The 56466-nt window shown below is 74.3% G+C and carries 41 protein-coding genes (1 of these 41 cut by a window edge); 26 read left to right on the top strand and 15 right to left on the bottom strand.

What is annotated here, in order from left to right; all coding sequences use genetic code 11:
* A partial coding sequence (locus tag B086_RS0121380) for a superoxide dismutase (RefSeq protein WP_018568468.1) occupies positions 1-407 on the top strand: 407 nt, incomplete at its 5' end.
* A 126-nt stretch (positions 408-533) separates the two neighbouring features.
* Here the strand turns inward: B086_RS0121380 and B086_RS0121375 are convergent.
* Positions 534-1205: a DsbA family protein gene (locus B086_RS0121375; RefSeq protein ID WP_018568467.1), complete on the bottom strand. Its 672-nt coding sequence runs from the start codon at positions 1203-1205 to the stop codon at positions 534-536.
* Between the two features lie 165 nt (positions 1206-1370).
* Between B086_RS0121375 and pepN (B086_RS0121370) the strand changes: the two genes are divergently transcribed.
* Positions 1371-3953, top strand: coding sequence for an aminopeptidase N (pepN, locus tag B086_RS0121370; protein WP_018568466.1), 2583 nt, complete (start codon positions 1371-1373; stop codon positions 3951-3953).
* 217 nt (positions 3954-4170) lie between these two features.
* Positions 4171-5229 carry a hypothetical protein gene (locus B086_RS0121365; protein WP_018568465.1) on the top strand — a complete coding sequence of 353 codons (1059 nt, stop codon included), beginning with the start codon at positions 4171-4173 and terminating at the stop codon, positions 5227-5229.
* Between the two features lie 55 nt (positions 5230-5284).
* On the opposite strand, the gene B086_RS0121360 is transcribed toward B086_RS0121365, so the two are convergent.
* Together B086_RS0121360 and B086_RS0121355 are read right to left on the bottom strand one after the other, a co-directional pair.
* Positions 5285-6433: a serine hydrolase domain-containing protein gene (locus B086_RS0121360; RefSeq protein WP_078531154.1), complete on the bottom strand. Its 1149-nt coding sequence runs from the start codon at positions 6431-6433 to the stop codon at positions 5285-5287.
* A 100-nt stretch (positions 6434-6533) separates the two neighbouring features.
* Positions 6534-7001, bottom strand: a complete 468-nt coding sequence (locus tag B086_RS0121355) for an NUDIX hydrolase (protein WP_026252634.1) — start codon at positions 6999-7001, stop codon at positions 6534-6536.
* A gap of 392 nt (positions 7002-7393) precedes the next feature.
* Between B086_RS0121355 and B086_RS0121350 the strand changes: the two genes are divergently transcribed.
* Together B086_RS0121350 and B086_RS0121345 are read left to right on the top strand one after the other, a co-directional pair.
* Complete coding sequence (locus B086_RS0121350; RefSeq protein WP_018568462.1) at positions 7394-10708, top strand: S8 family serine peptidase; 3315 nt, start codon at positions 7394-7396, stop codon at positions 10706-10708.
* 374 nt (positions 10709-11082) lie between these two features.
* The gene (locus tag B086_RS0121345) at positions 11083-12099 is read left to right on the top strand and encodes an aspartate-semialdehyde dehydrogenase (RefSeq protein ID WP_018568461.1); all 1017 of its coding nucleotides are present in this window, start codon (positions 11083-11085) and stop codon (positions 12097-12099) included.
* A gap of 51 nt (positions 12100-12150) precedes the next feature.
* Here the strand turns inward: B086_RS0121345 and B086_RS0121340 are convergent, their stop codons facing one another.
* Positions 12151-12651: a DUF1203 domain-containing protein gene (locus B086_RS0121340; RefSeq protein ID WP_026252633.1), complete on the bottom strand. Its 501-nt coding sequence runs from the start codon at positions 12649-12651 to the stop codon at positions 12151-12153.
* Between the two features lie 112 nt (positions 12652-12763).
* On the opposite strand from B086_RS0121340, the gene pepN (B086_RS0121335) reads away from it, so the two are divergent.
* Positions 12764-15382 (top strand): aminopeptidase N, encoded by a 2619-nt coding sequence (gene pepN, locus B086_RS0121335; RefSeq protein WP_026252632.1) that lies wholly within the window; start codon positions 12764-12766, stop codon positions 15380-15382.
* A 94-nt stretch (positions 15383-15476) separates the two neighbouring features.
* Here the strand turns inward: pepN (B086_RS0121335) and B086_RS0121330 are convergent, their stop codons facing one another.
* The 3 genes from B086_RS0121330 to B086_RS0121320 all read right to left on the bottom strand — a co-directional run bounded on the left by B086_RS0121330 (position 15477) and on the right by B086_RS0121320 (position 19039).
* Positions 15477-16415: a LysR family transcriptional regulator gene (locus B086_RS0121330; protein ID WP_037873764.1), complete on the bottom strand. Its 939-nt coding sequence runs from the start codon at positions 16413-16415 to the stop codon at positions 15477-15479.
* Positions 16416-16477: 62 nt separating this feature from the next.
* Positions 16478-17380 carry a DMT family transporter gene (locus B086_RS0121325; protein ID WP_018568457.1) on the bottom strand — a complete coding sequence of 301 codons (903 nt, stop codon included), beginning with the start codon at positions 17378-17380 and terminating at the stop codon, positions 16478-16480.
* Between the two features lie 222 nt (positions 17381-17602).
* Positions 17603-19039, bottom strand: a complete 1437-nt coding sequence (locus tag B086_RS0121320) for an FAD-dependent monooxygenase (protein ID WP_018568456.1) — start codon at positions 19037-19039, stop codon at positions 17603-17605.
* Positions 19040-19253: 214 nt separating this feature from the next.
* Between B086_RS0121320 and B086_RS40480 the strand changes: the two genes are divergently transcribed.
* Entirely contained in the window at positions 19254-19931 is a 678-nt protein-coding gene (locus tag B086_RS40480) for a TetR family transcriptional regulator (RefSeq protein ID WP_078531153.1), read from the top strand.
* 197 nt (positions 19932-20128) lie between these two features.
* On the opposite strand, the gene B086_RS0121310 is transcribed toward B086_RS40480, so the two are convergent.
* The 4 genes from B086_RS0121310 to B086_RS0121295 form a co-directional block, all read right to left on the bottom strand.
* Positions 20129-20389, bottom strand: a complete 261-nt coding sequence (locus tag B086_RS0121310) for a hypothetical protein (protein ID WP_026252631.1) — start codon at positions 20387-20389, stop codon at positions 20129-20131.
* An 83-nt stretch (positions 20390-20472) separates the two neighbouring features.
* On the bottom strand, positions 20473-22713 hold the full coding sequence (malQ, locus tag B086_RS0121305) for a 4-alpha-glucanotransferase (RefSeq protein WP_018568453.1): 2241 nt from the start codon (positions 22711-22713) through the stop codon (positions 20473-20475).
* Positions 22714-22977 (bottom strand): hypothetical protein, encoded by a 264-nt coding sequence (locus B086_RS45535; protein ID WP_420712559.1) that lies wholly within the window; start codon positions 22975-22977, stop codon positions 22714-22716.
* Between the two features lie 341 nt (positions 22978-23318).
* Positions 23319-23855, bottom strand: a complete 537-nt coding sequence (locus B086_RS0121295) for an HNH endonuclease (RefSeq protein WP_018568451.1) — start codon at positions 23853-23855, stop codon at positions 23319-23321.
* A 347-nt stretch (positions 23856-24202) separates the two neighbouring features.
* Here B086_RS0121295 and B086_RS0121290 point away from each other — a divergent pair, with 347 nt between their 5' ends.
* From B086_RS0121290 to B086_RS0121220, 14 genes are all read left to right on the top strand, one after another.
* Positions 24203-25291, top strand: a complete 1089-nt coding sequence (locus tag B086_RS0121290; RefSeq protein WP_018568450.1) for a mechanosensitive ion channel family protein — start codon at positions 24203-24205, stop codon at positions 25289-25291.
* Positions 25292-25532: 241 nt separating this feature from the next.
* Positions 25533-26744: an ROK family transcriptional regulator gene (locus tag B086_RS0121285; RefSeq protein WP_018568449.1), complete on the top strand. Its 1212-nt coding sequence runs from the start codon at positions 25533-25535 to the stop codon at positions 26742-26744.
* A gap of 102 nt (positions 26745-26846) precedes the next feature.
* Positions 26847-28184, top strand: a complete 1338-nt coding sequence (locus tag B086_RS0121280; protein ID WP_018568448.1) for an ABC transporter substrate-binding protein — start codon at positions 26847-26849, stop codon at positions 28182-28184.
* Positions 28185-28191: 7 nt separating this feature from the next.
* Positions 28192-29133 carry a carbohydrate ABC transporter permease gene (locus tag B086_RS0121275; RefSeq protein WP_018568447.1) on the top strand — a complete coding sequence of 314 codons (942 nt, stop codon included), beginning with the start codon at positions 28192-28194 and terminating at the stop codon, positions 29131-29133.
* Between the two features lie 2 nt (positions 29134-29135).
* Positions 29136-30029: a carbohydrate ABC transporter permease gene (locus B086_RS0121270; protein ID WP_018568446.1), complete on the top strand. Its 894-nt coding sequence runs from the start codon at positions 29136-29138 to the stop codon at positions 30027-30029.
* A gap of 5 nt (positions 30030-30034) precedes the next feature.
* Positions 30035-31300, top strand: a complete 1266-nt coding sequence (locus B086_RS0121265) for a 6-phospho-beta-glucosidase (RefSeq protein ID WP_018568445.1) — start codon at positions 30035-30037, stop codon at positions 31298-31300.
* Positions 31291-32262 carry an N-acetylglucosamine kinase gene (locus B086_RS0121260; RefSeq protein WP_018568444.1) on the top strand — a complete coding sequence of 324 codons (972 nt, stop codon included), beginning with the start codon at positions 31291-31293 and terminating at the stop codon, positions 32260-32262. The genes B086_RS0121265 and B086_RS0121260 overlap by 10 nt, the downstream gene beginning before the upstream one ends.
* Before the next feature lie 233 nt (positions 32263-32495).
* Entirely contained in the window at positions 32496-33986 is a 1491-nt protein-coding gene (locus B086_RS0121255; protein ID WP_026252629.1) for a hypothetical protein, read from the top strand.
* Positions 33987-34027: 41 nt separating this feature from the next.
* A complete protein-coding gene (locus B086_RS0121250; RefSeq protein WP_018568442.1) occupies positions 34028-35044 on the top strand; it encodes a glutamate ABC transporter substrate-binding protein in 1017 nt (338 codons plus the stop codon).
* An 83-nt stretch (positions 35045-35127) separates the two neighbouring features.
* Complete coding sequence (locus tag B086_RS0121245; RefSeq protein ID WP_018568441.1) at positions 35128-36453, top strand: hypothetical protein; 1326 nt, start codon at positions 35128-35130, stop codon at positions 36451-36453.
* Complete coding sequence (locus tag B086_RS0121235) at positions 36450-39017, top strand: serine/threonine-protein kinase (RefSeq protein WP_051115883.1); 2568 nt, start codon at positions 36450-36452, stop codon at positions 39015-39017. The genes B086_RS0121245 and B086_RS0121235 overlap by 4 nt, the downstream gene beginning before the upstream one ends.
* A gap of 3 nt (positions 39018-39020) precedes the next feature.
* A complete protein-coding gene (locus tag B086_RS0121230) occupies positions 39021-40406 on the top strand; it encodes a PP2C family serine/threonine-protein phosphatase (protein WP_018568438.1) in 1386 nt (461 codons plus the stop codon).
* Between the two features lie 123 nt (positions 40407-40529).
* Positions 40530-41876, top strand: a complete 1347-nt coding sequence (locus B086_RS0121225) for a vWA domain-containing protein (RefSeq protein ID WP_018568437.1) — start codon at positions 40530-40532, stop codon at positions 41874-41876.
* Between the two features lie 81 nt (positions 41877-41957).
* Positions 41958-43829 carry an FHA domain-containing protein gene (locus B086_RS0121220; protein WP_018568436.1) on the top strand — a complete coding sequence of 624 codons (1872 nt, stop codon included), beginning with the start codon at positions 41958-41960 and terminating at the stop codon, positions 43827-43829.
* Between the two features lie 18 nt (positions 43830-43847).
* Here the strand turns inward: B086_RS0121220 and B086_RS0121215 are convergent, their stop codons facing one another.
* On the bottom strand, positions 43848-44846 hold the full coding sequence (locus tag B086_RS0121215; protein WP_026252627.1) for a methyltransferase domain-containing protein: 999 nt from the start codon (positions 44844-44846) through the stop codon (positions 43848-43850).
* A 362-nt stretch (positions 44847-45208) separates the two neighbouring features.
* On the opposite strand from B086_RS0121215, the gene B086_RS0121210 reads away from it, so the two are divergent.
* The 4 genes from B086_RS0121210 to B086_RS0121195 all read left to right on the top strand — a co-directional run bounded on the left by B086_RS0121210 (position 45209) and on the right by B086_RS0121195 (position 52996).
* Positions 45209-45613, top strand: coding sequence for a globin (locus B086_RS0121210; protein ID WP_018568434.1), 405 nt, complete (start codon positions 45209-45211; stop codon positions 45611-45613).
* Between the two features lie 223 nt (positions 45614-45836).
* Positions 45837-49121: an ABC transporter permease gene (locus tag B086_RS0121205; protein ID WP_018568433.1), complete on the top strand. Its 3285-nt coding sequence runs from the start codon at positions 45837-45839 to the stop codon at positions 49119-49121.
* Position 49122: 1 nt separating this feature from the next.
* Positions 49123-51858 carry an FtsX-like permease family protein gene (locus B086_RS0121200; RefSeq protein ID WP_018568432.1) on the top strand — a complete coding sequence of 912 codons (2736 nt, stop codon included), beginning with the start codon at positions 49123-49125 and terminating at the stop codon, positions 51856-51858.
* 172 nt (positions 51859-52030) lie between these two features.
* Positions 52031-52996, top strand: coding sequence for an ABC transporter ATP-binding protein (locus B086_RS0121195; RefSeq protein WP_018568431.1), 966 nt, complete (start codon positions 52031-52033; stop codon positions 52994-52996).
* 54 nt (positions 52997-53050) lie between these two features.
* Here the strand turns inward: B086_RS0121195 and B086_RS0121190 are convergent, their stop codons facing one another.
* From B086_RS0121190 to ettA, 3 genes are read right to left on the bottom strand one after another with little or no spacing between them, the layout of a single operon-like run.
* Positions 53051-53887 carry a hypothetical protein gene (locus B086_RS0121190; protein ID WP_018568430.1) on the bottom strand — a complete coding sequence of 279 codons (837 nt, stop codon included), beginning with the start codon at positions 53885-53887 and terminating at the stop codon, positions 53051-53053.
* Positions 53884-54300, bottom strand: coding sequence for an acyl-CoA thioesterase (locus B086_RS0121185; protein ID WP_018568429.1), 417 nt, complete (start codon positions 54298-54300; stop codon positions 53884-53886). The genes B086_RS0121190 and B086_RS0121185 overlap by 4 nt, the downstream gene beginning before the upstream one ends.
* Positions 54301-54309: 9 nt before the next feature.
* A complete protein-coding gene (gene ettA / locus B086_RS0121180; RefSeq protein WP_026252626.1) occupies positions 54310-55974 on the bottom strand; it encodes an energy-dependent translational throttle protein EttA in 1665 nt (554 codons plus the stop codon).
* A gap of 207 nt (positions 55975-56181) precedes the next feature.
* Here ettA and B086_RS0121175 point away from each other — a divergent pair, with 207 nt between their 5' ends.
* Positions 56182-56466, top strand: the 5' portion of a protein-coding gene (locus tag B086_RS0121175) for a hypothetical protein (protein WP_018568427.1). 165 nt of this gene lie beyond the right edge of the window; only the first 285 of its 450 coding nucleotides appear in the window; it begins with the start codon at positions 56182-56184; its stop codon lies off the right edge, out of view.

Below are 56466 nucleotides of genomic sequence, written 5' to 3'. Positions count from 1 at the left end.
ACTGGCAGAACATGACGGGCGACGGCGGCGGCGAGCCGCTGGCCCAGGACGGCGTGGGCGAGCTGGCCGACGCGATCACCGAGTCCTTCGGCTCCTTCGCCGGGTTCAAGGCCCAGCTCACCAAGGCCGCGGCCACCACCCAGGGCTCCGGCTGGGGCNTCCTGGCCTACGAACCCCTCAGCGGCCGCCTCGTCGTCGAACAGGTCTACGACCACCAGGGCAACGTCGGACAGGGCTCCACCCCCGTCCTCGTCTTCGACGCCTGGGAGCACGCCTTCTACCTCCAGTACAAGAACCAGAAGGTCGACTTCATCGACGCCATGTGGGCCGTCGTCAACTGGCAGGACGTCGCCAGGCGCTACGCCGCCGCCAAGGAACGCACCAACGTCCTGCTCCTCGCGCCCTGACCGCGCACCCCCCGATCGTCCCCCCTCGTGATCGTCTTCTCACCTTTCGCGCGGGCGGGCGGAATGAAGGAAACCCCCGCGAGGACATGACTCGCGGGGGTTCTCCCGTTGTACGGCGGGCCCTGACTACAGGTTGCTGAAGTCCGGCCCCTCGGTGCGGGTCCGCTTGATCTCGTAGAAGCCGGGCACCGAGGCGACCGCGATGGTGCCGTCCCACAGGCGCAGCGCGTCCTCGCCCTTCGGGGCCGGGGTGACGACCGGGCCGAAGAAGGCGAGCTGCCGGCCGTCCGGGCCGGGCAGCGCGATGACCGGGGTGCCGACCTCCTGGCCGACCTTGTCGATGCCCTCCTTGTGGGAGGCGCGCAGCTCGGCGTCGAACTCGAAGTCCTCCTGGTCGGCGTAGTCGATCAGGTCGGCGGGCAGGCCCGCGTCCGCCAGCGCGCCCGCGATGGCCTCGCGGGTCGGGCCCTCGCCCCGGTTGTGGAAGCGGGTGCCGAGCGCGGTGTAGAGCGGGCCGAGGACGTCCTCGCCGTGCTTCTGCCAGGCCGCCGTCACCACCTTGACCGGTGCCCACGCCTGGGTGGTGAGCAGCTCGCGGTACTCCTCGGGCAGCTCGTCGATCCGGGGCTCGTTGAGCACGGCCAGGCTCATGATGTGCCAGCGGACCTCGATGTCGCGCTGCTTCTGCACCTCCAGCACCCACCGCGAGGTCATCCAGGCCCACGGGCACAGCGGGTCGAACCAGAAGTCGACGGGGGTCCTGCCGGAGGGGGTCGCCTCGGGGGCGGTCTGGGACATGGCTCTCCTCGGTACGGGGTGTGCGCGTACGGGGCGGGCCCGGCGGGGCCCTCGCCTCGGGCAACATCGATCGTCACGCAGGGCATTCCCCAATGTCGCGCAACAGGACCGCATGGCAGGATCGGTGCTGTCCGCATCTTGAACACATCCGAGGGAGTGCCGTCAGTGCCCGGTGAGAATCTGTCCCGCGACGAGGCCCGGGAGCGGGCCGCCCTGCTGTCCGTCGACGGGTACGAGGTGTCCCTCGACGTGCGGTCGGCGGTCGGCGACACAGAGGGCGAGGGGCCGCTGACGTTCCGGTCCGTCACCACGATCCGGTTCCGCTGCAACGAGCCCGGCGCGTCCAGCTTCGCGGACCTGATCGCGCCGAGCGTCACCGCCGTCTCCCTCAACGGCAAGGACCTCGACCCCGGCGAGGTCTTCGACGGCGCCCGGATCGCCCTGGAGGACCTGGCCGCCGACAACGAACTGGTCGTCGACGCGCAGTGCGCCTACTCGCGCACCGGCGAGGGCCTGCACCGCTTCGTCGACCCGGAGGACGGCGAGGTCTACCTCTACACCCAGTACGAGCCGGCCGACGCGCGCCGCGTCTTCGCCAACTTCGAGCAGCCCGACCTCAAGGCGCCCTACCGCTTCGAGGTGCGGGCGCCCGAGGAGTGGACGGTGTGGAGCAACGGCGCCGGCACGGAGCAGGAGGGGGTGTGGCGGTTCGCGGAGACCAAGCCGGTCTCCACGTACATCACCTGCGTGGTCGCGGGCCCGTACCACTACGTCACCGACTCCTACGAGCGGGAGCTGCCGGACGGGACGCGGCTGGAGATCCCGCTGGGCGCGCTGTGCCGCAAGGGGCTCGCCAAGCACTTCGACGCCGACGACGTCTTCCTGGTCACCAAGCAGGGCCTGGACTTCTTCCACGAGCACTTCGACTACCCGTACCCGTTCGGCAAGTACGACCAGGCGTTCGTGCCCGAGTACAACCTCGGCGCGATGGAGAACCCGGGCCTGGTGACCTTCCGCGAGGAGTACATCTTCCGCGGCAAGGTGACACAGGCGTCCTACGAGGCGCGGGCCAACGTCATCCTGCACGAGATGGCGCACATGTGGTTCGGCGACCTGGTCACCATGGAGTGGTGGGACGACCTGTGGCTGAAGGAGTCCTTCGCGGACTTCATGGGCTCCTTCTCGCTGGTCGGCGCGACCCGCTTCACCGACGGCTGGATCACCTTCGCCAACCGGCGCAAGGCGTGGGCGTACCGCGCCGACCAGCTGCCGTCCACGCACCCGGTCACCGCGGACATCCGCGACCTCCAGGACGCCAAGCTGAACTTCGACGGCATCACCTACGCCAAGGGCGCCAGCGTCCTCAAGCAGCTGGTGGCGTACGTGGGCCGGGACGCCTTCCTGGAGGGCGCCCGCCGCTACTTCAAGCGGCACGCCTACGGCAACACCCGCCTGGGCGACCTGCTGGCGGTGCTGGAGGAGACCAGCGGCCGGGACATGGGCGCCTGGGCGCGGTCCTGGCTCCAGACGGCGGGCGTCAACACGCTGACCCCGCAGGTGATCCTGGACGCCGAGGGGCGGATCGCCGAGCTGGCGGTGGTGCAGGAGGCCGTGGAGGCGTATCCCGAGCTGCGTCCGCACCGGGTGGCCGTCGGCCTGTACCGGCGCTCGGAGGTCGGCGCGCTGGAGCGGTACGCGCGCGCCGAGGTGGACGTGGACGGCCCCCGCACGCTGGTGGCGGAGCTGGCCGGGCAGGACGCGCCCGAGCTGGTGCTGGTCAACGACGACGACCTCACCTACTGCAAGATCCGTTTCGACGAGACCTCGCTGGCCACGCTGCGCGAGCACCTGGCCGCGCTGACCGATCCGCTGGCCCGCGCGCTGTGCTGGTCGGCGCTGTGGAACCTGACCCGGGACGCGCTGCTGCCGGCCCGTGACTTCGTGGACCTGGTGCTGCGCTTCGCGGGCCGCGAGACGGACATCGGCGTGCTCCAGATGCTGCACGCCTGGGCGGAGTCGGCGCTGGTGCACTACGCGGCGCCCGCGTGGCGTCCGAGCGGTGCGCGGGCGCTGGCCGAGGGCGCGCTGGCCGAGCTGCGGCAGGCCGAGCCGGGCAGCGAGCACCAGCTCGCCTGGGCGCGGTTCTTCGCCTCGCTGGCGTCGGACCCGGGCGACCTCGACCTGCTGGCGGGCCTGCTGGACGGCACCGAGGAGATCCCCGGTCTCGCCGTGGACCAGGAGCTGCGCTGGGCGTTCCTGGAGCCGCTGGCCACCCACAGGGCGGCCGGTGAGCAGCGCCTCGACGAGGAGCTGGCCCGGGACGACACCGCCTCCGGCGAGCGGCACCATGTGCGCTGCCTGGCCGCGCGCCCCTCGGCCGCGGTGAAGGAGGCCGCGTGGGAGCGGGTCGTGGAGTCGGACACGCTGTCCAACGCGCTGGTGGAGGCGACCATCGCGGGCTTCGTCCGGCCCTCGCAGCGCGAGCTGCTGGCGCCGTACACCGAGAAGTACTTCGCCGAGATCGAGCGGGTGTGGCGGGAGCGGTCGATCCAGATCGGCGTGGTCGTGGTGCGCGGTCTCTTCCCCGCGCTGCGCGACTCGCGGCAGACGCTGGAGGCCGCGGACGCGTGGCTCGCCGCGCACGAGCAGGCCGCGCCCGCGCTGCGCCGGCTGGTCCTGGAGGAGCGCGACGACCTGGCGCGGGCGCTCGACGGACAGGCGTGCGACGCGGCGGCCGGTGCACGCTGAGCCCTCACCCGTCCGGCCGCAGCTCTGGCCAGAGCTGCGGCGCGCGGTAACCGTTACAGAACGCGTGCCCCGGAGGCCGTAACCCCTGGTCCGTGCCCGGCGGACCAGGGGTTTCCGGCACCCGAACGCCTGTGCATACGGGCGGTGTTGTCCGTATTGCGCCACGCTCTTGTAACAGCGGTTAGCGCGGGGCTCGGGTGCGGGAACGTCCCGTGGCATGAACCACGACACCCCGCTCTCCCCCCGCCCGCTGAGCCATCTGGCCGAGGCGCACCACCGGGTCCTGACCACCGCCCAGTTGCGCGCGCACGGTGTGTCGGCGGCCGAGACGTCGGCGCAGTGCCGGCCCGGCGGTCCCTGGCAGCAGTTCCTGCCGGGCGTCTATCTGCTGCACCCGGGGCCGCCGACCGGGGAGGAGCGGCTGCGCGCGGTGCTCGCGTACGCCACGCGCGGGCCGGTGCCGCGCCGCAGGGACGGGGTCCCGGCCCAGCCGACCGCCCGGGAGCCGCACCGCCCGGCCCGCGCCGAGGTGATGATCACCGGTCTGGCGGCGCTCGCCCTGCACGGATTCGCGGCGGCGCCCGCGCTGCTCGCGCTGGACGTGATCGACGTGCTGGTGCCGCGGCTGCGCCGACTGCGCTCGACGGGCTGCGCCCGGATCGTCAAGGCGGCCGAGCCGCCCGCGCCCGAGACGGCCGGCGGAGTGCCGGTGGCCCCGGTACCGCGCGCGCTGGCGGACGCGGTGGCCCAGTTGTCCGACGCGTTCGCCGTGCAGCGGCTGCTGACGGAGGCGGTGCGCGACGGGCACTGCGAACCGGCCGCTGTGGTGCGGGCGCTGACCGGTGCGCGGCTGCTGACCCGGCCGCACGTGGTGGACGCGGTGGACTCGCTGCTCGCCGAGGGCCGTTCGGTCGCGGAGGACCGGCTGTACCGGATGGTCGCGGAGCACGGTCTGCCCGACCCGGTGTGGAACGTGGACCTGCGGCTGCCGGGCGGCCCGCACCTGGGCGGTCTGGACGCCTACTGGCCCGACCACGCGGTCGCCCTGGAACTGGACACCCGCGCCCCGCTGCCGGGCCGTCCGGGCGACGAGACCCTCGGCGTGGAGTACACCCGCAAGCGCGAGCACCTGGAGCGGCTGGGCATCACGGTCGTCCATCTCACGCCCCGCAAGCTGCGCGACGCGATGGACCAGCAGGCCACGGTCGTCCGCACGGCCCTGATGGCGGCGGCCGACCGCGACCCGGCCGCGTACGTGGTGGTGCTGCCCCGCTAGGGCCTGTCGCGCGCCCCGGCGCCGGGGCTCGCGACAGGCGCCGCAGGTCAGCCGGTCACCGGCCGCAGAACTCCGCCTCCAGCACCGTCTCCGGGTCGCCCGTCCAGTCGGCGTTGAGGTTGAGGGCCAGTGCGTGGCGGCCGTCGGCGGTGGTCGCGGCCAGTGAGGACGAGCCGTGGATGCCGCCGTCGTGGCCCCACACGTGCACGCCGCAGGAGAGCCGGCGGTCCATCAGACCGAGGCCGTAGGCGATGTGCGGGTCGCCGGTGTCCCGGACCGTGGTCTTCATCTCCTCCAGCTGCTCCGGCGGCAGCAGCCGCCCTCGCAGCAGGGCGGTGTAGAAGCGGGTCAGGTCGGCGGAGTCGGAGATCATCTCGCCCGCCGAGGAGGCGATGGAGGGGTTGAGTGCGGTGACGTCGTACGTCGGGCCCGTCGCCTTGTCGGCCAGCTTGGAGTAGGCGCGGCCGCTCGGGTGCGGCACGGTGGTGCGGGTGCCGGGCAGCGAGGTGGCGTTCAGGTGCAGGGGCCGCAGGACGCGGTCGCGGATCTCGTCGGCGTAGGAACGGCCCGTGACGCGTCCGATCACCAGGCCGGCCAGCACATAGTTGGTGTTGGAGTACTGCCAGGAGGTGCCGGGGGCGAAGTCCGGCGCGTGGGAGACCGCGATCCGCACCAGGTCCTCGGCGGGCACCGTGTCGTAGCGGTGTTCCAGGAAGCCGTCCTTCTCGAAGTAGGTGCGGTCGAACGTGTCGTCGGCCGTGTAGTTGTAGAGGCCGCTCGTGTGGTCGAGCAGCTGCCGCAGGGTGATGCGGCTGCCGTCGTTGCCGTGGCCGCGCACCACGCCGGGCAGCCAGTGCTCGACCGTGTCGTCCAGCGACAGCCGCCCCTCCGCCTCCAGTTGGAGCAGCACCGTGGCCGTGAAGGTCTTGGTGATGCTGCCCACCCGGTAGCGGTCGTGCGCCCCGCGCGGGGCGCCGGTGCGCAGGTCGCCCGTGCCCGCCGTGGTGCTCCAGGTGCCCGCCCGCTCGCGCACGGTCGCCGTCACGCCGGGCACCCCGTCCGCGACGAGTGCCCGGACCGCCGCCCGGGTCGCCTCGTGACGGCCGTGGCCGCCCTGCGCGGACGGTGCCGCCGCCGCGGGTCCCGCCGCCGCCACCGCCATGACCAGGGCCGTCGCGCCCACCCAACTCGCCCGTACCGACATCGTCTTTCCCCTCGTCGCCGTCCGCTGCTGTCGGGCGCAAGGACCCGGGGGCGGTGCGGACGGTTGCCGGGCGGCGGCCCGGTTGAGCCGGATCCGGCCGTTACGTCTCCTCGGCCCGCTCCGGCGCCGCACGGCCCGCCGCCGGGCGCTCCCGCCACAGCCGCAGCCCCACGTCGACCAGTCCGACCCGCTCCAGTCCGCTCACCGCGGCCAGGTCGTGCCAGGCCGCCATGTCGGTGGAACCGCCCGTCTCGTGGCGCAGTTCGCCGCCGGTGACCCGGCCCTCGTAGACGATGCGCAGGCCCTGGAAGTCGGCGTGGCTGCCCAGGGGCCGCGGATAGGTGCGGCGGATGGAGTCCACGCCGAGCAGGGTGACCGGTTCGACCGCGTAGCCGGTCTCCTCCTCGGCCTCGCGGACCACGGTGTCGTAGGGGTCCTCGCCGTGCTCCATGCCGCCACCGGGCAGGGTCCACCGGCGTGCGCCGTCCCGCGCGACCCAGCGGGCCAGCAGTACCTGTCCGTCCCGCACACACACGGCGTAGGCCGCCACCCGCAACTCCTCACGCATGGGGAGACGTTACGGCAGCACGGCGGCGGGCGGGGGCCGTTCGGGCGCCGAGGGGCGCGCGGGCGGCCCGCGGGCGCCGTCCCCCGGGGGCGGTCAAGAGGCGGTACGGGCCGGGCAAGGGCGGGCCTCCGGCGGCGGCCACCCTGCGGACCCGGGCCGCCACGATGCGCGTTCATCCGCCCGCAACATACGGCGGAACAAGGGGGTTTGAGGGTATGCGTCCACCGTGGCGTATGGCGGGATCCCGCCATGTGTCCATCCCGGCCCGACCAACTCTCCCCAAACTTCTGTCGCTTGAGTAAAGCTGAGCGATCGTCCGGCACCGAATTCCGGACGACCGCGATCACATCCGGTCGCACCTCGCCTGGTTCCTTCATTGACAGAGGATGCCGATGACCCCCGACTCCCCCCGCGCCCCGGGCGCGAGACGCCTGGCCCGCCTCGCCGCGGCCACCGGCGTGGCCGCCGCGCTCTGCGCCGCCGGACCGCTCCCCCTGGCCTTCGCCCAGGACGGCCCGCTCCCCGCCGACCCGCCCGTCCGGTCCGCGAGCGCCAAGCTCGGCGCGGACGACGCCGATCTGCTGGCCACCGCCAAGGCCGACGGCGACAAGAACGTCACGATGATGATCGCGACCGCGCCCGGCCGCACCGACCAGGTCGCGCGCCAGCTCGACGCGGTCAAGGGCGGCTCGGTCGGCCGCACGCACGACAAGCTCGGCTACGTCCGGGCCACCGTGCCGACCGCCCAGGCGGACGCGGTGATCGCCGCCGCCGAGAAGCTGTCCACGGTGCACGCCATCGACCTGCGCCAGGAGATATCCCTGGACGACCCGCGCCCGGACGCCGACCCGGCCGGGACCGCGCACGGCAAGGACGGCAAGGACGGCAAGGGAAGCGGCGCCTCCTACTCCGCCCCGGGGAAGAACACGCCCGCCGTCAACCCGTACAACCCGTCCTTCGAGACCGGTGCCGTCGACTTCGTGCGGCAGAACCCGAAGGCGGACGGCCGGGGCGTCACCATCGGCATCCTCGACTCCGGTGTGGACCTCTCCCACCCGGCGCTCCAGCGCACCACCACCGGCGAGCGCAAGATCGTCGACTGGGTGACCGCGACCGACCCGATCGTCGACGGCGACGCCACCTGGCGCCCCATGGTCGACGCGGTGTCCGGACCGGCCTTCGCCTACGGCGGCCAGACCTGGAAGGCCCCGGCCGGTTCGTACCGGATCAGCACCTTCAAGGAGTCCGCCACCACGGGCGGCGACGCGGCCGGCGACGTCAACCGCGACGGCGACACCACCGACTCCTGGGGCGTCCTCTACGACGCGGCCGCCGGCACGGTCCGCGTCGACCTGAACAACAACCACGACTTCACCGACGACACCCCGATGAAGCCGTACAAGGACGGCTACCAGGTCGGCTGGTTCGGCACCGACGACCCGAAGACGGACGTCGCCGAGCGCCAGCCGTTCGTCGTGCAGATCCGCAAGGACGTCCCGATGGACCCCTACGGCGGGTCCTGGACCGGCAAGAAGTCCGACTTCGTCAACATCGGCCTCATCGAGTCCGAGCACGGCACCCACGTCGCCGGGATCACCGCCGCCAACGGCCTGTTCGGCGGGAAGATGAACGGCGCGGCGCCCGGCGCGAAGATCGTCTCCTCGCGCGCCTGCACCTGGACGGGCAGCTGCACCAACGTGGCGCTCACCGAGGGCATGATCGACCTCGTCGCCGAGCGCGGCGTGGACATCGTCAACATGTCCATCGGCGGACTGCCCGCCCTCAACGACGGCAACAACGCCCGCGCCGAGCTGTACACCCGCCTGATCGACACCTACGGCGTCCAGCTCGTCATCTCCGCGGGCAACTCCGGCCCCGGTGCCAACACCATCGGCGACCCCGGCCTCGCCGACAAGGTCATCTCGGTCGGCGCGGGCGTCTCCAAGGAGACCTGGGCCGCGAACTACGGCTCCGCGGTGCGCACCCCGTACGCGATGATGCCGTTCTCCTCGCGCGGCCCGCGGGAGGACGGCGGCTTCACGCCGACCCTGGTCGCGCCCGGCGCCGCCATCAACACCACGCAGACCTGGCTGCCCGGCGGCCCGGTCGCCGAGGCGGGCTACACGCTGCCGGCCGGCTACTCGATGCTCCAGGGCACCTCGATGGCCTCCCCACAGGCCACCGGCGCCGCCGCCCTGCTGCTGAGCGCCGCCGCGCAGCACCGCATCGGGCTGACCCCGGCCCGGCTGCGCACCGCCCTCACCTCCAGCGCCCACCACATCCCCGGCGCCCAGGCCTACGAGGAGGGCGCGGGCCGCATCGACATCGTGGACGCCTGGAAGCTGATCCGGCTGGGCGCGGGCGCGCACGACTACACGGTCGACGCCCCGGTCGACACCGCGATCGACGAGGCGCTGAAGACCCCGGGCCACGGCACCGGCCTCTACGACCGCGAGGGCGGCCTGAAGGCCGGCCAGAAGAAGACGTACGACATCACCGTCACCCGCACCTCGGGCTCGCCCGCCGCCGTGTGGCACACGCTGCGCCTGGCGAACAACGCCGAGCAGACGTTCCGCCTCGTCGGCTCGCCGCTGGTGCGGCTGCCGCTGAACCGGCCGGTGACCGTCAAGGTGCAGGCCGCGCCGCGCTCAGCGGGCCTCAAGAGCGCGATCCTGGAGGTCGACGACCCGTTCACCACCGGCGTCGACCGGCAGATCCTCACCACCGTCGTGGTCGCGGACCCGGTCGCGTACACCTACACCGCCAAGGCGTCGGTGCAGCGCAACGCGACCCGGTCCTACTTCCTGACCGTGCCCGCGGGCGCGAAGTCGCTGGAGGTGGCCATCGGCGGCCTGGCCGACAAGAGCCAGACCCGGTTCATCGCCATCCACCCGTACGGCGTCCCGGTCGACAACACCTCGACCCCGTACTGCTACAACAACTACCTCGACGGCAACGGCTGCAAGCCGGACGTGCGCTCCTACGCCGACCCGCAGCCGGGCGTGTGGGAGGTCGAGGTCGAGGCGCGCCGCACCTCGCCGCAGCTCGACAACCCCTACCGGCTCGACGTCACCGTGCTGGGCGCGGCCTTCGACCCGCAGACCGTGACCGTGCCCGAGGCGAAGACCGGCACGCCGGTGACCGCCTCCTGGAAGGTGACGAACAAGTACGCCGCGCTGGACGGCCGGCTCACCGGCGGCCCGCTCGGCTCGGCCAAGTCCGCCCGGCCGACCGTGGCCAACGGCGAGAAGCAGACCACGACGGTGACGGTGCCCGCGGGCGCCGCCTCGCTGGACGTCGCCATCGGCGGGGTCTCCGACAAGTCGGCGGACCTGGACCTCGTGGTCTACGACGCGAGCGGCAAGCAGGTCGCCAAGTCCGCCGACGGCGACTCGGAGGAGTCGGTGTCGATCGCCTCCCCGGCCGCCGGGACGTACACCGTCGAGGTCGCCGCGTACTCGGTGCCGTCCGGTTCGACGGAGTACGACTACCGCGACGTGTTCTTCTCCACCACGCTCGGCACCGTCTCCGTGGACGGCGCGCCGGTGAAGCTGGGCACGGGCGCCTCGGCGACCGTGACCGGCCAGGTCACCGCCGCCGCCCAGGCACCCGAGGGACGCGAGTTCTTCGGGCAGGTGCGGCTGGTGAACGCGCGGGGCACCGTCGCGGGCACCGGCAGCGTGCGCATCGGGACCGTCCTGCCGTAGCTCTCGCGCGGGACCGCCGTGACGGCTGAGGGGCGGGCGTCCACCGGGGCGCCCGCCCTTTCCCGTGCCCCGGACGGCCGCCCGCTCCCGTTGCGTACGTCACATCGTCGGATACGCCCGTGCGGGATGGGCAGGCACCCAGCAGCACAGCTTGCGGCGCACGGCCGAGGACGGGCGAATTTCTCCAGCTCACACCGGGTGCGCGCCGCAGAACCGCAACCGCGGGGCGGTCCGAGTCGTCCCCTTTTCCGCAGGGCCGCCGGGCACGCGGCGCAAAGAACTGGACACCCGGGCCCGGGTCGGCCGCATGATGGAAAGGCCGCGGCCGGGCGACACGCGCGGCAGACGCACGCACAGCACACAGAGGAGACACCGTGAGGGTCGGAATCGTCGGAGCCACCGGTCAGGTCGGCACGGTCATGCGCAGGATCCTCACGGAGCGCGACTTCCCCGTCACCGAGCTGCGCCTGTTCGCCTCGGCCCGCTCGGCGGGGCGGGTGCTGGACGGGGTGACGGTGGAGGACGCGGCGAGCGCCGACTACACCGGCCTGGACATCGTGCTGTTCTCGGCGGGCGGCGCGACCTCGAAGGCGCTGGCCGAGAAGGTCGCCGGGCAGGGCGCCGTGGTGATCGACAACTCCTCGGCCTGGCGCCGCGACCCGGACGTGCCGCTGGTGGTGTCCGAGGTGAACCCGCACGCGGTCGCGGACCGCCCCAAGGGCATCATCGCCAACCCGAACTGCACGACCATGGCCGCGATGCCGGTCCTCAGGCCGCTGCACGCCGAGGCCGGTCTTCAGGCGCTGGTCGTCGCCACCTACCAGGCGGTGTCCGGCTCGGGCGTCGCGGGCGTCGCCGAGCTGCACGGCCAGACGCAGAAGACCGTCGCCGACGCCGACCGGCTGACCCACGACGGCTCGGCCGTCGACTTCCCCGAGCCGGCCGTCTACAAGCGCCCGATCGCCTTCAACGTGCTGCCCTTCGCGGGCAACCTCGTCGACGACGGCCTGAACGAGACCGACGAGGAGCAGAAGCTCCGCCACGAGTCCCGCAAGATCCTGGAGATCCCGGAGCTGAAGGTCTCCGGCACCTGTGTGCGGGTGCCGGTCTTCTCCGGGCACTCCCTCCAGGTCAACGCCCGTTTCGCGCGGCCGATCAGCCCGGAGCGCGCCACCGAGCTGCTGGCCGCCGCCCCCGGTGTGGTCCTCTCGGACATCCCGACGCCGCTGGAGGCCGCCGGCCAGGACCCGTCCTTCGTCGGCCGCATCCGCCGCGACGAGACCGTGGAGCACGGTCTCGCCCTGTTCCTGTCCAACGACAACCTCCGCAAGGGCGCCGCGCTGAACGCGGTGCAGATCGCGGAGCTGGTGGCGGCGGAGCTGAAGGGCTGACCCGGGCGGCGGGCCCCGGAGCACCCCGGGCCCGCGCACCCCGTGGAAGCCCTACGGCCTGCGCACCTCGTAGAGGAAGCAGCCGTACTCGACGGCCCGGACGTGGACCAGCGCCACGGCCGGGTCGTCGAACGCCTCGGTGAGGGCCGCGTCGAAACGCCCGGCGCCCGGCTCCACCAGCGCCCCGCCCAGGATGCGGCCCTCGGCGCCGTAGCGGCGCAGCACGCGGCGCGCGTGGGTGAGGGGCAGCCGCTCCGCGGTATCCGGCCCGGCGCACTCCCCGGCGTGCACGAAGACGGGCCCCTGCTCGTCGTAGGCGCCGGGGTCGGCGCCCGTCGCGGCCGCCCAGCGCCGCAGCGGCGCGTAGGAGACCAGCGCGAGCCGCTCGCCGGGCTCGCTCCGGCGCAGGCAGCAGCGCAGCGGAGCGCCGCCTTCCGGGTCGGTGAAGGGGACCGCCGGGCGTCCGGCGTCGTCCCGCTCGCGCAGCCGGCTCAGCACGCCCGGTTCGATGGCGCGTGCCCGGTGGACCATGGTGTCTCGCCCTGTCGTCATGGTTCCAGCCTCGCGCCGCGACCGGCCGCCCACCGGCGGGATCCGGTCGTCGCGTTCCGTGCGGCCCGCATGGAAGGATGACGCAATCCACACATCACGAGGAGATGACCGCGTGCCTGGCACAAACCTGACTCGCGAAGAGGCGCGGCAGCGGGCGAAGCTGCTGACCGTTGACTCGTACGAGATCGATCTCGACCTCTCCGGCGCGCAGGGTGGGGGCACCGCCCGCTCGAACGAAGCTGAGAGCGGGGGAGGTACCTACCGGTCCGTGACCACGGTGCGCTTCGACGTCGCCGAGGACGGCGCCGAGTCCTTCATCGACCTGATCGCCCCCACCGTCCACGAGGTGACCCTCAACGGCGACGCGCTGGACCCCGCGGAGGTCTTCAAGGACTCCCGGATCGCCCTGCCCGGCCTGCTGGCGGGCCCCAACGTGCTGCGCGTCGCCGCCGACTGCGCGTACACCAACACCGGTGAGGGCCTGCACCGCTTCGTCGACCCGGTCGACGACCAGGTGTACCTGTACACGCAGTTCGAGGTGCCGGACGCCCGCCGCGTCTTCGCCGCCTTCGAGCAGCCCGACCTCAAGGCGACCTTCCGGTTCACCGTGAAGGCGCCCGAGGGCTGGACCGTCGTGTCCAACTCGCCGACCCCCGAGCCCCGCGACAACGTCTGGGAGTTCGCGCCGACGCCGCGCATCTCGACGTACATCACGGCGCTGATCGTCGGCCCGTACCACTCCGTGCACAGCGTGTACGAGAAGGACGGGCAGTCCGTGCCGCTCGGCATCTACTGCCGTCCCTCGCTCGCCGAGTTCCTCGACGCCGACGCGATCTTCGACGTCACCCGGCAGGGCTTCGACTGGTTCCAGGAGAAGTTCGACTACGCCTACCCGTTCGCCAAGTACGACCAGCTGTTCGTGCCCGAGTTCAACGCGGGCGCGATGGAGAACGCGGGCGCGGTGACCATCCGCGACCAGTACGTCTTCCGGTCCAAGGTGACCGACGCGGCGTACGAGATGCGGGCCGAGACGATCCTGCACGAGCTGGCCCACATGTGGTTCGGCGACCTGGTCACCATGGAGTGGTGGAACGACCTGTGGCTGAACGAGTCGTTCGCCACCTACACCTCCATCGCCTGCCAGGCGCACGCCCCCGGCTCGCGCTGGCCGCACTCGTGGACCACGTTCGCGAACTCCATGAAGACCTGGGCGTACCGGCAGGACCAGCTGCCGTCCACCCACCCGATCATGGCGGACATCAACGACCTGGACGACGTCCTCGTCAACTTCGACGGCATCACCTACGCCAAGGGCGCCAGCGTCCTCAAGCAGCTGGTGGCCTACGTCGGCAGGGACGAGTTCTTCCGGGGCGTGCAGGCGTACTTCAAGCGGCACGCCTTCGGCAACACCCGCCTCTCCGACCTGCTCGGCGCCCTGGAGGAGACCTCCGGCCGCGATCTGCGGACCTGGTCGCACAAGTGGCTGGAGACGGCCGGGATCAACATCCTGCGCCCGGAGATCGAGACCGACGAGAACGGCGTCATCACCTCCTTCGCCGTCCGCCAGGAGGCCCCCGCGCTCCCGGCCGGCGCCAAGGGCGAGCCCACGCTGCGCCCGCACCGCATCGCGATCGGCCTGTACGACCTGGACGAGGCGAGCGGCAAGCTGGTGCGCGCCGAGGACGGCCGGATCGAGCTGGACGTGGACGGCGAGCTGACCGCCGTGCCGCAGCTGGCCGGCCGGCGCCGCCCGGCGGTCGTCCTGCTCAACGACGACGACCTGTCGTACGCCAAGGTCCGTCTCGACGAGCAGTCGCTCGCCGTCGTCACCGAGCACCTGGGCGACTTCGCGTCCTCGCTGCCGCGCGCGCTGTGCTGGGCCTCGGCCTGGGACATGACCCGCGACGCCGAGCTGGCCACCCGCGACTACCTGTCGCTGGTGCTGTCCGGCATCGGCAAGGAGTCCGACATCGGCGTGGTGCAGTCGCTCCAGCGCCAGGTGAAGCTGGCCATCGACCTGTACGCCGACCCGGCCGCCCGCGACGCGCTGCTGACCCGCTGGACGGACGCCACGCTGGCCCATCTGCGCACCGCCGAGGCGGGCAGCGACCACCAGCTCGCCTGGGCCCGCGCCTTCGCGGCGACCGCCCGCACGCCCGAGCAGCTCGACCTGCTGAACGCGCTGCTGGAGGGCTCGCAGACCATCGAGGGCCTGGCCGTGGACACCGAGCTGCGCTGGGCGTTCGTGCAGCGGCTCGCGGCGGTGGGCCGGTTCGACGAGCCGGAGATCGCCGGGGAGTACGAGCGCGACCGCACCGCCGCCGGTGAACGGCACGCGGCCACCGCCCGCGCCGCCCGCCCGACCGAGGAGGCCAAGGCCGAGGCGTGGGCGTCGGTCGTCGACTCCGACAAGCTGCCCAACGCCGTCCAGGAGGCGGTCATCGGCGGCTTCGTCCAGACCGACCAGCGCGAGCTGCTGGCGCCGTACACCGAGCGGTACTTCGAGGTGCTCAAGGACATCTGGGACTCCCGCTCCCACGAGATGGCCCAGCAGATCGCGGTCGGCCTGTACCCCTCGGTCCAGGTCTCCCAGGACACCCTGCGCCGCACCGACGAGTGGCTGGCCTCCGCCCCGCCGAACGCGGCCCTGCGCCGCCTCGTCTCGGAGTCCCGTGCGGGCATCGAACGCTCCCTCCGCGCCCAGGCGGCGGACGCGGCGGCGGGCCGGTAGCCATCTGCTGCGCCGCCGGTGACGGCGAGCGAAGGGCGCCCGGTGTGCTTGCCGGGCGCCTTTTGCTGTGGGGACGGCGTACCCCCGCGCTCCTTCACTCCCCGCGCCACCCGCTGTGAGCGTCCTGTCCGGTCGTCAGGTGCGTGGCCGCTGTGCGCAGGGCCGCCAGGACGGTCCGGGGGGCGGGGGCGTCGCGAGCGCCCTGGCGCAGGGCGGCGACCACGTGGCGGTGGGGGCGGTCGGCGGTCAGTTCGCGGAGCACCACGCCGTCGCGGCGCAGGGCCGCCATGCGCGGTACGAGGGCGACGCCCATGCCCGCCTCCACCATCGCCAGGATGGCCGTCCAGCCGGCCGCCGTGTGCCCCTGGTGGGGGCTGAACCCGGCCGCCTCGCAGGCCGTACGGGTGATGTCGGACCACGGGCCGCTGCCGCCGAAGATCCACTCCTCGGCGGCGAGATCGGCCAGCCGCACCTCGGGCGCCTGAGCCAGCGCGTGACCGGGCGGCAGGGCGAGGTCGAGCGGGTCGGCGAGCAGCGGCACGCGGGTGAAGCCCGGGTCCACGGCGGTCGGCGCGTGCGCGGCCAGCGACAGCGCGAGGTCCACCTCACCGGCGGCCAGCAGGTCGTACGCCTCGCCCGCCTCCGCCTCCCGCACCCGTACGACCACCCCGGGCCGGGTGGCGCGCAGCGCCCGCACCGCCGGGACCACCAGGGCGGGCACCGCGGTCGAGAAGGCAGCGACCCGCACCTCGCCGGCCTCGCCGCGCGTGTACGCCGCCATCTCCGCGTCCGCGCGTTCCAGTTGCTCGAACACGGCGTCGGCGTGCCGCAGCACCAGCCGGGCCGCGTCCGTGAGCCGCACCCGCCGCCCCCGCGCCTCCAGCAGCGGCACCCCGAGCTGGGCGGCGAGGTTGGTCAGCTGCTGGGAGACGGCGGACGGGGTCATGTGCAGCGCCTCGGCCGTCGCGGTCACGGTCCCCCGCTCCCGCAGCGTCCGCAGGATGCGCAGCTTCCGGATCTCCCACTCGGCCATGGCGGCAACCATACGGCCGTACGAACCGTACGGCCGTACGGTCCTCGGCGGCGTCAGCAGCATCAGCGGCGGGCCGCCGAGCCGAGGACGACGCCGCCCAGGATCAGCGCCATGCACAGCGCCTGGCGCGGGCCGGCCGCCTCGCCGAGCAGCGCCCAGGACAGCAGCGCCACACAGACCGGCTGGAGGTAGTAGACGAGTCCGGCGCGGGTCGGGCCGACCAGGGAGATCGCCTTGTTCCAGGCGAAGAAGGCGAGGGCGGAGGACAGCACGCCGACGTAGAGCAGGGGCAGCACGGTGCCGGGCGACGGGGTGAACCCGCCCTGGAGCGCGAGGCTGCCGAGCTGGCACGGCACCAGCATGAGCGTGCCGGCCAGGAAGGTGGTGAAGAGGAACCCGGCGCCGTCCAGCCCGGCGGGACGGCGGCGCAGCAGGGCGCTGTAGCCGCCGAAGCAGCAGGCCGCGGCGATCATCCACAGGTCCCCGGCGGCGAACGAGGCCCCGCCGCCGCCCGCCACCAGCAGCACCACGCCCGCGCAGGCGGTGAGCAGGCCCGCGACCCGGCGGGCGCCGAGCCGGGTGCCGCCCGCCCGTTCCAGGACCGCCATCAGCACCGGCGAGGCTGCCATGATCATGCCCATGTTGGCGGCCGGGGTGGTCAGTCCGGCCTGGTTGACCAGGGTGTTGTAGACGGCGATGCCGAGCAGCGCGGCCAGCAGGACGAAGGCCGCGTGGCGGCGGATCAGCTCCCGCTGCCGCCAGGCGGCGCGGGCACCGAAGGGCGCCACCGCCACGAGCGCCACCACCCAGCGCCAGAACGCCTGCTGCACCGGCGGCACGCTGTCGTGCAGCGCGCGGGAGGTGACGAAGCTGCCCGCCCAGACGACGGTGGCCAGCGCGGCGAGGGCGGTCCCGAGGGCGACGGGCCGCGCGGCGGACGCGGTCGCCGGGGCCGGTGGCGCCACGGGTGGGCGGGGTGTCCGGTGCCGGACGGGGGCCACGGGGGTCCTTTCGCTGGACGGGGCGGGACGGTCGCTGGACGGGGCGGGACGGCGGGCGGGGCGGAGGCGTCCCACCCGGTCCGGAACCACCGTGACAGCGGCCGACCTGTCAGGTCCATCGAAACTTTTCGAGCGGTCTTTTCAGCAGAACCGAAAGGTTGAGCGGCTGAAGGATGCTGCGGCGGGTCAGCCCACGTGGGTGGCGAGCGCCGCCTCGATCGCCGCCGGGTCGGGCGTGTCCGCCGCCCAGGCCGCGTAGCCGTCGGGGCGGACCAGCAGGGCCGTACGGCGGCCGCTCGCCCAGCGCGCGGCGGTCAGGCGGGCGGCGCGCTCCGGAGCCACCTCGCGGGCAGCGGGGGTGAGCAGGACGAACCGGCCGCCGCGCAGGGCTTCGTACAGCCGGCCGCCGCCCGCGAGCGCCACGTCCGGGACGCGGGAGCCGACCAGCCGGTGCGCGCCGCGCGGCGCCCGGTAGCGGTAGCCGAGCCCGGTGACCTGGCCGGTGACCAGGCGGCGGAGCGGAGCGCAGGTGCCGAGTGCGGTGACGAGCGCGGCGCGCAGGGCCAGGGTCCAGGGGCGCCCGGCCATCGCGAGCCGCACGATGCCACCGCTGCTGCGCAGCACGGCCTTGCCGACCGGGTGGCGTTCGGCCTGGTAGGTGTCGAGCAGCACCTCGGGTGCGTGCCCGGTGACGACCTGCGCGAGCTTCCAGCTGAGGTTCGCCGCGTCCTGGAGGCCGGTGTTCATGCCCTGTCCGCCGGCCGGGCTGTGCACATGGGCGGCGTCCCCGGCGAGCAGGACCCGGCCGACGCGGTAGGCGGGCGCCTGCCGCTCGTCGCTGTGGAAGCGGGAGGTCCAGCGGGCGTCGTGCATACCGTAGTCGCGGCCGAGCGCGAGCCGGGTGATCTCCTTGACCTCGTCGAGGCCGACCGGCGCGTCGTCGGCCTCCTCCCGGCCCCGGCACCAGCAGATCACCCGGTGGTAGCCGTCCCCGAAGGGCGCGAGGAAGGCGAACGCGTCCCCGGCCGCGGCGACCGTCAGCAGCGTCTCGGGCGGCTCGGCCAGCCGCACGTCCGCCAGCACCACCGAACGGATCACCGACCGCCCCGGGAACGGCAGCCCGACCGCCCGCCGCACCGCGCTGCGCATCCCGTCCGCGCCGACGACGTACGCCCCGCGCAGCGACTCCGGCCGGCCGTCCGCGCCGCGCACGGCCACGGTCACGCCGTCCGCGTCCTGGGCCAGTCCGGTCACCTCGGTCTCGTGGCGGAAGTCCACGCCGTTCTCGGCCGCGCGCCGCTCCAGCACCTTCTCGACCTCGTACTGCGGCAGGACGAGGACATGGCGGAAACGGGAGGGCAGGGCGGTGAGGTCGAGGGAGAGGCGGCCGAAGAGGTTCAGCCGGTCCAGGGGGCGGCCGATCCCCTCCAGTTCGTCGGCGAGCGCGCGGGCGTCGAGCTGTTCGAGGGTGCGGGCGTGCAGGACGAAGGCGCGGGAGAGGTTGCTGATCCGGTGGGGGCGCTTCTCTACGAGGGTGACGGAGACACCGGCGGCGGCGAGGTCGCCGGCCAGCAGGAGTCCGGTGGGGCCGGCGCCGACGACGATCACGGGGGTGGTGGTCATGAGGGGCCTCCTCGATGGCTGCTTCGGCCGGTCCACGCTTGTGGGCAAACGCCGGTGGGCGACTGCTTGCAGGCGAACGCTTGTGGGCCAACGGGCGTAGACCTACGTACGTATGCCAACGGGCGTGGGCCAACGTCTGTTGGCAAACGTAGCCCCGGCGGCGCGAGCGCGTCAACGCTTGTTGGCCCACGGGTGTTGACCTACGCTCGTAGGCATGCCAGATCGCGCCACCCCAGGCACCCCAGCCACCCCAACCGCTCCCGCAACCTCATCCGCCTCACCCACTTCACTCGCCGCATCCGCCTCACCCGCCTCACCCTCATCTGTCTCAGGCGGCTCCGCCCGGCGTTCCGACGCCACCCGCGCCGCCATCCTCGCCGCCGCGCGGGCCCGATTCGCGGCGGACGGGTACGAACGGGCGACCATCCGGGCCATCGCCAAGGACGCGCGGATCGATCCGTCGATGGTCATGCGCTACCACGGCAACAAGGAGAGCCTGTTCGCGGCGGCCGTCTCCGTGGATCTGCGGCTCCCGGACCTGTCCGCGCTCCCCCGCGACCAGATCGGCCACGCTCTCGTCTCGCACTTCCTCGACCTCTGGGAGGAGAGCGGCGAACTGACGGCGATCCTGCGCGTCGGCGTCACCAACACCGCCGGGGCCGAGCGGTTGCAGCGGGTGTTCCGGGAGCAGTTGCTGCCGGTGGCGCAGGCGGTGTGCCCGGATCCCGAGCAGGTTCCGGCGCGGGCGGCGCTGTGCGCGTCCCAGTTGCTCGGGCTGGCGCTCACCCGGTACGTGCTGCGCATCCCGGCGGCCGTGGCCCTGGCCCGCCAGGAGGCGCTGGCCTGGCTGGCGCCCACCGTGCAGCGCTACCTCACGGCGCCCAGCCCCTGACACCGCCCAGCCCCTGGCACCGCCCGTCCCCCGACCACGCCCGAGCCGGGCCGGGGCCGGGGCCGACGCCGGGCACGACGAAGGCGCCCGCCCCCGGCGCGTGCGTACGGCGAATGCGCGTACGCACGGCGGGGCGGGCGCCCTCGGTGCAGGTGCAGGTGCGAAACCGGGCCTGGGCCTGGGACCGCCGGCGGCCGTCAGGCCTTGGCGTCCGCCTTGCGGCCGGTGTCCTGGTGCTTGTGGGACCGGTCCAGGACCATGACGAGACCGCCGATGATCACGAACAGGGCGAGCGGGATCCCGACGAAGAGACCCAGCGTCTCGGCGACGCCCAGGCCCTTGCCGGGGTCGTCGCCGTCGTCACGGATCACCGCGAGCGCGGGGGACGACATGAGCAGCATCATCAGCGTCGTACCGGCCGCCAGGGTGCCGGCGCGCAGGGCGTTCTTCTTGTCCACGGTGCCAAAGTAGCGAACGCCGGAACGGGCCGCGCGTCCGGGGTGCCGTATGAGGCGCGCGGACCGCACGCGCGCCCCCGCCGTCAGCGCCCCTCAGTACCTCCGTCCTTCCGCACCCCGGCGCGCAGTACGTCCGCCAGGGCGCGCAGGCGGGGCGAGGCGGCCAGGTCCTCCAGGGTCACCGGGCGGCCCTCGGCGTCGGCGACGGGCAGACGCCAGTTGGGGTACTCGGCCGAGGTGCCGGGCAGGTTCTGCGGGCGGCGGTCGCCCACGGCGTCCGGCAGCCAGAGGCCCACCATCCGGGCGGGGGTGCGCAGCAGGAAGCGGTGGACGGCCTGGATCCCGGCCTCGACCCGGGCCTCGCCGCCGGGGCTCCCGGTCGCTCCGGCCGCTCCGGCCGTGGTTCCGGCGCCGTCTCCCGCCGTCCCCGGGAGGAGCCCCAGTTTCCCCAGCAGCGCCAGCCACTCGTCCACGTCCGCTGCGGCCTCCGCGCGTTCCTCCTCCAGCGGGCGGGTGAGCAGGCCCAGGCGGTGGCGCAGCGCGACGTGCTCGCCGGTGAGGCGGGCCGCGGTGGACGGCAGGTCGTGCGTGGTGGCCGTGGCCAGGCAGTCGGCGCGCCAGCGGGCGGGCGGCAGCGGGCGGCCGTCGCCGTCCCAGTCCCGTTCGAACCAGAGCACCGACGTGCCGAGCACTCCGCGCCGGTCCAGGGTCTCGCGCACCCCGGGCTCCACGGTGCCGAGATCCTCGCCGATCACCACCGCCCCGGCCCGCGCGGCCTCCAGCACCAGCACGGCGAGCATGGCCTCGGCGTCGTGGCGGACGTAGGTGCCCTCGGTGGGCGGACGGCCGCGCGGCACCCACCAGAGCCGGAACAGGCCCATCACATGGTCGATGCGCAGGGCGCCCGCGGAGCGGAACAGGGCGCGCAGCAGCCGCCGGAAGGGCGCGTGGCCGCAGGCGGCGAGGCGGTCGGGGCGCCAGGGCGGCAGGCCCCAGTCCTGGCCGTGCGCGTTGAAGGCGTCCGGCGGGGCGCCGACGGACATCCCGGCGGCGTAGACGTCCTGCTGCGCCCACGCGTCGGCGCCGCGCGGGTGCACACCCACGGCGAGGTCGTGCACGATCCCGAGGGGCATGCCGGCCTCGCGGGCGGCGCGCTGGGCGGCGGTGAGCTGTTCGTCGGTGAGCCAGGCGAGGCGGGAGTGGAAGTCGACGCGGTCGGCCAGTTCCGCGCGGGCGCGGGCCGTCTGCGGCGAGCGCGGGTCGCGCAGCCCCTCGGGCCAGCGGCTCCAGTCGGAGCCGTGCGCCTCGGCCAGGGCGCACCAGGTGGCGTGGTCCGTCAGGGCGCGGCCCTCGCGGGCGAGGAAGGCGGCGTGGGCGGCGGCGCGGCCGGGGCCGAGCGGGACCCGGTGCAGGATCTCCAGGGCCTCGCGTTTCAGGTCCCACACCGCGTCCCGGTCGATCAGGGCGCCCTTGCCGAGGACCTCGGCGCGCAGGCGGGCGGCCCGTTCCCCCAGGGTGTGCAGCCGCGCGCGGTCCGCGTCGCCGGTGACGTACGCGTACTCGGGGACGTCCTCGATCCGCAGGTGCACGGGGTCGGGGAAGCGGCGGGAGGAGGGGCGGTAGGGCGAGGGATCGGTGGGGTTGGCGGGATCGGCGGGGTCGCCGGGCACGGCCGCGTGCAGCGGGTTGACCTGGACGAACCCGGCGCCCAGGCTCCGCCCGGCCCAGCCGCTCAGCTCGGCGAGGTCGCCCAGGTCGCCCATGCCCCAGGAGCGGTGGGAGAGCAGGGAGTAGAGCTGCACGAGCAGCCCGTAGGAGCGTCCGGGCGGCGGGGGCAGCCGGGGCGGGGCGACGATCAGGTGCGCCTCGGCCCTCCGGCCGTCGGGGGCGGTGGCGGTCAGCCGGTGGACGCCCGGGGGCAGGCCGTCGGTGCCGGAGCGCGTCCCGCCCTGCTCGGTCTCGACGGTGAGCCGGGTGCCGGACGGCAGCGCGGTGAGGGCTTCGGGGGGTCCGGCGTCGGTCCAGTGGACCAGGGTGGGCGGGAGCAAGCGTTCCCGCAGGGCGCTCTCGCGGGCGGCGAGCGCGGCGCGTACCGCCTCCGGGGTGCTCGCGTCGACGTCCAGGGCGGCGAGCGCGGCGACGACGGCGCCGGGCGAGGCGGCCACCGTACGACCCGGTGCGGGGCTGTAGGAGGTGGCGACGCCGTGCAGCGCGGCGAGCCGGGCGAGGTCGTCGTCCCCGGCGCCCTCAGCACCCCCAGCGCCCCCGGCATCCCCGGCGGGTCCGGCATCTCCGGCGTCTCCGGCCGGCCGTGGCGCGGCCATCTACCGCTCCGCGCCGCACGGGCCGGGGTCGGCGGTGGACTCGCTGGTCAGCGGCGCGGCCTCGGCGAGGGGCGGTTCGCTGGTGAGCGGTTCGGCGTCGGGCAGCGGCGGTTCGCTGGTCAGCGGGGCCTCGGCCCAGGGCGCCTCCGAGGTGAACACGTCCGGGTAGGGATCGCCGGGGTGGAGGTCGTCCAGGCCGGTCTCGTCCGGGCCGGCGGTGTCCGGGCGGAGCCGGTGGTCCGGCCCCGCCGCGGGTTTGGGCAGGGTCCGGTCGGGTCCGGGCACATCGGAGGAGGAGGTGCCCTCGGGTGTGGCGTCGGACAGGGCGGTGTCCGAGAGGACGGTGTCGGTCAGGGCCGAGAGCAGCAGGTGCGCCGGTGCGGTCACGGGGGTCTCCTTGTCGGCTGCGGCATCGAGCGGATTACCGCAGCCCTACCCAGTGCGCGCGATGGCAGACGCACGCGAGCGAACTACGTGCTCTCGGTCACATTCCGCTCCCACCAGGTTGCGCTACGCACGGCCCGGCGGCCACTTCCGCCCGCATGGACGGCGGAATGCGGGTGACCGGTTCCCTCCCGAGAGGCGCGGCGAGGCGGGGCGGACCGTCAGGCGGAGATCCCGTCGATCCGCGCCAGCGCGTCGTCCGCGCCGTACGGCTGGAGGTAGGGCAGCCAGCGCGGGTCCCGGTGGCCGGTGCCGATGATGCGCCAGGCCAGACCGGTCGGCGGGGCCGGCTTGTGCCGCAGGCGCCAGCCCAGTTCGACGAGGTGGCGGTCGGCCTTGACGTGGTTGCAGCGGCGGCAGGAGGCCACCACGTTGTCCCAGGCGTGCAGGCCGCCGCGTGAGCGCGGGACGACGTGGTCGACGCTGGTGGCGACACCGCCGCAGTACATGCACCGGCCCCCGTCCCGGGCGAACAGCGCCCTGCGGGTCAGAGGGACGGGCCCCCGGTAGGGGACCCGGACGAAACGCTTGAGCCGGACCACGCTGGGTGCGGGGACGGTGACGGTCGCGCTGTGCAGATGGGCGCCGGACTCCTCGAGGCAGACCGCCTTGTTCTCCAGCACGAGGACGAGCGCGCGGCGGAGCGGTACGACGCCGAGGGGCTCGTACGACGCGTTGAGGACCAGGACATGCGGCACGGGTGCCTCCTTGTACGCCGGCGGCGCGTGGCTCGCGCCGGGACGATCTGGAGTCAGTCTCCCCTCATGCCTGGTGAACGCGCCACCATGTCCCGGTAACGGGCCGGGAGTGTTTTCGACCACACCTGGCGCGGTCCCCGGGCCGCGGCGCGCCCACACGGCCTGATCAGAGGGGGAGGGGCGGTGCCGGGGCCGGGCCGGGCCGGGAGTTCGCGGGGAGCGGCGTTCCGTGCCCCGTTAGTGTGGTTGCCCTGCCCGTGCGGTGACCACTTCGTGACCCAGACGATATCGACCGCCGCGTTTCGGATCGCGGCGCCGGCGGGCGGGCGCACCTGGAGGTACCTGCCGTGTCCTTGTCCGCCGTCCTGCTGGCCGCCGGCCCCTCGCCGTCCCCCTCGGAGTCACCCTCCGTGACGGTCCCCACGCTCCAGGACGCCCAGGAGAGCGCGAACCAGGCCGCGAGCTGGGTGGAGCAGAACTGGTCCACCTGGCTGGCGATCGGCATGCGGGTCGTGCTGATCCTGGTGATAGCGAGCGTGCTGCGGGTGGTGGTGCGGCGGGCGATCACCAAGCTGATCGACCGGATGAACCGCACCGCGCAGCAGGCGAGCAGCACGGCGCTGGGCGGTCTGCTGGTCAACGCGGAGCGGCGCAGGCAGCGGTCGGCGGCGATCGGTTCGGTGCTGCGCTCGGTGGCGAGCTTCCTGATCATGGGGACGGCCGCGCTGATGGTGCTGTCCGCGTTCCAGATCAATCTGGCGCCGCTGCTGGCGTCGGCCGGTGTGGCGGGTGTCGCGGTCGGTTTCGGTGCCCGGAACCTGGTCACGGACTTCCTCTCCGGTGTCTTCATGATCCTGGAGGACCAGTACGGCGTCGGGGACACGATCGACGCGGGGGTGGCCTCCGGTGAGGTGATCGAGGTCGGTCTGCGGGTGACGAAGCTGCGCGGCGCCAACGGCGAGATCTGGTACGTCCGCAACGGCGAGGTCAAGCGGATCGGCAACCTCTCCCAGGGCTGGGCGACGGCGGGCGTGGACGTGACCGTCCGGGCGGACGAGGACCTGGACCGGCTCCGGGCGACGCTGACCGAGGTCGCGGAGAAGATGGGCAAGGAAGAGCCCTGGAACGAGCTGCTGTGGAGCCCGATCGAGGTGCTGGGCCTGGACAGCGTGCTGATCGACTCGATGGTGGTGCGGGTCTCGGCCAAGACGATGCCGGGCAAGTCGACGGCGGTCGAGCGCGAGCTGCGCTGGCGCATCAAGCGCGCCTTCGACGAGGCGGACATCCGTATCGTGGGCGGCGCCACGGCCCCGGTCGACGACGAGGCCCCCGACCCGATGGCCACCATCGCCGCCCCCTCCGCCTTCGCCAACCCGGCCTCCGACCAGGCCAAGGCCACCACCCCGATCCCCCCGCAGCAGCCGACGGGCAAGTAGGGCCGGGACGGACGGACCCGGGCGGCGGTCCACCCGGGGACCCCGCCCGGAAGTGCGGCGGGAGCGGCGGCCCGCGGTCCGGAAGTGCCGATCCGCGGACGCGGGGCGGCACCCGCGCATAACGACTCCGCAGCCTCCCCGTCGCCCGGTCTTGACGCCCCCTTCATCCCGGGCTTAGGTTCCTGGCACTCGAACAGGAAACTTTCCTAACAGTGATCTTCCAGGGCAGGGGGCGAGACGCATGGCAGGGACCGCCGGTACGCCGGGCACCCCGCGCGTCCTGCGCGCCATGAACGACCGGGCCGCCCTCGATCTGCTGCTGGAGCACGGGCCGCTGTCGCGCACCCGGATCGGCAAGCTGACCGGTCTTTCCAAGCCGACCGCCTCGCAACTGCTGGCGCGCCTCGAGGCCGCCGGGCTGGTGCTCGCCACCGGCACCAGCGAGGGCAGGCCGGGTCCGAACGCGCAGCTGTACTCCGTCAATCCGGCCGCCGCGCACGCCGCCGGACTCGACGTCAACCCGCACCGCATCCGCGCCGCCGTCGCCGACGTCACCGGCCGCACGGTGGGCGAGTTCAAGCTGCCCACACCCGGCCGGCACCCGACCCAGCCGGTCGTCCGGCAGGTCACCGACGCGCTGGACGGCGCGGTGAAGGCGGCGGGCCTGGCCCGCGGCGACGTGCACCGCCTCGTCATCGGCACCCCCGGCGCCTTCGACCCGAACACCGGCCGGCTGCGCTACGCCTCGCACCTGCCCGGCTGGCACTCCCCCACGATCCTCGACGAGCTGGCCGCGGCCCTGCCGATGCCGGTGGAGTACGAGAACGACGTCAACCTCGTCGCCATCGCCGAGCAGCGTCTCGGCGCGGCCCGCGGCCATCAGGACTTCGTGCTGCTGTGGAACCAGGAGGGCATGGGCGCCGCCCTGGTCCTCGGCGGGCGGCTGCACCGCGGCTGGACCGGCGGCGCCGGGGAGGTCGGCTTCCTGCCGGTGCCCGGCGCGCCCCTGGTCCGCCAGGTCACCAAGGCCAACAGCGGCGGCTACCAGGAACTCGCCGGGGCCCAGGCCGTGCCCAAGCTGGCCCGCGCGCTCGGCCTCGCGGACGTGCCCACCGGGCCGTACACCGACGCCGCCGCCGCGCTCGTGGCCCGCGCCGCCGACCACGCGAGCGGCCCGCACCGCACCCTGCTGACGACGTACGCGACCCATCTGGCCACCGGTCTCGCCTCGCTCGTGTCCGTGCTCGACCCGGAGCTGGTGGTGCTCAGCGGCAGCGCGCTCACCGCCGGCGGCGAGGTGCTGCGCGCCCTGGTCCAGGCCGAGCTGGAGGACCTGGCCGCCGCCCGGCCGCGCCTCGTGGTCGGCGACGTCCGCGAACAACCCGTGCTGCGCGGCGCGCTGGAGAGCGCCCTCGCGGCCACCCGCGACGAGGTCTTCGACACCTCGCGCTGAACCACCGCACGACCGCCCCCCGCACCACCTGTCCTCCCCCGTCCGCACCGCACCGTCCCGCCCCCGCCCCCGCCCCCGCCCCCGCCCCAGGGAGATCCCGTCATGCCCGAAGTGCCCCGGAAAGCGGCCCTCGTCCTCGCCGCCTCCGTCTCCGTCGCGCTGTTCGCCACCGCCTGCACCGGCCAGCCCAGCTCCGGCGCGAACGACGACGCCTCGAAGGACACCACGATCAACTTCTGGCACGCCTGGAGCGCGCCGAACGAGGTGAAGGGCGTCCAGGCGCTGGTCGACGGCTTCGAGAAGGCGCACCCCAACATCCACGTCAACATCGTCGGCAACATGACCGACGACAAGATGAATCAGGCGCTGCGCACCGGCGGTGACAAGGCGCCGGACGTGATCTCCTCCTTCACCACCAACAACGTGGGCAAGTTCTGCTCCTCGGGCGCGCTGGTCGATCTCAACCCGCTCCTCAAGAAGGCGGGCATCGACGCCGAAAAGACGTTCCCGAAGGCGATGAACGAATACACGCAGTTCGACGGGAAGCGGTGCACGGCGCCGCTGCTCGGCGACGCGTACGGGCTCTACTACAACAAGACCGCTTTCGAGAAGGCCGGGATCAAGCAGGCGCCCAGGACCTGGTCCGAGTTCGAGGCGGACGCCAAGGCGCTGACGATTCCCGACGGGGACGGTTTCAAGCAGCTCGGCGTCATGCCGACGTACCACGGCTGGGAGACCACGACCGAGCACCTCTTCGCGCAGTTCTCCCCGCGGTACTTCGACGCCGACGGCAAGTCGAACGTCGCCAAGGACCCCGCCTTCGAAAAGGGATACACCTTCCAGAAGAAGCTCGTCGACGAACTCGGCGGATTCCAGAAGCTGGAGAAGTACCGCGCCACGCTCGGTGACGAATGGGGCCCCAAGCACCCCTTCCACACCGGCCAGGTGGCCATGCAGCTCGACGGCGAATGGCGGCTCGGCATGGCCGAGGAGGCCAAGCCGGGCTTCGAGATCGGCGTGGCCCCGCTGCCCGTGCCGGACGGCCAGGAGAGCCAGTACGGCAAGGGCTACATCACCGGCACCATCACCGGTATCGCCGCCACCAGCCGCAAGCAGAACGCGGCCTGGGAATTCGTGAAGTACATCGCCACGGACACCGACGCGGTGGTCGGCTTCGCCAACGACATCCACAACGTGCCCTCCACCCTGGCCGCCCTGAAGTCCCCGAAGCTCAAGTACGACCCGCGGTTCAAGACGTTCCTTGACATCGCGGCCGACCCGAACTCGACGACCACACCCGCCTCGATCAACGGCGGCCAGTACCTGGTCACGGTCCAGCAGCTCGGCTACGACTACGAGAGCGGCAAGCAGAAGGACCTGAAGGCCGGCCTGGAAAAGGCCGCCCACCAGATCGACACGGACATCGCGCAGGCGGAGTAGGCACGCGATGACCACTGTCACCCTGGCGTCGAAACGCCGCCGCGCGGCTCTGCGGACCCTCGCCTTCATGTCGCCCTGGCTGATCGGATTCGCGGTCTTCTTCGCGTATCCGCTGATCTCCACGGTCTACTTCTCGTTCATGCACTACGACGGTTTCAATCCGCCGACGTGGAGCGGCGCGCAGAACTGGACGTACGTCTTCGAGAACTACCCGCTGTTCTGGCCGGCCCTGCGCAACACCCTGTGGCTGGTGGTGATCATGGTGTCCCTGCGGGTCCTGTTCGGACTCGGCATCGGGCTGCTGATCACCAAGATCAAGACGGGCACGGGTGTCTTCCGCACCCTCTTCTACCTGCCCTATCTGGCCCCGCCGGTCGCCGCGACCATGGCCTTCGCCTTCCTGCTGAACCCCGGCACGGGCCCGGTCAACTCCCTGCTGGAAAAGGTGGGCATCCCCGCGCCGGGCTGGTTCAACGACCCCACCTGGTCCAAGCCCGCCCTGACCCTGCTCGCCCTGTGGGGCATCGGCGACCTGATGGTCATCTTCATGGCCGCCCTGCTCGACGTGCCCACCGAGCAGTACGAGGCGGCCGAGCTGGACGGCGCCTCGCCCTGGCAGCGCTTCCGGTACGTCACCCTGCCGAACATCTCGCCGATCGTGATGTTCGCCGTGGTCACCGGGGTGATCCAGACCATGCAGTACTACACGCAGCCGCTGATCGCCGGGAAGGTCGCCTCGGGCGTGATCCAGGGCGCGGGCACCATGTTCGAGCCCGGCTACCCGGACAAGTCCACGCTGACCCTCCCCCAGCTCGTGTACAACCTCGGCTTCCAGCGTTTCGACTACGGCTCGGCCTGTGTGGTGGCGCTGGTGCTGTTCGTCCTGTCCATGGCGTTCACCTCACTGCTGATGCGGCGCCGGGGCGGTCTCATGCAGGCAGGTGACTGACGATGACCCAGGTCCTGGACCACCCGGCCGCCCTCAAGGCCCCCGTCCCGCCCGCGGAGCGCACCGCCCGCCGCAAGGCCCTCCTGGAGTGGATCGCGGTCCACTCGCTCGGTGTGGCCGCCGCCCTCTTCTTCGTGCTGCCCTTCGTGTTCGTGTTCCTGACCTCGCTGATGAGCGACAGCCAGGCGCTCAGCCGCGATCTGATCCCGCACACCTGGGAGTGGGGCAACTACAAGAAGGTCTTCGACACCCCGGGCTTCCTCACCTGGTGGCGGAACACCCTCCTGTACGCCGGAGCGGGCACGGTCCTCACCGTCGTGTCCTCGCTCCCGGTGGCCTACGCGCTGGCCAAGTTCCGCTTCCGCGGCCGCAATCTCTCGCTGATGCTGGTCATCTCGATGATGATGCTGCCCCCGCAGGTGATCATCATCCCGATGTACCTGTTCTGGGCGAAGCAGCTGGACCTGTCCGGCACGCTGTGGCCGCTGATCATCCCCATGGCGTTCGGCGACGCGTTCTCCATCTTCCTGCTGCGGCAGTTCCTGACGACCATCCCGAACGAGTACCTGGACGCGGCGAAGGTCGACGGCTGCGGCGAGCTGCGCACCCTGGTGCGGGTGGTGCTGCCCATGGCCAAGCCCGGCATCGCGGCCGTGGCCCTCTTCCAGTTCTTCTACGCCTGGAACGACTACTTCGGCCCGCAGATCTACGCCTCGGAGAACCCGGCCGCCTGGACCCTGTCCTACGGCCTGGAGTCCTTCAAGGGCGCCCGCCACACCGACTGGAACCTCACCATGGCCGCCACCGTGCTGGTCATGGCCCCCGTGATCCTCGTGTTCTTCTTCGCGCAGAAGGCGTTCGTCGAGGGTGTCACGCTCACCGGAGTAAAGGGTTGACAGACATGAAACTCACCGTGGTCGGCGGCGGCTCGACCTACACCCCCGAACTCATCGACGGCTTCGCCCGGCTCAGGGACACCCTGCCCGTCGAGGAGCTGGTCCTGGTGGACCCGGCGGCCGACCGGCTGGAGCTGGTCGGCGGCCTGGCCCGCCGGATCTTCGCCAAGCAGGGGCACCCCGGCCGGATCGTCACCACCTCCGACCTGGACGCGGGCGTGGAGGGCGCCGACGCCGTGCTGCTCCAGCTGCGCGTCGGCGGCCAGGCCGCCCGCCAGCAGGACGAGACCTGGCCGCTGGAGTGCGGCTGCGTCGGCCAGGAGACCACCGGCGCCGGCGGCCTGGCCAAGGCGCTGCGCACCGTCCCGGTCGTGCTGGACATCGCCGAGCGGGTGCGCCGCACCAACCCGGACGCCTGGATCATCGACTTCACCAACCCGGTCGGCATCGTGACCCGCGCCCTGCTGGAGGCCGGGCACCGGGCGGTCGGCCTGTGCAACGTGGCCATCGGCTTCCAGCGCAAGTTCGCGAAGCTGCTCGGCGTGGCCCCGCACGACGTCCACCTGGACCACATGGGCCTGAACCACCTCACCTGGGAGACCGGGGTGCGCCTGGGCGGCCCCGAGGGCGAGAACGTGCTGCCCCGGCTGCTGGCCGAGCACGGCGACGCCGTCGCCGAGGACCTGCGGCTGCCCCGCCCGGTCCTGGACCGCCTCGGCGTGGTCCCCTCGTACTACCTGCGCTACTACTACGCGCACGACCAGGTGGTGGAGGAGCTGCGCACCAAGCCGTCCCGGGCCGCCGAGGTGGCCGCGATGGAGCGCGAGCTGCTGGACCTGTACGGCGACCCGGCGCTGGACGAGAAGCCGGCCCTGCTCGCCAAGCGCGGCGGCGCCTACTACTCGGAGGCGGCCGTCGACCTGGCCGCGGCCCTGCTCGGCGGTGGCGGCAGCCCGTACCAGGTGGTCAACACCTACAACCGGGGCACGCTGCCCTTCCTGCCGGACGACGCGGTGATCGAGGTGCAGGCGGCGGTCGGCGCCAAGGGCGCCACCCCGCTGCCGGTGGCCCCCGTGGACCCGCTGTACGCGGGCCTGGTGGCCCATGTGACGACGTACGAGCAGCTCGCCCTGGAGGCGGCCCTGCACGGCGGCCGGGAGCGGGTCTTCCGCGCGCTGCTCGCCCACCCCCTGATCGGCCAGTACTCCTACGCCGAGACCCTGACCGACCAGCTCATCGCACACAACCGGGAGCATCTCGCGTGGGCCTGACCGCAAGCGTCCTCGCCATCGACGCGGGCAACAGCAAGACCGACGTCGCGGTCGTGGCGGCCGACGGAAGCGTCCTCGCCACGGCCCGCGGCGGCGGGTTCCGCCCGCCCGTGGTGGGCGTGGAGACGGCCGTGGACGTCCTCGCCGACGCCGTCACGCGCGCCTGCGCCGAGGCGGGCGTCGCCTCGGTCGCCCATGTGTCGGCCTGTCTGGCCAACGCCGACCTGCCCGTGGAGGAGGAGCAGCTGGCGGCGGCCCTGCACGCGCGCGCGTGGGGCACGACCGTCGAGGTCCGCAACGACACGTTCGCCATACTGCGCGCGGGCGTGGCCGAGCCGCGCGGCGTGGCAGTGGTCTGCGGCGCCGGCATCAACTGCGTCGGCATGCGCCCGGACGGCCGCACGGCCCGCTTCCCGGCGATAGGCCGCATCTCCGGCGACTGGGGCGGCGGTTCGGGCCTGGCGGAGGAGGCCCTGTGGTACGCCGCCCGCGCCGAGGACGGCCGCGGCGAGCCGACCGCGCTGGTGCGCACGCTGCCCGGCCACTTCGGACTCGACTCCATGTACGCCCTCATCGAGGCGCTGCACCTGGAGCACGTCGACCCGGAGCGCCGCCACGAACTGGCCCCCGTGCTGTTCGCGACGGCCGCCGAGGGCGACGCGATCGCCCGCTCGATCGTGGAACGCCTGGCCGAGGAGGTGGTGGCCATGGCGGTGGTCGCCCTGGGCCGGCTGGACCTGCTGGACGAGGAGGCCCCGGTGCTGCTGGGGGGCAGCGTCCTGGCCGCCCGGCACCCGCAGCTCGACGCGTCGCTGCGCGAACGCCTGTCCGCGCGCGCCCCGAAGGCCGTCCCGCGGGTGGTCACCGCCCGCCCGGTCCTGGGCGCGGCCCTGCTGGGCCTGGACCACGTGGGCGCGCCCGCCGAGGTGCAGGAGCGGGTGCGGGCGTACTTCGGGGGCTGAACGGGCGGTACACGCACACGGGACACGGGCCGGCACTCGGGTGACCGGCCCGTGTCCGTGTGTGCCGGGGGAACCGAACCGTTCCGCTTCACGTGTTCCTGAGCAGGGGGGCGTGCGCCGGGCGCGCGGCCGGGCTCCCCGCCGCGATCGGAGCAAGATCGGACGAAGGCCGGTGCGGATGCCGGTCCCGGCAGGGATACTTGCGGCGACGGATGACCATGGGGGGGTCAGCAGTGACACACTCGCCGAACAGCAGCGTGGCGCCGCCGCACCCCGGCGCGCCCGCGACACCCGCCGTGCCGCCGCAGCCCGGTGCGCCCGCCGGGCCGGGCGGGCGGACGCCGCCGGCCCCGGCGCCGGTGCCCGCGCCGCCGCGCCGCACGGCGTTCGCCGAGGGCCTGGACCGGCTGCGCGCCGCCGCCGTCACCGGGCCGGGCAGGCTGCGGGCGATCGGCGCGCTCCTGGCGCTGCTCGTCCTCGCGTTCGGCGCCGTCGCCGCCTGGCAGAGCGGCGACCGGCGGACCGCCGCCCATGACGTCCTGCACCGCAGCCAGCCCCTCAGCTCCGAGGCGGCCGGGATCTACCGCTCCCTCGCCGACGCCAACACCATGGCGAGCAGCGGCTATCTGGCGGGCCTCCAGGAGACGCAGACGACCCGGCGGCGCTACGAGTCGGACATCAGCACCGCCGCCCAGGGCCTGGTGACCGCCGCCGCCAACTCCGCGCCCGGCTCCCCGGCGGCGAAGACCATCGGCGACCTCAACGCGCTGCTGCCGCGCTACAAGGGCCTGGTGGAGTCGGCGCGCGCCAACAACCGGCAGGGCTTCCCGGTCGGCGGCGCCTATCTGCGCACCGCCAACACCCTGATGCAGCAGCAGATGCTCCCGGCCGCCGAGACGCTGTACCGCAACGAGAACGGGCGGCGCGGCGCGGACTACGGCGACGCGACGCCCTACCCGTGGGCCGCCATCGCGCTCGGCGTGCTCGCCCTGGCCGCGCTCGGCTGGGCCCAGCGCCGCGAGTACCGGCGGACCAACCGGGTGCTGAGCCGGGGCCTGGTGGGCGCCACCGCGGCGACCGCCGCCGTCCTGCTGTGGCTGGTCACCGGGCACGGCCTCGCCCGCTCCTCCCTGGACGACTCCCGGCGCGACGTGGACTCGCTGAACGTGCTGCACGACGCCCGGATCGCCTCCCTCAAGGCGCGCGGCGACGAGAACCTCACCCTGGTCAGCCGGGGCGCGGAGACCAAGACCCTGCCGGGCGGCAAGGTGATGGACGCCTACGACTGGAACTACGACCAGGAGATCGGCGACCTCACCGGCAAGCTGGCGACGGCCGCGGCCATCGCCGACGACGCGGCGGGCCGCGCACCGGTGCGGGCCGCGAGCGAGTCGGTGAAGGTCTGGAAGTCCCGGCACGCGCTGGCCCGCCAGGCCGACGACGCCGGGGACTACCGCACGGCCCGCGACCGGGTCATCGGCACCGGCGCGACGGACGGCAAGGGCGCGAAGGGCGTGAAGGACGAGTCGACGGGTGCGTGCTTCGACGACGTCGACGACGCGCTCAGGACGGCGATCGACCACGAGACGGCGAAGTTCGAGGACGCCGCGCAGGACGGGCTCGGCGCGCTGGGCCTGCTGCCCGAGGGCGCCGCCGCCCTGGCCCTGCTCGGCGGGGCCGGTGCCCTGCTGGGCATCGGGCGAAGGCTGTCGGAGTACCGGTGAGAGTGAGAGGGGGCGTGACAAGGGTGGAAGGAGGCGTGCGGATGCGTGTGCGGCGACTGCGGTCCGGTCTGAGGGGCTGGGGCGGTGTGGGCGCGATGGCGGTCGTCTGCGTCCTGGCGCTGGCGTTCGTCCTGGTGCTGCCCGCCACCCGTTCGCACGGCGGGCCTCCCCCGGCCGCCGGCGGCGCCGGGGCGGCCCGGGGCGTGCAGGCCAGGGCCGGCGACTGCGACGACGGCGACGTGCAGAACCGCAGCCTGGCACCGGCCGACGCGGACGGCCCCGCCGTCGAGCGGATCAGGAAGCGCGGCTCCCTGGTGGTCGGCGTCGACCAGAACAGCTACGGCTGGGGCTACCGCAACCCGAACAGCACCTCCGACGACCTGGACGGCTTCGACATCGCCCTGGCCCGCCGGATCGCGCAGGACCTGCTGGGCAGCCCGACGAAGGTCACCTTCCGGGCGATCCCCACCAACGAGCGCGAGCACGCGGTGGAGAGCGGCCGGGTCGACCTGGTGGTGCGCACCATGACCATCACCTGCAAGCGCCTGGAGAAGGTGGCGTTCTCCGCGCCGTACTTCCTCACCGGCCAGCAGGTCCTCGCGCCGCGCACCTCGCCGATCACCGGTTACGACGCCTCCCTCGCCGGCAGGAAGGTGTGCTCGGCGACCGGTTCGACGGCCTACGACCATCTGTCCGCCGACCGGAAGAGCGGTGCCCTGCCCGCGTCCACGGACATCTCCACCACCGTCCCCAACCAGCTGGACTGCCTGGTGCGTCTCCAACTGGGCGACGTGGACGCGGTGGTGACCGACGGCGCGCTCGCCGCCAGCCAGGCCGCGCAGGACCCGGCGGTGGAACTGAAGGGCGGCACCTTCACCAAGGAGTACTACGGCGTGGCGATGCGGCGGGGCGCCGACGATCTGGTGCGTCAGGTCAACCGCAGCCTGGAGGACTACCGCAAGGACGGGGGCTGGAAGGCGGCGTACGACCACTGGCTGTCCGCCACCCTGGGTAAGGACTCGGAGTCGGCGACTCCGCCGGCACCGGCCTACCGGTGATCCCGGCCCGCACGGACCGCGGACGAAGAGGCCACCGAGCGGCGCAGCGCCGACGGACCACGAAGAGCAGCGAGAGGTGATCGATGGGCGGCGCGGACCCCGCCGGGCCGGTGCTGGACCGGGACGAGGTGGACCGTGCGCTGGCGCGGCTCGGCGCGGAGCACGAGGCGATCGAGACCTCGCTGCTCGCCCTCCAGGACCACGCGGGCCGCAGACTCCTCGAAGGCGCCCGGCTGACCGGGGTCACCGAGGAGCGCTGGGCGGTGACGGAGGCGTCGATAACACTGCTGTGGGCGTACTTCGACGCCTACGCGGGCGCGTTGCGCACCGCCCGTGAGATCCGCGCCCGCCGCCGCTGGTCCAGCCGCGAGGACCTGGTGGAGCTGACCGGGCTGCTGCGCGGCACGGGCGTCACGGTCCCCGGCGCCGCCGCGGCCGGCGCGCCCGCGCTGGCCGCGGCGGGAGTCCTGAGCCAGTCCTTCTCGCTGGCCGGGCTGGTGGACCGGATGAACGAGCTGTACGCGAGCAGCCTGGACATGGTGGTCGCGGCGGACGCCGTGTGGTCGGCGCTGCCCGCCCGTATCGACCTGCTCGCCGCCGAACTCCAGCGCACCCGGCGGCTCGCGCACTCGGTGGGCGTGCGCCCCGGCGAGCACCCGGCGGGCGACGACCTGGAGCGCATCACCCGCACCCTGACCCGGCTGCGCGAGCAGGTGGTCAGCGATCCGCTCGCCCACTGGGTGCCCGCGCAGGGCAGTTCCGCGCCGGGCGGCGGCCGCCCCGACACCACGGTGTACGACCGCGAGGCGCGGGCGCTGGAGGAGGTGCGCCGGGAGATCGACGCCGTGCTCGGGGTGCGCCAGGACGCCGAACAGCGGCTGATCCGGCTGCGGGACGTGCTCTCGCGCGCCGACCGCACCCTCGCCGAGGCGCGCACCGCGCGCGGTGAGGTGCTGGCGAAGATCGCCGCCACCGAGGTGCCGGTGGTCAGCGGCCCGCCGACCGCGCTCCAGGAGCAGTTGTCGGCGGCGGCCGAGTACCGCAGGCAGGCCCAGTGGCACCGGCTGTCGCCGCTGCTGGAGTCCCTCGAACAGAAGGCCGAGGACGAACTGCTGCGCGCCCGCGAGTCGTTGACCGCGGTCACCGCGCCGCTGGCGGTCCGCGCCGAGCTGCGCGGCCGCCTCGACGCGTACCGGGCCAAGGTGACCCGGCACGGGCTGGCGGAGGATCCGCTGCTGGTCGAGCGGTACGACGCGGCCCGCCGCATGCTGTGGAGCGCCCCCTGCGACCTGCGGGTGGCCGAACAGGCGGTGCTGCGCTACCAGCACGCGGCGGCGGAACTGCTGGGCGCGGCACGGGTGCCGCGGCAGGGCGGTCCCCGGGACGGCGAGGGTGGAGGGGAGTCATGAGTCAGGCGGGGCAGACCTGTCAGCGGCCGGACTGCGGCGGGGCGTACGAGGACGTGGGCGGCGGTGAGCTGTACTGCGACACCTGCGGTCTGGCGCCGGTGGTGTCGGCGACCGGCCTGGTGGCCTCCGCCCCCACCGGCGCCATCGGCGGCGGCAACGGCTCGGCGGCGAGCGGCGGTTCGCGCCCCAGCGGGCGTACGTCGTCGCAGTCGTCGAGATCGCCCCGGTCGGTGTCGGGGCGGCTGTCGCGCTCGGTGTCGGGGCGGTCGACCAGCCGGTCGGTGTCGGTGCGCAGCTCGGGTTCGGCGGCGGGCTCCTCGGGCCGCGCCCGGCTGGGGGCCGGTCTGGTGCAGGTGCCGCAGGTGCCGCGGCCCGACCCGCGCTCGATGGTGCTGGAGAACCCGGAGGTGCCCGAGCGCAAGCGGTTCTGCTCGCGCGCGGACTGCGGGGCGCCGGTGGGCCGGGCGCGCGGTGAGCGGCCCGGCCGCACGGAGGGCTTCTGCACCAAGTGCGGCCATCCGTACTCGTTCGTGCCCAAGCTGCGCGCCGGGGACATCGTGCACGGCCAGTACGAGGTCGCCGGGTGCCTGGCGCACGGCGGTCTGGGCTGGATCTACCTGGCCGTGGACCGGGCCGTGGCCGACCGGTGGGTGGTCCTCAAGGGCCTGCTGGACACCGGCGACCAGGACGCGATGGCCGCGGCCATCTCCGAGCGGCGCTTCCTCGCGGAGATCGAGCACGCCAACATCGTGCGGATCTACAACTTCGTGGAGCACCTGGACCAGCGCACCGGCTCCCTCGACGGCTACATCGTCATGGAGTACGTCGGCGGCAAGTCGCTGAAGGAGATCGCCAACGCCCGCCGCACCCCGGACGGACGGCGCGACCCGCTGCCGGTGGAGCAGGCGTGCGCGTACGGCATCGAGGCGCTGGAGGCGCTCGGCCATCTGCACAGCCGCAACCTGCTGTACTGCGACTTCAAGGTCGACAACGCGATCCAGACCGAGGACGAGCTGAAGCTGATCGACATGGGCGCGGTGCGCCGGGCGGACGACGACGAGTCGGCCATCTACGGCACCGTGGGCTACCAGGCGCCCGAGGTCGCGGAGACCGGCCCCTCGGTGGCCAGCGACCTGTACACGGTGGGCCGCACACTCGCGGTGCTCACCTTCGACTTCCAGGGCTACACGAACACCTACGCCGACTCGCTGCCCGACCCGGACACCATCGAGGTGTTCCGGCGCTACGAGTCCTTCTACCGGCTGCTGGTGCGCGCCACCGATCCGGACCCGGCCCGCAGGTTCGCCTCCGCGCAGGAGATGGCCGAGCAGCTGACGGGGGTGCTCCGGGAAGTCGTGTCGCTCCAGACGGGCCGGGCCCGTCCGGCGCTGTCGACGCTGTTCGGCCCGGAGACCAGGGTCACCGACACGGAGCTGTTCCCGCCGCTGGACGGGGACGTGTCCCGGCTGGGCGCGCGGGCGCCCGTCGGGCGCGGACGCGGCCGGGCGGCTCCGGCGCCCGCCCCGGCGCTCGGCCCCGGCCCTGGCGCCCCCGCGCCCGCCCTGACCACCGGAAGCGCCGGAGGCGCCGTGAGTGCCGTGAGCGCCCCGGGCGCCGCTCCCGCCCTGGTGCGGCCGGTGGACGCCCCGGCGGCGGCCCTCGCCCTGCCCGTGCCGCACGTCGACACCACCGACCCCAACGCGGGCTTCCTGGCGGGCCTGCTGGCCTCCGCGCCCGCCGAGCTGATCCCCGCGCTGGCCGCCGCGCCCGCGCAGTCCACCGAGACCCGGCTGCGCCTGGTCCGCGCCCGGCTGGAGACCGGCGAGAGCACCGAGGCGCTGCGGGTGCTGCGCGCCCTGGAGCAGGCGCACCCCGACGACTGGCGGGTGGTCTGGTACCGGGGCCTGGCGTCCCTGGTCACGGCCGACCACGAGGAGGCGGCGCTCGCCTTCGACGCGGTCTACGACGCCTTCCCCGGCGAGGTCGCGCCCAAGCTGGCGCTCGGCCTGTGCGCCGAGGTGCTCGGCCAGCTCGACAACGCCGCCGAGTACTACCGCCTGGTCTGGGCGAGCGACCCGAGCCATGTGAGCGCGGCGTTCGGCCTGGCCCGGGTCCAGCTCGCCGGCGGTGGCCGGCGCGCCGCCGTACGGACCCTGGAGTCGGTCCCGGAGTCCTCCGTGCACTGCACGGCGGCCCGGGTCGCGGCGGTACGGGCCCGGCTGCGGCACCGTACGGCGCTCGCCTCCGACACGCCGTTCCAGGAGGATCTGACGGCCGCCGCCGCCCAGGTGGAGGCGCTGCGCGCGCACGGTCTGGACCCCGCGCGGCGCGAGTCGCTGTCGGCCGAGGTTCTCGGCTGCGCGCTGGACTGGATACTCTCCGGGGGCAGGGCCGCGGATCCGTCCCCGGGACGGGTGCTGCTCGGCAGCGACCTGGACGAGCGGGGACTCCGCTTCGGCCTGGAGCGTACGTACCGCACGCTGGCCCGGCTGGCGCCCGGCGGTGAGGAGAGGATCGACCTGGTGGAACGTGCCAACCGTTACCGCCCCCGGACATGGGTGTAGTTGATGTCGCAGATGCACCAGCAGGCCGCCCTGACGAACTGCCCGAGCTGCGCGGAGCCGCTCGAATCGGGTGACCGTTTCTGCGGCGCCTGCGGATTCGACCTGTCCGCGGCCGCGGCGGCGCCGTCCGACACGCCGACGGTCGCCATGCACACCGGCGCGGTGCCGCGCCCGTCCGCACCGGCCGAGGACGGCGCCGCGGACGAGGCGTGGCCGCTCGCCCCGCAGTCGGACAGCTCCGGCGGGGCGCGCATGCAGCGCCCCACGGATCTGCCCGGCACCGACTCGGGCGGTTCGCCGCTGCCCGCGCAGGGACAGCCGGCACCACAACAGCCGGGCGCGGGCGTGCGGTTCGACCGCGCGGCCGGGTCCGAGCCCGAGGAGTACCCGTTGCAGGCACCGGATCCGCGCGGACCCGTCCCCGGCGCGCCGGACGCGCCCGGCACCCCGGCGGAGCCCGCCGCCGCCCCGACCGCCGCCGTGTGCGTGGCCTGCCGGGCGGGCCGGGTGGACGACGACGGCTACTGCGAGAACTGCGGGCACGCCCAGCCGCGCGAACGCGACCACATGGAGCGGGAGTCGGGGCCCGTGGCGGCGGTCAGCGACCGCGGGCTGCGCCACCACCGCAACGAGGACGCGTTCGCGATCGGCAACGCGGTGCTGCCCGACGGCTCGCCCGCCGCGGTGGCCGTCGTCTGCGACGGCGTGTCCTCCGCGACCCGCCCCGACGAGGCGTCCCTGGCCGCGTCCCGGGCGGCGAGCGCCACTCTGCTGGAGGCCCTGCCCCGGGGCGTCCACCCGCAGCAGGCGATGCACGAGGCGATCGTCGCCGCCGCGCGGGCGGTCGACGCGCTCGCCGAGGAGCCCGCAGCGGGCCGCGAGCACTCCCCCCAGCAGAACTCCCCCGCCTGCACGCTCGTCGGCGCGGTCGTCACCGCCGGGCTGCTGGTGGTCGGCTGGGTCGGCGACAGCCGCATCTACTGGGTGCCGGTGGACCGCTCGGCGCCGCCGGCCCGGCTCACCGAGGACGACTCGTGGGCCGCGCAGATGGTCGCCGCCGGGCTGATGAGCGAGGCGCAGGCGTACGCCGACGAGCGCGCCCACGCGATCACCGGCTGGCTCGGCGCGGACGCCTACGAACTGGAGCCGCACACCGCGTCGTTCAAGCCGGACCGGCCCGGAGTGGTCGTGGTCTGCACGGACGGCCTGTGGAACTACGCGGAGACGGCCGAGGAGATGGCCGAGGCGCTGCCCCGGGACGCCGTCGAACGCCCGCTGCACAGCGCCCGGGTGCTGGTCGGCCACGCGCTGGACGGCGGGGGCCACGACAACGTAACAGTGGCGCTGCTGCCGTTCCCGGTCGCGCCGCAGGGGGCAGGATCGGCCTGAGGGACCGGACCGGGCGGGGCGGCCACGGGTACGGGGAGCGCCGGTGGGCCGGAAGGGGCCGGTCCGCAGGAACCGCACAGTCGTCGGCCCCGCTCAGGGGCCCGGAGGGGGATCTGGCAGGGCATGGCCAACTTCGCGAAGTCCAGCGTGCCGCAGTTCTCGGTGGACGTGTACCAGAACGAGTACCTGCCCGAGGGCGGGCGCGAGGTCAACGCCGTCGTCACGGTGACGGCGACCGGCGGCGGCACCATCGGGAGCGCGGCCGGCGCCCCGCATCCGCCCGGCCCCGGTGAGGGGCCGTCCGCCGCGGTGGTCGTCATGGTCGACTGCTCGGGCTCGATGGACTATCCGCCGGCCAAGATGCGCAACGCCCGCGAGGCCACGGCCGCCGCGATCAGCACCCTGCGCGACGGGGTGCGGTTCGCGGTGGTCGCCGGGACGCACCGGGCCACCGAGGTCTATCCGGGCGGCGGCAGGCTCGCCGTCGCCGACTCCACCACCCGCGGGCACGCCAAGCTGGCGCTGCGCAAGCTCAGTGCGGGCGGCGGCACCGCCATCGGCACCTGGCTGCGGCTCGCCGACCGGCTGCTCGCCTCGGAGGACGTGGCCATCCGGCACGGCATCCTGCTCACCGACGGGCGCAACGAGCACGAGTCGCCCGAGGACCTGCGGGCGGCGCTCGACGCGTGCGCCGGGCGCTTCACCTGCGACGCCCGGGGCGTGGGCACCGACTGGGAGGTGAAAGAGGTCACAGGGATCGCCTCCGCGCTGCTCGGCACCGCCGACATCGTCGCCGACCCGGCGGGCCTGGCCGCCGACTTCGCGCAGATGATGGAGACGGCGATGGGCAAGGAGGTCGCCGATGTCGCGCTGCGGGTGTGGACACCGGTCGGCACGACGATCCGGTTCGTCAAGCAGGTCGCGCCCACGGTGGAGGACCTCACCGGCCGCCGCGCCGAGGCGGGTCCGCGCGCCGGGGACTATCCGACCGGCTCCTGGGGCGACGAGTCCCGCGACTACCACCTGTGCGTCGAGGTGCCCGCGGCCCACCTCGGCCAGGAGATGCTGGCGGCCCGGGTCTCCCTGGTGGTGCCGCAGCCGGACGGCGGCGCCCAGAACCTCGGCGCCCAGGGGCTGGTACGGGCCGTGTGGACCGACGACGTGGCCGCCTCCACCTCGATCAACCCCCAGGTCGCCCACTACACCGGGCAGGCCGAACTGGCCCAGGTCATCCAACAGGGGCTCGATCTCCGCAAAGCGGGCGATTCCGACGGAGCGACGGCCCGACTGGGGCGGGCGGTCCAGCTCGCCGCCGCCTCGGGGAACGCGGATACGGCCAAGCTGCTCTCCAAGGTGGTGGACGTGGTGGACGCGGCGGCGGGTACTGTGCGACTGAAGGCGAAGGTCGAGGAAGCCGACGAGATGACTCTCGAAACCCGGTCCACAAAGACTGTTCGTGTAAAGAAGTGACCTGAAAGACAGCGAGCCCGGCCCCTCGGGGTGGGAGAAATCCGGTCGACGCGACCGGACAGGAGAGGGGGAAGCGCCGACATGCCGACCTGCCCGAACGGACACCAGTCGGGTTCCGACGACTGGTGCGAGGTCTGCGGTCACCGCATGGCCGGTGCCGTACCGCCCCCGCCTCCGCCGCCGCCCCCGGTCGGCGGCTACGGCTTCCCGCCCGCGCCCGGCCCCGGTGGCCAGGGCGGCCCCGGTGGTCCCGGCGGGCAGGGCGGCCCCGGTCCGGCCGGCGGTTTCCCGCCCCCCTCCGCCGGGCCCGGCGGCCGGGCGGAGCTGTGCCCGCAGTGCCGTACGCCCCGGGAGGGCGGCGCGCCGTTCTGCGAGGAGTGCCGCTGGAACTTCCTGACGAACACCGCCACCTCGTACACTCCGGCCGCGCCGCGCCCGCAGAACCCGGGCCCCGGCCCGCGCTTCCCGCAGGCACCGGGCCCGTCCTACGGCGGCGGTGACTCCTACGAGTACCAGGGCTCCCGGCCCTCGCAGGTGAACCGGCCCGCCGAGCCGATCCCGCCCTTCGGCGCGGAGCCCGGCGGCCAGGGCGGACCCGGCGGCCCGGGTGCGCCCGGCGGCTTCGGCCGGCCCGGCGCTCCTGGTGGCCCCGGCGGTCCCGGCGGCCAGGGCGGCTTCGGCGCCGACCCGTCCCGCCCGGTCCCGCCGCCCCCCGGCCCGACCCCGCCCGCCGGTCCCGGTGGTCCCGGTGGTCCGGGCGGTCCGGGCGGATTCGGCAACCCCGGCCGGCAGGGCGGCCCCGACGGACCGGGCGGCCCCGGCGGCTTCGGCGACTCCGGCCGCCAGGGCGGTCCCGGCGGCTTCGGCGAGTCCGGTCGGCAGAGCGGTCCCGGTGGCTTCGGCGAGTCCGGTGGCTTCGGCGACTCCGGCCGCCAGGGCAGCCCCAGCGGGCCGGGTGGCCAAGGCGACTTCGGCCGTCCCCAGGGTCCGGGCGGCCAGGGGGGCTTCGGCGGTCCCAGCGGTCCTCCCGGTCCCGGCGGACCCGGCGGTCCCGGCGGATTCGGCAACCCCACAGGCCCCGGCGGACCCGGCCAGCAAGGCGGCGTCCCCAACGGGCCGGGCGGTCAGGGCGGCTTCGGCGGTCCCGGTGGTCCTGGTGGTCCCGGTCAGCAGGGCGGACCCGGCGGCCCTGGCGGCTTCGGCAACCCCACAGGCCCCGGCGGACCCGGCGGTCCCGGTCAGCAGGGTGGCGGCCCCGGTGGCGCCGCGCAGGCGTTCCACCGGTCCGGTCCGCCCGCGCCGCCCGCGTTCCCGCAGGAGGCGAACCGGCCGCAGCCGGGCGGCCCCGGCGGCCCCGGCGGGCCCGGCGGCTTCGGCGGGGACGACGACTGGGTGCTCTCCCCGCCCTCGTCCACCGACCCCGGCGGCCAGGGCGGGCAGGGCGGGCAGGGCGGCGGCTACGGCTACCCGCAGCCCGGCTCCCCGCAGTCGCCGTCCTCCTCGCCGTTCCCGCAGCAGCCGAACCAGCCCCAGCAGCCGCAGCAGCCCGCGACCTGGACGGCGACGATCGGACCGGACCGCGACTACTTCATGGCGATGATGCAGCGCTCGGGCCCCGAGGCCGCGGGCCTGAACCTGCCCGCGTACTCGCCCGAGCAGCAGCGCACGCTCGGCGGCGGCCAGGTCACCATCGGCCGCCGCCGGCACTCCACCGGTGACACCCCCGACATCGACCTGTCGGTGCCGCCGGAGGACCCGGGCGTCTCGCACCAGCACGCGGTGCTCGTCCAGCAGCCGGACGGCGGCTGGGCGGTCGTCGACCAGAACTCGACCAACGGCACCACGGTCAACGGCGGCGAGGAGCCCATCCAGCCCTTCGTGCCGGTGCCGCTCCAGGACGGCGACCGGGTGCACGTGGGCGCGTGGACGACGATCACGGTGCGGCGCGGCTGACCCGCGCCGCCGTACGGATCATCCCGGCAGGGGCCAGCGGTGCGGTCCCCGCGGGTCGTCGAGCCACGCCCAGGCCCGCCCGTCGCACACGGTGACGCCGTAGCGCTCCCGCGGCGGGCGGCCCGCGCGCTCCCACAGGGCGTGGGCCTCGCGCGGGCCGGTCCGCCCCCGGGCCAGGGTCAGCAGGAAGCGGAAGTCGTCGTCCTCCCGGACCCGCGCGGGCACCCCGCGCAGGTCCGGGAGCGGCGCCTCCGGGCCGCCGCCGGTGCCGCGCAGCGGGACGAAGTAGGCGGCGGTGCCGAGGAACGGGCCCTCGGCGTGCGCGGCGTCCCGCACGGTCAGCACCACCAGGCCGGTGGCGAGCGGGGTCAGGATCCGGGCGCCGGGCGCGCACTGGGCGAGCCAGGCGCCCGGGACGGTGGGCAGCGCGCAGGTGGCGATGATCCGGTCGTAGGGGGCGCGTTCGGGGACCCCGCGGGCGCCGTCGCCCGTGACCACCACCGGATGGTGGCCCGCGGCGGCCAGATGGCACCGCGCCGCCTCGGTGATCTCCGGTTCCAGGTCGACGGTGGTGACGAGGCCGTCGTCGCCGAGCCGGTGGGCGAGCAGGGCCGCGTTGTAGCCGGTGCCCGCGCCGACCTCCAGGACCCGGTCGCCGTCGGCGGGCCGCAGTTCGGCCAGCATCTGGGCCATCAGCGAGGGCTGGCTGCTGGAGGAGACCAGTTCGCCGTCGCGCAGCCGGGTGGCGAGCGGTACGTCCTCGTAGGCGCCGCGCAGCCACCGTTCGCGCGCCGCGGCGTCCGGGCTCTGGCCCCAGCGGCGTTCGTGGCCGCCGGGTCCGGCGACGTAGTAGTACGGCACGAACAGGTGCCGCGGCACCCGGGCGAACGCCTCCCGCCAGACCGGGTCGGCCGCCCACGCCCCGCTCGCCTCGATCTCGCGCACCAGCCGCGCCCGCGCCTCGGCGGCGAGGCCGGCCCAGTCCTGCTCGTCGGTCCCGACAGCGTGCGCGCCCATGCCTCCACTGTGCTGCGCGGAGCGCCGCGAGGCGAGCACCGGCACCGGGCCGCGCCCTTCCTCCCGGCCGCGGGTGAACGAGTCCTGGGCCTGTCGTCAAATTGCCGTCGTCCGCCCGGAGGGCGGGCCTCGCGGCGTCAGGTGCGTGCTCTGGGGGTCCCCCCTGCTCGAAGAGCTCGGGGGAGTGCCGGGTCCTGACCCGCGTACTGGACGTACTCGGGTCNGGNCCCGGTGCGGCGAGTGGGGGTCCCCCCTGCTCGAAGAGCTTGGGGGAGCGTGCATGGCGTCGCGGGGCAGGCGGGAATTTGACGACAGGCCCTAGGACCGGGGTCCTCCGTCCGGCGGTCTGAGACGATGAACGGGTGAATGAGATTCGGCGCGGCACGCTTCAGGAGCAGACCTTCTACGAGCAGGTCGGTGGGGAGGAGACCTTCCGCCGGCTCGTGCACCGTTTCTACGAGGGGGTCGCGGGCGACCCCGAACTGCGGGCGATGTACCCGGAGGAGGATCTCGGTCCGGCCGAGGAGCGGCTGCGGCTGTTCCTGATGCAGTACTGGGGCGGCCCGACGACGTACGGCGAGCAGCGCGGCCATCCGCGGCTGCGGATGCGGCACGTGCCCTTCACGGTGGACCGGGCGGCGCACGACGCCTGGCTGCGGCACATGCGGACCGCCGTGGACGAGCTGGGTCTGTCCGAGGAGCACGAGCGGACGCTGTGGAACTACCTGACGTACGCGGCCGCCTCCATGGTCAACACTCCGGACTGAGCCGCCCGGCGCGCCCCGGCCCGAACCGCCCCGCCCGAACCGTCGGTTCTGAGCCACCGGGTGACGCGCACGAGTCCGGAACGTCGCTCGGAGTCCCGCATTCCGGTCGTTCGACGCCGATTTCCGGTCACAATCCGATCAAGCTCGGTCTACAAGCGCTTACCCGTGCCCGGTCTCCTCTGACAGCATCGCCGAAAGGTCTGAACAACTACGGGGGAGCCGGGTGGCGGGGTTCACGGGATTCATCCTGTCGCGGGCACGCGCCCACCGGCTGCTTCTGGCCGCCGCGGTGCTCTCGGTCCTGCTGACGACGGCCGTGCTGGCCACGCTCACCGCCTACTCCGGCGCGATCGGCGACGCCGCGCTGCGCCACTCGCTGCGGGACCCGCGCAACGCGGCCGGAACCACCCTGGTCGTCAAGGCCGACGTACCGCCCGCACAGCGCGCCGGTGCCGACGCGGCCGTACGGAAGCAGGTCCGCACCGCCTTCGACGGCCTGCCGGTGAGCGTGCACACGCTGGCCCGCTCCGGCCCCTACTCCCTGCCGCGCGCGCTCCAGCCCGCCGCGCAGCGCTCCGGCGACCCGGACCTGACGTACTTCGCCGCCCTGGAACCCGCCCAGGTGCGGCTGGTCTCCGGCAGCCTCCCGCGCGCCACCGCGACGGGCGAGCTCCAGGCCGCGCTGCCGCAGGCGGCGGCGCAGCGCCTGGGCCTGAAGCCCGGCGCCCGGCTGACCCTCGGCGACCGCCTGCGCGACCGCGAGGTCCAGGTGCGGATCACCGGCCTGTACCGGCCCGTCCAGGCCGACGCGCCGTACTGGCAACTGGACGACCTGGGCGGACGCGGCGTCCGCAAGGTCGACTTCACGACGTACGGGCCGCTGCTGGCCGACGCCGGACTGCTCGCCGGGGACCGGGTGAGCGCCGGGCAGACCGCCTGGCAGGCCGCCGCCGACTTCGGCACCCTGACCACCGGCCGGACCGGCGCGCTGCGCGACGCGGTCGGCGCGGGCGCGGCCGGCCTGAAGAAGACGACCGCCCTGGGCGCCACCCCGACCGTCACCACCACACTGCCCGACGTCCTCGACCGGATCGACCGCTCCCTGCTGGTGGCCCGCTCGACCCTGCTGATCGCCGCGCTCCAGCTCGCGCTGCTCGCCGGGTACGCGCTGCTGCTCGTGGCCCGGCTACTCAGCAGCGAACGCGCCGGTGAGAGCCGGCTGCTGCGGGCCCGCGGCGGCTCCCGGGCCCGGCTGGCGGGCCTGGCCGCCACGGAGGCGCTGCTGCTGGCCGTGCCCGCCGTGGTGTGCGCCCCGCTGCTCGCCGGGCCGCTGACCCGGCTGCTGGCCGGGCAGGGCGCCCTGGCCCGGATCGGGCTGCACCCGGACGTCCCGGTGACCGGCGGCCCCGGCGTCTGGCTGGTCGCCGCCGCGGTGGCGCTGGGCTGCGCGCTCGCGGTGACGCTGCCCGCCCTGACCTCCTCCCTCGCGCCCGGCCGCCGGGCCCGCGCGCTGCCCGCGCCGCTGCGCGCGGGTGCCGACGTCGGCCTGCTGGCGGTGGCCGGTGTCGCCTACTGGCAGCTGAACCAGCAGTCCTCCGGCGCGGTCGGCGGCGACAGCGCCGGAGGGCTCGGCATCGACCCGCTGCTGGTCACCGCGCCCGCGCTCGCCCTGCTGGCCGGCACGGTGCTGACCCTGCGGCTGCTGCCGCCGGTGGCGCGGCTGGCCGAGCGGCGGGCGGCCGGCGGCCGCGGCCTGCCGACCGCGCTGGCCGGCTGGCAGTTCAGCCGCCGCCCCACGCGCGGCGCCGGTCCGGTGCTGCTGCTGGTGCTGGCCATCGCGCTGGGCATGCTGGCGATCGGGCAGAACGCCTCCTGGGACCGTTCGCAGGACGACCAGGCCGACTTCCTCGCCGGTGCGCCGGTGCGGGTGATGGGCGCGGGCGAGGGTGGCCTCGGCCGCACCGAGCAGTACGCGGCCGTCCCGCACGTGCGGTCCGCCGCCCCCGCCGTCCGCTCCTCGCTGCCGCTGTCCGGCGACCGGACGGCGACCGCCCTCGCCCTGGACACCACCACCGCCTCCGGCGCGGTGCTGATGCGCCCCGACCTGGCCCCGCAGCCGGTGACGCCGATGCTCGCGCAACTGGCCCCCAAGGGCGCGACGGCAGGCGTGCCGGTGCCCGCGGGCACCGCCCGGCTGCGCCTGACGACGGCCGTGCGCAGCACCCCGGCCGGGCGGCCGGCGCCCTCGGTCGACCTGGCGGTCACCGTCGAGGACCGGTACGGCGTCCCCTACCGCACGTCCCTGCCCGCGCTGCCCGCCGACGGCCGCGCCCGCCCCCTCGATCTGCGGCTGCCGCCCGGCGCGGGCCCGCTGACGCTGACCGGCCTGGACCTGAGCGTGGCCCAGCCGGTCGACCGGGCCGCCGAGCACCGTCTGACCGTGTCCCGGATCGAGGCCGTCGACGACGGCGGCACGACGCGGGCACTGACCCTGCCGACGACCTGGACGGCGGTCTCCTCCGGCGGCGCCCAGGACTCCTTCCCCGACCGCAGGAACGCCCCCACCGCCGCGGAGGTGACCTCGGCCCGGCCGCTGACGGTCACCTACGGCACCGGCTACGTGCCGCGCGAGAACAGCTACGACCTGGGCACGGTGAGCGTCCGGCTCCAGGTCGGGCAGCCCGCGCGGACGGAGATCGCGGCGGTGGCCACCGACCGCTTCCTGGCCTCCACGGGCGCCCGCACCGGACAGCGCATGGACGTGACCTTCGCCGGCCGCAACCTGCCGGTGCGGATCGTCCGCGCGGTGCACGAGCTGCCGACCACGTCCGGAGCCGACCAGAGCGCCGCCCCGGACGCGGCCCACGACGGCGGAGGCATCCTGATGGACCTGCGGTCGGTCAACCGGCTGCTCCAGAGCGGCTACGGCGAGAGCGCCGAGCCCACCGAGTGGTGGCTGAGCACCGACCCCGCGCACACCGCCGACGTCGCCGCCGCCCTGCGCGCCCTGCCCGACGTCGACCCGGCGCAGGTCGTGGTGCGCGCCGAGATCGCCGACCGGCTGCGCGACGACCCGTTCGGCGCCGGACCGGCCGCCGCGTTCACGGCCGCCGCGGTGGTCGCGGCGGCGCTGGCCGCGCTCGGCTTCGCGGTGAGCGCGGCCGGGGCGCTGCGCGAACGGGACGCCGAGTTCGCGGTGCTGCGCGCCCTGGGTGCCCCGCGCCGCCAGCTCGCCCGGATGCTCGCCGCCGAACAGGGCGTGCTGGTGGCGCTCGCGCTGGTGGTCGGCGTGGCCCTGGGCACGGTCCTGACCCGGGCCGTGATCCCGCTGATCGTCCTGACCGGGCAGGCCGCGAGACCGGTGCCGTCGGTGCTGGTCCAGCTGCCGCCCGGCCAGGTGGCGCTGCTGCTCGCCGGTGTCGCCGCCGCACCGCTCGTCGTCACGGCGGTCATGACCCTGCGCCGGGCCGACCCGGCGGTGTCCCTTCGAGACCGCGGAGGTGAGTGAGGTGAACACCCGCACCGTCGCTCCCGCCTGGGTCCGGGTACGGCTGCGCACCGCGCCCGGTGCCGCCGCGGCCCTGGCCCTGCTCGTCGCGCTGACGGCGTGTCTGGCCGCCGCGTTCCCGCGCGCGCTGGACCGCTACGAGGACGCGGGCCTGACCCGCGCCGTCGACCAGGCGACCCCCAAACGCACCGTCCTGACGGTGACGGCGCCCCAGCCCGGCCTCCAGCTGTCCGCCGAGGAGCGCTACCAGGCGCTGCTGCCCCCGGCGCTCGACCGCCAGTTCGCCCGGGTCGCCGGTGCCGTACCGGCCCCGCTGGCCATCGACGCCGGCCAGTCCGCGTACGGGGTGCAGAACACCGCCGACCTCAGCGTCCCGGACCCCTGGATCCCGCGGCCCAACGGCATCCCCGCGCAGATCCGGCTCGCCGCGCAGAACGGCCTGGCCGCCCACTCCACCGTGCGCGACGGCCGGCTGCCCCGGGCGCACGGCGAGGTGACCGCCGAGACCGCCGAGGTGGAGGCCGCGGTCACCGCCGAGACGGCCGCGAGCCTGCACGTGAAGGTGGGTTCGGTCGTCCACGTGCCCGCCGTGTCCCGGCCGCCGCTGGCCGTCCGCGTCACCGGCATCGTCACGCCCCGCGAGCCGGGCGGCTCCTACTGGTCGGCCCAGACGCTGCTGCGCTCGCCCGCCCTGGTGCGGGTCCCCGGCAGCAGCGACCCCCTGTACTACTGGCTCGGCGCCCTGCTGCTCCCGCCGGAGGCGGCCCCCGCCCTGCTGGGCACCAACGGCCAGCCGGTCCGCTACTGGCAGATCGCCCCCGACGCCGGTGCCCTGCACGCCTACGACCTGGACCGGCTGAAGTCGGCGGTCGCCACCCTGGAGGCCGGACCGGGCCTCGGGCAGATCCGCGCGGCCACCGACCCGGCCGCGCAGGCGGACACCGACCTGGACGACATCCTCACCGCCTACCGGCGGCTGACCTCCGGCGTCGGCCCGCTGGTCGCGGTCGCCGCGTTCGGCGGTGCCACGGTCGCCCTCGTCGTCCTGCTGATGGCCGGGGGCCTGGCCGCCGACCGCCGCCGCGCCGAACTGGCCCTGCTGCGCGCCCGTGGCGCCTCGCTGCGCGGGCTCACCGGCCGGCTGCTGACCGAGACCGCGGTGGTCGCGGTGCCCGCCGGGGCCGTCGGCCTGGGCGCGGCCCTGCTCGCCGTGGACGAGGGCCGCCGTCTCCCGGCGGTCGCCGCCGCCGTCGCGGTCACGGCCGTCGCCTGCGCCGCGCTGCCGCTGCGCGCGGCGCTGGCCCACCGGGTGGTGCGCGTCCACGCCCCGCGCGAGGACACCATGTCGGTACGTCCCTCCAGGGGCCGTACGGTCGCCGAGCTGACGCTGCTGGTCATCGCCGTGGGAGCGGTCATCGCGCTGCGCCGCCGCGGGGTGTCCGGCTCCTCGGACGGCTCGGGCGACCAGCTGGTCTCGCTGGCCCCGGTGCTGATCGGCGTGATCGCCGCGCTGGTGCTGGTGCGGCTCTACCCGCTGCCGCTGCGGCTGCTGATGCGCCCGGCCGCGCGGCTGCGCGGAGCCGTCGGCCATCTGTCGCTGGCCCGCGCGGGCCGTACGTCCGTCTCGGCCGTACTGCCGCTGCTGACCCTGCTGACCGCGCTCACCACGGCCGCCTTCGGCGGTTCCGTGCTGGCCGGGGTGGCGGACGCCCGCGACCACGCCGCGCTGATCGCGGTCGGCGCCGACGCCCGTGTCGAGGGCACCGGGGTGCTGCCCGCCGCGCTGCCCGACCGCGTCCGCCACGCCCCCGGCGTCCGCGCGGTCACCGAGGCCGCCGTCAACTACCAGGCCAAGGCGGGCAGCGGGTTCACCCAGGTGACCCTGGCCGGTGTGGTCCCCGCCGACTACGCGGCCCTGTCCGGCCGTACCGGGCTCGGCGCCTTCCCGGAGGACACGCTGCGCCGGCCCGGCGGCGGGACGGTGCTGCCCGCGCTGGCCTCGCCCTCGGTCGCCCGGACCTACGGCACCCGGCCCTTCCCGGTGCGGCTGGACGACGGCAGCGACGTCACCGTGCGCATCGCCCTGGTCCGGGAGCGGACACCGGCCGTGATCGGCACCAACTTCCTCGTCGTGGACCGCTCCGGTCTCACCCGGCAGGCCGCCCGCACCAGCACCCTGCTGCTGACCGGCGACCACCTCGACGCGGGCGCGCTGCGCCGGGCGGCGGGCGCATCCGTGGGCGTGGAGCTGCGCTCCGCCGAGCGGGCCCGGTTCGTCGACTCGCCGCTCCAGTCCGGCGCCGAGCGCATCTACACGGCGGCGGTCGCGGCCGGTACCGGCTACGCGGTGCTCGCCCTGCTCCTCGCCCTGCTGCGCTCCGCGCAGGAGCGCGGCGCGATGCTCGCCCGGCTGCGCACCATGGGTCTCACCCGCGCCCAGGGCCGCCGCCTGCTGGTGCTGGAGTCGCTGCCGCAGGCGGTGCTCGCCGCGGCCGGCGGCGCGCTGACCGGCTGGGCGACGATCCGGCTGCTCTCCCCCGGTGTCGACCTGACCACGATCGCGCTGCCGACGAGCGTCGGCGCCACCGGCGCGAGCGCGCTGCGCACCGACCCGCTGTCCCTGGCCGTGCCCGCCGTCGCGGTCCTGCTGCTGGCGGTGGCGGTCGCCGCCGTGCAGGCCTGGTGGACGGGCCGCAAGAGTTCCGTACGGGAGCTGCGGGCGGGGGACGCGCGATGAGCGCCACCGGCACGGAGAACGTGGCAGGCGCGACGAGCACCGCCGGGGCGGACGCCGCCGGGGCGGACGGCCCGCTCCGGCGGGCCGGAAGCCGAACCAGTCCCTCCGACCGCCCCCGCCCCCGCCGCCGTAGCCGCCCCAGCCGCCCCAGCCGCCGTGCAGGAGTCTTGCGATGACGACGAACCCCACCCTCGCCGACCTGGCCCGGCGCGCCACCGAGGACCGCACCCGGCCCGCCTACGGCCATGACGCGCTGATCACCTGCGACCGGCTGGTCCGCATCTTCTCCGCCGACGGCGTGGAGGTGCAGGCCCTCCAGGGCCTCGACCTGCTGGTGCGCGAGGGCGAGCTGATGGCGCTCGTCGGCGCGTCCGGCAGCGGCAAGTCCACCCTCATGAACATCCTCGCCGGTCTGGACACGCCCACCGCGGGCGCGGCCCGGGTCGGTGACCACGACCTGCTCGCCATGACGGCCAAGGACCGGCTGCGCTACCGCCGCGAGGTCGTCGGCTTCGTCTGGCAGCAGACCTCCCGCAACCTGCTGCCGTACCTGACCGCCGCGCAGAACGTCGCGCTGCCCATGCAGCTGGCCGGCGCCCGCGGCCTGGCCCGCCGCGCCAAGGCCGAACGCGCGCTGGAACTGCTGGAGCTGCTGGAGGTCGGCGACTGCCGCGACCGGCGCCCGCACCAGATGTCCGGCGGCCAGCAGCAGCGCGTCGCCATCGCGGTGGCCCTCGCCAACAACCCCTCGGTGCTGCTCGCCGACGAACCCACCGGCGAACTCGACTCGCACACCGGCGAGCAGGTCTTCGCCGCCTTCCGCACCGCCAACGAGCGCCTGGGCACCACGATCGTCATCGTCACCCACGACCAGGCGGTGGCCACCGAGGTCCGCCGCACGGTCGCCATCCGCGACGGCCGCACCTCCACGGAGGTGCTGCGCCGCAGCGAGGTGGACGCCGCCACCGGCGACGAGCGGGTGGTCAGCCGCGAGTACGCCATGCTGGACCGGGCCGGACGGCTCCAGCTGCCCGCCGACTACACCCAGACTCTCGGCATGCGCGACCGCGTCGCGCTGGAACTGGAGGAGGACCACATCGCGGTGTGGCCCGACGACAGCGACAGGGAACGGGCCTGAGCGCGCGCCGCGCCCGGCGGGACCGGCGGCCCGGTACGCCGGGCCGGGCCGGGCTCAGCGGACGCTGACGCCCAGCGCGCCGAGTCCGGCCCGGCGCACCGCCACCGACCCGAACGGGGTGCGCAGCCGGAGCCAGGCACCCGAGGAGAACAGCGCGGGGCCGCCCGGCGCGGGCACGGCGGGAGTGCCGGCCCCGGCCGAGACGGCGGGCGGCGCGGATGACGCGGGTGGTACGGGTGATACGGGTGCGGCCCCGGACTCAGTGATCCCCATGGACTCAGTGATCCCCGCGGACTCAGTGGTCCCCGCGGACCCAGTGATCCCCGCGGGCCCGGTTCCGCGCAGGAAGCCCAGGGACTGCGCCGCGTGCACGGCCCGTACCGGCAGGGCGGTCTCGCCGACCGTCCGGGACCAGATCTCCCGCCCGATCCGGTCCAGCTCGGCGCGGGTGCGCCGCTCGGGCACCAGGCCCCCCGTACGGGAGCGGAACTCGGCGACGGCCGCCGACACCAGCGCGCGCAGCGCCTCGGCGGGGGGCAGCCCCGGCTCGCGCCGCCAGCCGCCGCGCGGCGGCAGCACGCCCGCCCACGGCGGCCCGGTCACCGCGGCCGGCACGACGCCCGTCGCGGCCTTCTCGTCGATGGACTCCAGCAGCTCACCCGCGGAGACGGTCACGTCGAGCGTGGCGTCGAGACCGTCCTCGTAGGGCTTGGCGAGAGCCACCGCGCGCACCGCCAGCACCTCGAACGACGCCGGCCGCCCGAACACCGCGAGCGCCGTCCCGGCCGCCTGGAGGCGGACGGCGGCGGCACGGTCGTAGTGCAGCAGCCGGGAGAGGAAGGCGGCGAGGTCGGCCGCCTCCGTCTCGTCGGCGAGGTGGAGCACCGTCATGCGGCGACGGCCTCCTCCTCGGCCGTCTCGTCCCGGTACTCCCCGAGGAACTCGCGCTCCTCGGCGGTGAGCCGCCGCGGCCGCTGCGCCTCGAAGTCGAACGGCACGATCACCGTCGACGCCCGGACGTAGATCCGGTCGCCGTCCTTGACCTCGTAGCCGAGGGTGAAGGACGCCGCCCGGATCTCGGCCACCCACAGCTCGATGTCCACCGGCTCGTGCCGGTGGACGAGCTGCCGCTTGTAGTCGATCTCATGACGCGCCACCACGGACCCCTGCTGGAAATCCTTGTCCGGGCGGAACAGGAAATCGATGCGCGCCTCCTCCAGGTAGCGGAGGAACACCACGTTGTTGACGTGGCCGTAGGCGTCCATGTCCGCCCAGCGCAGCGGGCAGCGGTATGTGTGGCGCATCTGCTTCGATCAGCCCCGGGTCAGCTTCTTGTGGGTGGCGCGGTGCGGGCGGGCGGCGTCCGGGCCGAGCCGCTCGATCTTGTTCTTCTCGTACGACTCGAAGTTGCCCTCGAACCAGAACCACTTGGAGTCGCCCTCGTAGGCGAGGATGTGCGTGGCCACCCGGTCCAGGAACCAGCGGTCGTGGGAGACGACCACGGCGCAGCCGGGGAACTCCAGCAGCGCGTTCTCCAGGCTGCCGAGGGTCTCGACGTCCAGGTCGTTGGTCGGTTCGTCCAGGAGCAGCAGGTTGCCGCCCTGCTTGAGGGTGAGCGCGAGGTTGAGGCGGTTGCGCTCACCGCCGGAGAGCACGCCGGCCGGCTTCTGCTGGTCCGGGCCCTTGAAGCCGAAGGCGGAGACGTACGCCCGGGAGGGCATCTCGACCTGGCCGACGTTGATGTAGTCCAGCTCGTCGGAGACGACGGCCCACAGCGTCTTCTTGGGGTCGATGTGCTCGCGGCTCTGGTCGACGTAGGAGATCTTGACGGTCTCGCCGACCTTGATGCTGCCGGAGTCCGGCTCCTCCAGGCCCTGGATCATCTTGAACAGGGTGGTCTTGCCGGCGCCGTTCGGGCCGATGACACCGACGATGCCGTTGCGCGGGAGGGTGAAGCTGAGGTCCTCGATGAGGACCTTGTCGCCGAAGGCCTTGTTCAGCTTGTCGACCTCGACGACCACGCTGCCCAGGCGGGGGCCCGGCGGGATCTGGATCTCCTCGAAGTCCAGCTTGCGCATCTTGTCCGCCTCGGCCGCCATCTCCTCGTAGCGGGCCAGTCGCGCCTTGGACTTGGCCTGGCGCCCCTTGGCGTTCGACCGCACCCACTCCAGCTCTTCCTTGAGGCGCTTCTGCCGCTTGGCGTCCTTCTGCCCCTCGACCCGCAGACGGGTGGCCTTGGTCTCCAGGTACTTGGAGTAGTTGCCCTCGTAGCCGTGCAGCCGGCCGCGGTCGACCTCGCAGATCCACCCGGCGACGTTGTCCAGGAAGTACCGGTCGTGGGTGACGGCGACGACGGTGCCCTCGTACTTGGCGAGGTGCTGCTCCAGCCAGTTCACCGACTCGGCGTCGAGGTGGTTGGTGGGCTCGTCCAGGAGCAGCAGGTCGGGCGCCTCCAGCAGCAGCTTGCACAGCGCGACGCGGCGCTTCTCGCCACCGGAGAGGTTGGCCACCGGCCAGTCGCCGGGCGGGCAGCCCAGCGCGTCCATGGCCTGCTCCAGCTGGGCGTCGAGGTCCCAGGCATTGGCGTGGTCCAGCTCCTCCTGGAGCTTGCCCATCTCCTCCAGCAGCGCGTCCGAGTAGTCGGTCGCCATCTGCTCGGCGATCTCGTTGAACCGGTCGAGCTTGCCCTTGACCTCGGCGACGCCCTCCTGGACGTTCTCCAGGACCGTCTTTTCCTCGTTCAGCGGCGGCTCCTGGAGCAGGATGCCGACGGTGTAGCCGGGCGACAGGTACGCGTCACCGTTGGAGGGCTGCTCGAGCCCCGCCATGATCTTCAGCACGGTCGACTTACCGGCACCGTTCGGGCCGACGACGCCGATCTTGGCACCCGGAAGGAAATTCAGGGTGACGTCGTCGAGGATCACCTTGTCGCCGTGCGCCTTGCGCGCCTTGCGCATGGTGTAAATGAACTCAGCCAAGAGAAACCGTCCGGCAGCTTGAAACTGGCAGTGGGCAGATACACCCCATCTTGCCGTACGGCCACCCCTGCGCGGAAACGCGTGGGGTACGGCGGCTCTGACCTGGGGGTTCGCCCATGGCGGCCGGAGGCTCGGGGCGGCACGTCCGGTGGACGTCGCCCTGTCCGCAGGGGTCTCACGCCGTACCGGCGCCTTCCGGGAGGACAGATGCAGTGGTCGACGATCGCGGCGACAGCCGTGGGCACCGTGCTCGGGGTCATCGCCACCCTCGCCGCCGATCACGTCCGATGGCGGCGCGACAGAGCGGAACGCGACCGTGAGACGTTGCGCACCGCGTGCACGGACTACCTGTCGGCCCTTTCCGGGGCCAGGGACGCGTTCTCCCGGACGGCCCCGTCCCCGGACCGGGTGGGCAAGGGGCACCTCGCGATCGGCGAGCACGGCGTGTACGCGGCACAGCAGCGACTGGAGCTGGTGGCCCGACGGAGGATC

Origin of the sequence: Streptomyces sp. PsTaAH-124, assembly GCF_000373685.1 — a bacterium.
Taxonomy (GTDB): domain Bacteria; phylum Actinomycetota; class Actinomycetes; order Streptomycetales; family Streptomycetaceae; genus Streptomyces; species Streptomyces andamanensis.
Note: the sequence above shows the minus strand (reverse complement) of the source record. Positions and strands in the feature narration are given on the sequence as shown.

Excerpts from the sequence above, each read along its gene's own strand:
- B086_RS0121215 (WP_026252627.1), bottom strand. The coding sequence starts at position 44,846 with ATGGGCGCGCACGCTGTCGGGACCGACGAGCAGGACTGGGCCGGCCTC.
- B086_RS0121375 (WP_018568467.1), bottom strand. The coding sequence starts at position 1,205 with ATGTCCCAGACCGCCCCCGAGGCGACCCCCTCCGGCAGGACCCCCGTC.
- B086_RS0121320 (WP_018568456.1), bottom strand. The coding sequence starts at position 19,039 with ATGACCACCACCCCCGTGATCGTCGTCGGCGCCGGCCCCACCGGACTC.
- B086_RS0121275 (WP_018568447.1), top strand. The coding sequence starts at position 28,192 with ATGACCACTGTCACCCTGGCGTCGAAACGCCGCCGCGCGGCTCTGCGG.
- B086_RS0121185 (WP_018568429.1), bottom strand. The coding sequence starts at position 54,300 with ATGCGCCACACATACCGCTGCCCGCTGCGCTGGGCGGACATGGACGCC.
- B086_RS0121285 (WP_018568449.1), top strand. The coding sequence starts at position 25,533 with ATGGCAGGGACCGCCGGTACGCCGGGCACCCCGCGCGTCCTGCGCGCC.
- B086_RS0121220 (WP_018568436.1), top strand. The coding sequence starts at position 41,958 with ATGCCGACCTGCCCGAACGGACACCAGTCGGGTTCCGACGACTGGTGC.
- B086_RS0121270 (WP_018568446.1), top strand. The coding sequence starts at position 29,136 with ATGACCCAGGTCCTGGACCACCCGGCCGCCCTCAAGGCCCCCGTCCCG.
- B086_RS0121235 (WP_051115883.1), top strand. The coding sequence starts at position 36,450 with ATGAGTCAGGCGGGGCAGACCTGTCAGCGGCCGGACTGCGGCGGGGCG.
- B086_RS0121265 (WP_018568445.1), top strand. The coding sequence starts at position 30,035 with ATGAAACTCACCGTGGTCGGCGGCGGCTCGACCTACACCCCCGAACTC.
- B086_RS0121350 (WP_018568462.1), top strand. The coding sequence starts at position 7,394 with ATGACCCCCGACTCCCCCCGCGCCCCGGGCGCGAGACGCCTGGCCCGC.
- B086_RS0121280 (WP_018568448.1), top strand. The coding sequence starts at position 26,847 with ATGCCCGAAGTGCCCCGGAAAGCGGCCCTCGTCCTCGCCGCCTCCGTC.
- B086_RS40480 (WP_078531153.1), top strand. The coding sequence starts at position 19,254 with ATGCCAGATCGCGCCACCCCAGGCACCCCAGCCACCCCAACCGCTCCC.
- B086_RS0121355 (WP_026252634.1), bottom strand. The coding sequence starts at position 7,001 with ATGCGTGAGGAGTTGCGGGTGGCGGCCTACGCCGTGTGTGTGCGGGAC.
- B086_RS0121225 (WP_018568437.1), top strand. The coding sequence starts at position 40,530 with ATGGCCAACTTCGCGAAGTCCAGCGTGCCGCAGTTCTCGGTGGACGTG.
- B086_RS0121195 (WP_018568431.1), top strand. The coding sequence starts at position 52,031 with ATGACGACGAACCCCACCCTCGCCGACCTGGCCCGGCGCGCCACCGAG.
- B086_RS0121245 (WP_018568441.1), top strand. The coding sequence starts at position 35,128 with ATGGGCGGCGCGGACCCCGCCGGGCCGGTGCTGGACCGGGACGAGGTG.
- malQ (WP_018568453.1), bottom strand. The coding sequence starts at position 22,713 with ATGGCCGCGCCACGGCCGGCCGGAGACGCCGGAGATGCCGGACCCGCC.
- B086_RS0121360 (WP_078531154.1), bottom strand. The coding sequence starts at position 6,433 with ATGTCGGTACGGGCGAGTTGGGTGGGCGCGACGGCCCTGGTCATGGCG.
- B086_RS0121330 (WP_037873764.1), bottom strand. The coding sequence starts at position 16,415 with ATGGCCGAGTGGGAGATCCGGAAGCTGCGCATCCTGCGGACGCTGCGG.
- B086_RS0121365 (WP_018568465.1), top strand. The coding sequence starts at position 4,171 with ATGAACCACGACACCCCGCTCTCCCCCCGCCCGCTGAGCCATCTGGCC.
- B086_RS0121190 (WP_018568430.1), bottom strand. The coding sequence starts at position 53,887 with ATGACGGTGCTCCACCTCGCCGACGAGACGGAGGCGGCCGACCTCGCC.
- B086_RS0121230 (WP_018568438.1), top strand. The coding sequence starts at position 39,021 with ATGTCGCAGATGCACCAGCAGGCCGCCCTGACGAACTGCCCGAGCTGC.
- B086_RS0121250 (WP_018568442.1), top strand. The coding sequence starts at position 34,028 with ATGCGTGTGCGGCGACTGCGGTCCGGTCTGAGGGGCTGGGGCGGTGTG.
- B086_RS0121340 (WP_026252633.1), bottom strand. The coding sequence starts at position 12,651 with ATGACGACAGGGCGAGACACCATGGTCCACCGGGCACGCGCCATCGAA.